Raw genomic sequence first — 57,018 nt, forward strand, 5'->3', positions numbered from 1 at the left:
CACACCGGGAACCCGTCCCGGCCGGAGTCGAGCCGGTACGGGGGCCAACGGCCCCCTGACTTCCCCGGCGCCCGGAGGCGAGGTCAACCGGTGCTGACCACCACCGTCTTGGCCCCCTTGTCGTGCAGACCCTGCTTGTAGGGGCGGTCGAAGAAGCTCCAGCCGCCGCTGATCGCCAGCCACAGGCAGGCGCAGCAGAACCAGAACGGGATCCAGAGCACCGCCGCGCGTGCCAGCGCGGTCGGGACGGACGGGGTGGAGCCGTCGTCGAGGTTGGCCACGCGCATGCCCAGCCACTTCTTGCCCAGGGTCTGCCCGTACCGGGAGATCATGAAGGTGTCGTAGGCCATGTAGAGCACGAGGCCGACCGCCGACTGCGCCACGGACTTGCCGACCTGTACGTTCCCGGAGTTGACCGCGTACTCGTTGACCCGCAGGGCCCAGGTGACCAGGGTGACGACGATGCCGACCAGGACCAGGTCGATGATCCGGGCGAGGGTGCGTTTGCCGCTGTCGGCGAGCGGGGGCATACCGGCGAGCGGGTCACCGCCGTAGGGGCCGCCGCCGTGACCGCCGCCCCGGGGGCCGCCTCCGTAGGGGCCGCCTCTGTAGGGGCCGCCGCCGTAGCCGCCGCCCTGCGGGCCGTAGGGGCCGCCGCCGCCCTGTGGTGCACCGCCGTACGGCCCACCGCCGGGAGGCGGCTGCTCGCCGGGGGGCGGGGGTTGCTCGCCGGGATTTCCCTCACCCTGACCGCCGCCCCACGCGCCGTCGCCGTGGGGTGGTCGCCGTCCTCCGGGGGAAGGGGGCCGCTGTCCGGAGCCGGGGGGCGGTTCGGTGCTCATGCGCCGAGTGGATCGCGGCCCCGGCGGCCTCGCATCCGGTGCGCGGCCGTACGGATGAGCAGGGACCGCACGGGACCGGCGCGCGAGGTCGGAGTCGCCCCCGCCGGGCCCGCCGGCTCTCAGCCCGCCACGAACGTGTGCGCCGCCTTGTCGTGCCAGCACTGGCGCCACGGGCGGTCGAACAGGCACCACGCCATGCCCACGAGACCGATGCCGAGCAGCCCCGGGACGCCCCAGACCAGCCAGCGGCGCAGGGCCGGGCCGAACGACGGGGGCTCGTGGCCCTCGATGTCCCGCACCTCCAGTCCGCACAGCTTCTTGCCCAGGGTGCGGCCCCACTTGGCGGTGGGCAGCACCTCGTAGACGACGCCGACGAGCAGCAGGACGGCGAGGACGACGGCGAGGTACGTCCCCGTGGTGCCGTCCAGGAGCCAGACCGTCACCGTGCGGCCGGACAGCTTGGCCTCGTCGATCTTGCCGTTGACGTGGTCGATCGCCTTGGTGCCCAGCGGTACGGCGGCCACGGCGGTGACGCCCCCGAGGACGACGGAGTCGACGAGCCGGGCGGCCAGCCTCTTGCCGAGCCCGGCGGGCCGGGCCGCCGCCTGCCGTCGCGCCGCGGCCTGGAACGGGTCCTCGACCGGCGGCTTCCAGGGCGCGCCGGGCTGCTGCTCGCCCGAGCCGGCGAGCCGGTGCACCTGCTGCGCCCAGGACGACTGCCCTCCACCGGAACCACTGGACATCGGCGACACACCGGGATCCGCCGCACCGGGCGGGCCCGACGCGGCCCCCGCTGACGCGACCGAGGCAGCAGCGGAGGTGCCCCCCGGCCCCTGCGCGGCGGCTCCACCCGGCCGGGACCCAACCTGCCCCGATCCCTGACCAGAGGCAGCACCCGGCCAGGAACCGGCCTCACCCGCCCCCTGCACGGCGGCACCACCCGGCCGGGACCCAACCTGCCTCGATCCCTGACCAGAGGCAGCACCCGGCGGGGACCCGACCTGACCCGGCCCCTGACCCGAGGCAGCACCCGGCCAGGAACCGGCCTCACCCACTCCCTGCGCGGCGGCACCACGCGGCGGGGGGCCAGCCTGGCCCGGCGCCTGGGCCGAGGCAGCACCCGGCTGCGATCCGGCCTGCTCCGGCACCTGACCAGCGGCGGCGCCCGGCCAGGGGCCGGCCTGGCCCGCCCCCTGCGCGGAAGCGGCACCCGGCCGCGAGCCGGCCTGGGCCGCCTCCTGTGCGGCGGCAGTACCCGGCGGGAGTTCGAACCGGCCCGGCGTCCGGGCCGAGGCAGTGCCCGGCCGGGGACCGGCCTGGCCCGGTGCCTGCGCGGCTGCCGCCCGCGCGGCGGCGGCCTTCCCGGCCCCGAAACCGGGGCCGCCGGCAGCGGGAGCACCTGCGGGCCCGGCGCCACCGGACGGGACCCCGGACGCGGGTGCGCCCTGACCGGGGACGCCCGGCGCGCCTGCCGCCGGGTTCCTGGGAGGCACCGTCCGGAAGGTCACCGTGCCCTCGTCGACGGGCGCGCCCGGCCCCGGAACACCGGGAGCGGCGTCACCCGGGGCCCCCGCGGCGTCTCCCGTCGCAGGCCGTCGGAAGACGAACGTGCCGTCGGGGTGGCCGGTGGCGGGGTGGGCCGTGGGGTCCGTCGTGTGGGCGAGCCTCGGGTCGGCCGGGGCCGGGGCGCCCCAGGAGACGCGGTGGTCCTGCTCGCCGAATCCGGACTGCCGGTTGCGGTCGGCGCCCCACGCCGACGCCGCTTCGGGCCCGCCTCCCCGCGGTGCCGCGACGGGGTCCTCGTCGAAGAAGTGCGGCCCCGTCTCCTCGACCGCCAAGGCCGCCGCGGAGCCCGCGCCGGGCGGCGGGCCGAGCGGCTCGCCGTCGGCCGGCGCCGGGCGGCTGGTGCCCGGCACCCAGGCGGCGCCGTTCCAGTACCGGACGTAGCCAGGGATGGACGGGTCCGGGTAGTAGCCTTCGCGGGGCCTGTCGTCACCGGGTGCCGGGGTTGGGGCGCTCATGTCCGTCGTCCCGTATCTGCTCGGGGGCCGTCTTGGGGGCCTCCACATCTATCAGACCGAGGCAGGCGACACGTCCGGTCCGGCCGGACCCACTCCTTTCCGGGCAACCTCGTACACCTGCTTCACGATCACGCGACATTCGGATCGAAAAAGTTCGGGCGACTCGCGTAATGCCCGGCGTCCGGCGCCCTCTCCCTTCACACGGGCCCGCCGAGAGGCCCGTGCGGAGAGAGGAGAGGGCCCATGCGGCACACCGTGGCCGAGCGCGAACTGGAACTGAGAATGATCCTGTCGCCCGAGTACGACGTCCCCGTCCCGGCGCGGCTCGCCTACCGCACCGACGACCCCTACGCCGTGCACGTCGCCTTCCACATCGACTCCGAGCACCCCGTGCACTGGACGTTCGCGCGTGACCTGCTCGTGGAGGGGGTGTTCCGGCCGTGCGGGGACGGCGACGTGCGGGTGTGGCCGTCGAAGGCGCTGGGCCGCAGCGTGGTCCTGCTGGCGCTGAGCGCGCCCGACGGCGAGGCCCTGCTGGAGGCGCCCGCCGCGCAGGTGGCGGCCTGGCTGGAGCGCACGCTGCGCCTGATGCCGCCGGGCAGCGAGGGCGAGCAGCTCGGCATCGACGACGAGCTGGCCGGCCTGCTCGCCCAGTGAACGCGCGGGCGTCAGAACAGCTTGCCGGGGTTGAGGATGCCCAGCGGGTCGAAGGCGTGTTTGATCGCCCGCTGCATCTCGACCCCGACCGGCCCGATCTCGCGCGCCAGCCACTCCTTCTTCAGCACGCCCACGCCGTGTTCACCGGTGATGGTGCCGCCGAGTTCGAGGCCGAGGGCCATGATCTCGTCGAAGGACTCGCGGGCGCGCCGCGACTCGTCGGGGTCCCGCGCGTCGAAGCAGACGGTCGGGTGTGTGTTGCCGTCGCCCGCGTGCGCGCAGACACCGATGGTGAGCTGGTACTTCTCGGCGATCCGTTCGATGCCTTCGAGCATCTCGCCGAGCCGGGAGCGGGGCACGCACACGTCGTCGATCATCGTCGTGCCCTTGACGGCCTCCAGCGCGGTGAGCGACAGCCGCCGCGCCTGCAGCAGCATCTCGGACTCGGTGGCGTCGTCGGCGGGGACGACCTGGGTGGCGCCGGCCACCTCGCACAGCTCGGCGACCGCGGCGAGATCGGCGGCCGGGTCCGGGGTGTCGAAGGCGGCGAGCAGCAGCGCCTCGGTGGTCTCCGGCAGGCCCATGTGGGCGAGGTCGTTGACGGCCTTCACCGTCGTACGGTCCATGAGCTCCAGCAGGGAGGGCACATGCCCTCCCGTCATGATCCGGCACACGGCGTCGCAGGCGGCGGCCGCGGAGGCGAACTCGGCGGCCAGCACGAGCTGCTGCGGCGGCTGCGGCTTGAGCGCCAGGACGGCCCGTACGACGATGCCGAGCGAGCCCTCGGAGCCGACGAACAAACGGGTCAGGTCGTATCCGGCGACGCCCTTGGCGGTGCGGCGGCCGGTGGACATCAGCCGCCCGTCGGCCAGCACGACGTCCAGGCCGAGCACGTACTCGGCGGTGACCCCGTACTTCACGCAGCACAGACCGCCGGAGGCGGTGCCGATGTTGCCGCCGATGGTGCACATCTCCCAGCTGGAGGGGTCCGGCGGGTAGTACAGGCCGTGCTCGTTCACCGCGCGGGAGAGCGCCGCGTTGACGACGCCCGGCTCGACGACCGCGATCCGGTCGACCGGACTGATCTCCAGCACGCGGTCCATTTTTGTCAGGGACAGCACGATGCAGCCCTCGGAGGCGTTGGCCGCGCCGGACAGGCCGGTGCGGGCGCCCTGCGGCACGACCGGGACCCGCAGTTCGGTGGCGGTGCGCATGATGTGCTGGACCTGCTCCACCGTGCGCGGCAGAACGACGACGGCCGGGACGCCGGACGGGCAGAAGCTCGCCATGTCGTTGGCGTAGGAGGCCGTGACATCGGGATCGATGAGGACAGCCTCGGCCGGAAGGCCCGCGAGGAGCCGATCGGCGAGGAGGTTGCCCTGTGCTTCGTCAGGTGCGGCTTCAATGCGGCTCACGATCACAGCCTCGCACCCGCGGCCATCGGTGTGAACCCCGTCGGCCCCGCCCCTCGGCCTGCCGGGTGAGGGCCGCCGTCCTGACGCACAGTGTGCGCCATGGAGAACCCTCTGCCGAGCCCGGACACGTCCGTGACCAGCGAGCCGCGGCGGTGCCTGTCCCGCCGGGTGCGCCGGGTGCTCCTCACCCTGCTCGTGGCGGCCGGCGCGCTCGGCACGGTGTGGCTGATGCTGCCGGCGCATCGGGACGGGACGAGGGCGCCCGGGCCGCCCCGGCCGACGGTGCCGGCCCCCGGGGTGGCGCCGGCCGCGGTGGGTGCCGGGGTGCCGGCCTCGCTGCCCGGTCCGACGGCGCTGATCACCGGGCGGGACCAGCACCCGCGGGCGCGCCCGTCGGGCGCCGGGGCGTGGGCCGTGCTCGGGGCCGCCCACGTCGAGCGGGGCCGGCACGCGGCGGGTGTCGCCCCGGCACGGTGAGCACCGCGAAGCGGCCCGCCCGCCGCGCGGGTGTCGCGGCGGGCGGGCGGACAGGGTGCCGGGAGCGCGGCGGGCGTGCTCGCGGCGGCGGGCTCAGAGGTTGCCGCGGCGCTCCTGCTCGCGCTCGATCGCCTCGAACAGGGCCTTGAAGTTGCCCTTGCCGAAGCCCATGGAGCCGTGCCGTTCGATGAGCTCGAAGAAGACGGTCGGGCGGTCCTGGACCGGCTTGGTGAAGATCTGCAGCAGGTAGCCGTCCTCGTCGCGGTCGGCGAGGATCTTCAGCTCGCGCAGGGTCTCCACGGGCACGCGGGTGTCGCCGACCCACTGGCCGAGGGTGTCGTAGTAGGAGTCGGGGGTGTCCAGGAACTCGACACCGGCGGCGCGCATCGCGCGTACGGTCTGCACGATGTCGTTGGTGTTGAGCGCGATGTGCTGGACGCCGGCGCCGCCGTAGAACTCCAGGTACTCGTCGATCTGGGACTTCTTCTTGGCGACGGCGGGCTCGTTGATCGGGAACTTGACCTTGAGCGTGCCGTCGGCCACGACCTTCGACATCAGCGCGCTGTACTCGGTCGCGATGTCGTCGCCCACGAACTCCTTCATGTTCGTGAAGCCCATGACCTTGTTGTAGAACTCGACCCACTCGTTCATCCGGCCGAGTTCGACGTTGCCGACGCAGTGGTCCACGGCCTGGAAGAAGCGCTGGGCGGGCGGCTCGACGATGGGGGCGGCGGCCGCGTAGCCGGGCAGGTACGGGCCCTCGTAGCCGGACCGCTCGACCAGGGTGTGGCGGGTCTGCCCGTAGGTGGCGATCGCGGCGAGGACGACGGTGCCGTGCTCGTCCTTCATCTCGTACGGCTCGGTCACCGAGCGGGCGCCGTGCTCGATGGCGTACGAGTACGCGGCCCGCGCGTCCGGGACCTCGATGGCGAGGTCGACGACGCCGTCGCCGTGCTCGGCCACGTGCCGGGCGAGGAAGGTGCCCCACTCGGTGGCGGGCTTGACCACCGAGGTGAACACGAACCGGGCGGAGCCGCTCTCAAGTACGTAGCTCGCGGTCTCGCGGCTGCCGTTCTCCGGTCCGGAGTAGGCGACCAGCTTCATGCCGAAGGCGGTGGAGTAGTAGTGCGCCGCCTGCTTGGCGTTGCCCACGGCGAAGACGACCGCGTCCATTCCCTTGACCGGGAAGGGGTCGGCCTGCCGGGCGGTCGTGTCGGGAGTGAGGTCTGTGGTCTGCGTCATAGCGGAAGGGTCACCCGGTCTCGCAAGGTGCGCAATAGTTCTCGCTTCCGCTGGGCAATGTGCTCAGCGGAGGCGGGCAAGCTTCGGGCTTTCTGTACAGGATGACCATCAGGGAGGCGGAACGTGGCGATCGATCATCTGGACGGCCGCATCATCGTGCTGCTGGCGCGTGAGCCGCGCATCGGCGTGCTGGAGATGTCGCGGCGGCTGGGGGTGGCACGGGGGACGGTCCAGGCGCGTCTCGACCGCCTCCAGGCGCGGGGGGTGATCCGCGGTTTCGGCCCGGAGGTGGACCCGGCGGCGCTCGGCTATCCGGTGACGGCGTTCGCGACGCTGGAGATCCGCCAGGGGCAGGGGGCGGACGTACGGGCGCATCTGGCGGCCGTGCCGGAGGTGCTGGAACTGCACACCACCACCGGCTCGGGGGACATGCTGTGCCGGCTGGTGGCCCGTTCGAACGCCGACCTCCAGCGGGTGATCGACCGGGTGGTGGACTTCGAGGGCATCGACCGGGCGTCGACGGCGATCGTGATGGAGAACCCGGTGCCGCTGCGGATCATCCCGCTGGTGGAGCAGGCCGCGTCGGAGGAGTGAGATCCGGTTACAAAGAACCCGTTGCAAAACTCTCTTTGCAACGCTACCTTTGCATGCATGGACGAGCCCCCGGACCATCAGATCCGTACTCTTGACGCCCGCTCACTGCGCGGTCTGGCGCACCCGCTGCGCATGCGGCTGCTGACCACGCTGCGACGCGGCGGGCCGGCCACCGCCTCCCAACTCGCCGCGAAGCTCGGCGAGTCCAGCGGAGCCACCAGCTACCACCTGCGCCAGCTCGCCGCGCACGGCTTCGTCGAGGACGCGCCCGAGCACGGCAAGGGCCGCGAGCGCTGGTGGCGGGCGGCCCACGGAGGGGTCAGCTTCGACGAGACGCTGCTGAAGGACCCCGACCCCGAAGTCCGCGGCGCCGCGGACCTGTTCCTGCACGAGCTCGCCAACACGCGCACACGAGAACTGTCGACCTGGCTCGGCACCAGGCACGACTGGTCCGAGGCCTGGACCCGCGCCTCGGACATGAGCGACTGGACCCTGCGCCTGACGCCCGAACTCGCCCTCGGCCTCATCGAGAAGATGCACGAACTCCTGGAGAGCTACCGGGCCCTGGCCCCCGAGGACGGCACCCCGGACACCGAGATGGTGCGCGTCCACACGCACGTCTTCCCCACCCGCACGGACTGAGAGGCCATCCCATGCATCCCGAGATCCACCTCGCACTGCACCGCACCCGTGCCGCCGAACTGCAGGCCGAGGCGCACCGCCCGGTCGCCCCGGCCGACGCACCCGGCGCCCTGCGCACCCGGCTGGGCTGGACCCTCGTGGAACTCGGCCTGCGCCTGGCCGCCGGGTCGAGGCCGGCCGCCGCCCTTTAGGGACGATGAAGGGGTCCTAGCAGCTCGGGACCTTGTCCAGGCCCTTCTCCATGACGACCAGGGCGTCGACCGCACTCCTGAGGGTGGTCACCGGGACCAGGCGCAGCCCCTTCGGCAGCTCCGCCCTGGCATCGGCGCACTCGGCCCTCGGGACCAGGAAGACGGTGGCGCCGTCCCGGTGGGCGGCCTGGGTCTTGAGGGCCACGCCGCCGACCGCGCCGACCGTGCCGTCGGCGTTGATGGTGCCCGTACCGGCGATGGTGCGGCCGCCGGTGAGGTCACCGCCGTTGCCGTCGCCGTGCAGCTTGTCGATGATGCCGAGGGAGAACAGCAGGCCCGCGCTGGGGCCGCCGACGTCGGCGAGCTTCAGCGTGACCCTGACCTTCTTGTCGCTGATGCCGAGGTACCTCAGGGCGGCCCGGGTGGCCGCGTCCTGGGACTGCCTCATCTGCTGCGCGTTGTGCTGCTCGATCTCCTTGACGCTGTTGCCGCTCGGGTAGACCGCGTCACGCGGCATGACCGCCCGGTCGGTGGCGAACCAGCCGTCGATCACGTCCCCCAGCGAGACGTGCGCGTCCGGGCCGGTGGCCTCGATGGTCGTCATCCGGAGCTGCCCGCTGGTCGTGCGGGTGGGAGCTCCGGAGATGGTGATGACCTGGGTGCCCTTGTTCTCCCCCAGCACGTTCGCCGTCATCCCGGGCTGCGCCACCGAGAACGGCAGCGGCGCGAGCACCGCCGTGGCGATCAGGGCCGCGACGGGCAGCGCACAGACGGCGAGGGCCTGGGAGCGTGTGAGACGAGAGAGCACGGGATCAATCTATCCCCCGCAGGAAATCCGGCCAGCGGGCGACGGCTCCCCCACGACCGCTCCCCCGCGCCCCCTTCGACGACCGCTCCGACGACCGCTCCGCCGCGACCGCGAGGAGCCGTGCCGCACAGGCCCGGGGGCGGCGGTCAGCGCAGGGCCTCCGCCACCTCGCGGGCCGCGTGGACGACCCGGGGTCCGACCCGTTCCGGTACGGCGTCCGCCAGCATGACGACCCCGACGCTGCCCTCCAGGCCGGTCACGCCCAGCAGGGGTGCCGCCGCCCCGCAGGCACCGGCCTCCAGCTCGCCGTGGGTCAGGATGTAGCCGGGTTCCGCGGCCGGCCGGCGGCGCGCCTCGAGGATCGCCTTGCCCGCGGCGCCCCGCTCCAGGGTGTGCCGGAAACCGGCCCGGTAGGCCACGTGGTACTCGGTCCACGTCGGTTCGACCACGGCGACGGCCAGCGCCTCCGAGCCGTCCACCAGCGTCAGATGAGCGGTCGCCCCGATGTCCTCGGCCAGCGACCGCAGCGCCGGCAGCGCCGCCTCCCGTACCAGCGGATGCACCTGGCGGCCCAGCCGCAGCACTCCCAGCCCGACCCGGGCCCGGCCGCCCAGATCGCGGCGGACGAGCATGTGCTGCTCCAGGGTGGCGAGCAGCCGGTACACCACGGTCCGGTTGACGCCCAGTCTGTTCGACAGCTCGGTGACGGTCAGCCCGTGGTCCGTCTCGGCCAGCAGTTTGAGGACCCTCAGTCCCCGGTCGAGCGTCTGGGAGGTCTCCGCGGTCACGACGCCCACTCCTTAGTGGTGAGGTCGGCGGCCCTCTCCGCGTCACGCGTGTCACCGGGTCCCGTCGGTGACGCGCAGCGGAGGCCCCCGATCGGCCGACGGTCCGGGCCGCCCGGACTGAAGTCGCTTCACGGCTGCGCTCCGTGGCGGCCCTGCCACGGTGCGTCGGCGTAGCCGGACATTAGCGAAGTCGTTCGCTGAGCGGAAGCCTTCGTCCAGAATCCGGTCACCGCCCTGTGGGAAGTGCGGAGTTCGTCCCAATACGTACTCCGGCGGTGCCGGGGGGCCACGCGTCAGGAAGGCCCGGCCGCACCCCGGGTCACTTCATCCGTGTCGCCCACTCCTGCACCTTGGCGATGCGCTGGCGCAGCTGCCCCGGCGTCGCCTCGGCGCTGGGCGGACCACCGCACACCCGGCGCAGCTCGGTGTGGACGACCCCGTGCGGCTTGCCGCTCTGGTGGACGTACGCGCCGACCATCGTGTTGAGCTGCCGGCGGAGCTCCATCAGCTCCTTGTGGGTCACCACCGGGCGCCGGTCGGCGGGCAGTTCGAGCAGGTCGGCCTCGGTGTCGGGCCGCTTGCGGCTGTGCGCGATCTGCCGGGCCTGCCGCTTCTGGAGCAGCATCTGCACCTGCTCGGGTTCGAGCAGGCCCGGGATGCCGAGGTAGTCCTGCTCCTCCTCGCTGCCCGGGTGGGCCTGCATGCCGAACTCGGCGCCGTCGTAGAGGACCCGGTCGAAGACGGCGTCGGACTCCAGCGCCTCGAAGGGCAGCATGTCCTGCTCGCCGGTGTCCTCGTCCTGCTCCCGGTTCGCCTCGTCCATCTCCTTCTCGGACTCGGCGTACGGGTCCTCCTCGCCGTCCTTCTTCGGCTTGTCGAGGGCGTGGTCGCGCTCGACCTCCATCTCGTTGGCGAAGGTCAGCAGGTCCGGGACGGTCGGCAGGAAGACGGAGGCGGTCTCGCCGCGTCTGCGGGACCGTACGAAGCGGCCGACGGCCTGGGCGAAGAAGAGCGGGGTGGAGATGGTGGTGGCGTACACGCCGACCGCGAGCCGGGGTACGTCGACGCCCTCGGAGACCATGCGGACGGCGACCATCCAGCGGTCCTCGCTGCCGCTGAAGTCGTCGATCCGCTGGGAGGCGCCGGCGTCGTCGGACAGGACGAGCGTCGCGCTGCTGCCCGTGATCTCGCGGATCAGCTTGGCGTAGGCGCGGGCGGATTCCTGGTCGGAGGCGATGACCAGGGCGCCGGCGTCCGGGATGGCCTTGCGGACCTCGGTCAGCCGCTGGTCGGCTGCGCGCAGCACGGCCGGCATCCACTCGCCGCGCGCGTCGAGCGCGGTGCGCCAGGCCTGGCTGACGGCGTCCTTGGTCATCGGCTCGCCCAGCCTGGCCTCGATCTCGTCGCCCGCCTTCGTGCGCCAGCGCATGTTGCCGCTGTAGGAGAGGAAGATGACGGGCCGGACGACGCCGTCGGAGAGGGCGGAGCCGTAGCCGTAGGTGTAGTCGGCGGAGGAACGCCGGATGCCGGCCGAGTCCTCCTCGTACGTGACGAACGGGATGGGGTTGGTGTCCGAGCGGAACGGCGTACCGGTGAGGGCGAGCCGGCGGGTCGCGGGTTCGAAGGCCTCCAGGCACGCCTCGCCCCACGACTTGGAGTCGCCGGCGTGGTGGATCTCGTCGAGGATGACGAGGGTCTTGCGCTGCTCGACGCGGTTGCGGTGCAGCATGGGGCGTACGCCGACGCCCGCGTACGTCACGGCGACGCCGTGGTACGACTTGCCGAGCGGGCCCGCGCTGTACTCCGGGTCGAGCTTGATGCCTATCCGCGCGGCGGCCTCGGCCCACTGCTTCTTCAGGTGCTCGGTCGGCGCGACCACGGTCACCTGCTGGACGACGTGGTGGTGCAGCAGCCAGGAGGCCAGCGTCAGCGCGAAGGTCGTCTTTCCCGCGCCGGGGGTGGCCACCGCCAGGAAGTCGCGGGGCTGGTTCTGGACGTACTTCTCGAGCGCCCCCTGCTGCCAGGCACGCAGCTTCCCCGCGGTACCCCAGGGGGCGCGCCCCGGGAAGGCGGGCGAGAGGTGGTGGGAAGAGGAGGCGGCGGCGGTGATGGTCACGGTCTCCGGTTCGCTGTGCTCGGGTACTCGGCTACGTATGACGACCGAGCCACCCTACCGGCGGCCCGGCGGTGCCAACGCGCCAACGGCACGGCGTCACCCGGAGATGGGACTGAGGTCACACATCCTGTTCCGCGAGCTCCCGCAGCGCCTCACCGATCACCTTGGCCTCTTCGAGAGCGCCCGTCGCCACGTCGATGACCAGACGCTCGGCGGCGTCGACGTCCGGGCGCAGCTGCACGTTGTTCAGGGCCAGGAAGACGACGCAGGACGTCCAGGCCGTGCGCTTGTTCCCATCCACGAAGGGGTGGTTGATGGCCAGCGACTGCAGGAGTGCCGCCGCCTTGTCGTACAGGTCGGTGTACGCCTCCTGCCCGAACATCGAAGCCGACGGCCGGTGCACCGCCGATTCCAGCAGACCCGCGTCACGCACGACGACTTTCTGATCGTCCACGGCAAGTTCGGCGATGGCCAGGACGTCCTCGGCCGACAGATAGACGCACGTCACTTCAGGCGCTCCAGGAGTTCTGCCCACTTGACGGTCTGCTCCTTGGCGGCCTTGCGGACCAGGGCCTCGTGCGCCGTCCTGGCCAGGTAGTCGTCCACAGCCCTCAGCAGTATCGCGTGCATACTGACGCCCTCCTCCTCGGCCCGCAGCTTCAGTGCTTCCGTCTGGTCGTCGCGGAGACGCAGGTTCATAGCCATACCAGAACGGTACCACCTCATGGGGTCAGAGTGGTACCACTTAGGGGTGAACTCGCAACCGCCGCGTCACCCACACCCCCGTCAGGGCCACCGCCGCCATCGGGAGGAAGACCACCGCGAACGCCGCCGGGTGGGAGGCGGAGGCCGTGGTGGCGGTGGTGTGGGCCACCGTGCCGCCGCCGAGCGCGGCGAAGGCGGCGCCGCCCGCGGCGAGCAGGACGACGTTGGAGAGGGCGTCGGAGATCTGCAGGGCCGCGGAGTTGGTGCCGGCCTCCTCCGGGGCGGACAGCTGAAGCAGCAGCACGCTGGTGGAGGCGAGGACCAGGCCCATGCCGAGGCAGCCGAAGGCCCAGGCGACGGCGACCGTCCAGACCGGGACGGCGGCGATCAGCACACTGGGCGCGGCGGCGATGGCCGCGGCCACCAGCACCATCCCGATGGTCATCAGCCGCTCCCGGTACGGCGCCATCCGCGGCTGCGACTGCACCCACGAGCCCAGTGCCCAGGTGACCCCGCCGGCCGCGAGGGAGAACCCGGCCAGCGTCGGGGACAGCCCCCGCTGAGTGACGAGCATCAGCGGCACGAAGGACTCGGCGGCGATGAAGGAGCCCGCCGCGACCCCGCGCAGCAGCACGACGGACGGCAGCCCGCGCGCCGCCCGGTACGTGCCGCGCGGCAGCAGCCCCCGCACGGCCGGCACCAGCAGCGCGGCCCCCGCCGCTCCGGGCAGCAGCGACAGCCAGCGCAGGTCCTGGGCCGCGTACTGGAGCAGCCCGGCGCCCAGGGAGATGCCGAGGGCGAGCCGGATGCGGCGCAGGTCGAAGGAGGACTGCCCGGCGCCTTCCCCGGCGCCCTCGCCCACCGGACCGCCCGCCCGTCGCCGTATCTGCGGCAGGGCGATGGCGAGCGGGAACACCACGAGCACCGGAATGCCGACGAAGACCCAGCGCCAGCCCAGTTGCTCGGTCACCGCGCCCGAGGCGAGCGGGCCGACGATCGACGGGACCACCCAGGCCGCCGCGAACGCCGCCATGATCGACGGGCGCAGCCGCTCGGGGTAGGCCCGCCCGACGACGACGTACAGGGCGACGATGACCAGGCCGCCGCCGAGCCCCTGCACGGCGCGCCCGGCGATGAACACCCACATCGTGCCCGCCGTCCCGGCCAGCAGCAGCCCGGCCACGAACGAACCGATCCCCGCGGTCAGCGGGGCCAGGGGGCCGCGCCGGTCCGACCATTGTCCGGAAAGCACCATCCCGAACAGGCTGGTGGTGAAGAACCCCGAGAACGCGAACGCGTACAGCGACACCCCGTCCAGCTCCCGCGCGGCCACGGGCATGGCCGTGCCGACGGCGGTCGCCTCGAAGGCGATCAGCAGGACGACGGAGACGATCCCGATGCTCAGCGCCCGGTGGTCGCGGCTCAGCACGGTGTCGGCCGGCACGTCGTGGGGACCGGATCTGTCGGAGATGTCGGCGACCTCTGCGTCGCGCGGTTCCAGGGCGCTCATGGTCGCCAGGGTAAGGTGCGCAGCCTGCTTTGGCCCCTGTCGGGAGTACCCTCACGGCCGGGACCTTGGTCGTACGACCACCGTCCGAGCCCCCGGTTCATGAACGCCGCATGGCAGTCACGTTACGGCCCCCGCCCTGCCCTTGAGCCCCGGTCGCCCCCGCCCTACGGTCGATTTCACCGATTCCGGGCCGGCGAAGCCCCTTTCGCCCCCGACACGGCCGTGTGCCCGAATGGTTGAGGGACTCGCCTGCAAAGCGAGTTACGCGGGTTCGATTCCCGCCACGGCCTCCACTGGACGATGACGGCAGCGATGAGAGGAGTCGCTGCGATTACCACTCCGTAGCAGCTCCAAAACAGGTCAGGCCGGCGCCCCCTCGTCGGGCGGTTCAAAGAGCCCGTCAGCATGCTGACGGGCTCCTGGGAAAGACTGAGGCTAACCTGCCATCAGGTCAGATCGTCGGTGTCTCATCGACGACCTCTTTGTGCGGTTCGACAATGAATTTCCAGCCATCGCTGGGCTCCATGAATCGCACTCGGGTCGGGTAGATGTCCAAGGCGCGGCGGTCGCGGATCTGGCTGCTCGCGTTCTTCCGCCCCCGGGTCGGCTCCTCGAACAAGTCGACCTTGACATCCGGCACCGCGACGACTTCCTCACTCCAGCGCTGAACGATCCCCGCGCCGAAGGCGTCCCGGGCGGCGGAGTAGAGCGACTCCAGAGATTCCTTGTTCCCGTTGGGCACGAAGAGGGCGAGATTCAGGAGGACGCCGGCATTCTGTAGAACCTCGATTTCTTCCCCTGCCTCGTCGGCAACCCAGATCCCGGACTCTTCGGCATTGTCCGGGAGAACGCGGATTTCCTGACCGAATATCGTCCTCGCGATGAAGGACCCTCCCTCGAAATTCTTACCCGGCTCCGTAAGGGAAGCCGGGGCATAGCAGTCGAGAGGAAGGCCATCCATCTCCGCCGAGACGAAGATTTCATCCTGGCGGCTCAACTCCGAAACCTCTTCGGCCGTAAGACGTCGAGCCGTGACCTTCTCGGTATTCACGCCATTCCCCTTTTTTCGCGGCGTCCGGTGAATTCATTGAAACTCTACCACGAAAACGATCACTCAACTCCCGTTCAATTCCTACTGGGAGAAGAGCAGAAGGTTCCTCCCGCGTCACCGGCGAAACGTGGCAAGCGTAGAAAAATGAGCGAAACTCAGACGGCCGCCTCTCCGGTCGGGCGCTTCGCGCCCTGCCCCGACAGTCGCCTGCCGCGGCGTCGCCATCCGGCGGGACTTTCGGCCAGGAGCGTGGCGTGGGCAGCAACGTGGTACGCCGGGCACGCGAGCAGCCCGACGGGAATACAGGCCAAAGGGTGCGGTGCGAGTCTCGCCAAGGCCTGTCGTCGTACTGCCGGCCGAACGCGTCCGGATCAGGCCCTGACCTGCGCCGACGAACCCGCGAAGCGAGTTACGCGCGTTCGGTTCCCGCCACGGCCTCTCAGTGGGCGTGGGCGATCCGCCGGCGGCGCAGGAGCCAGAGGGTGAAGGCGAGGGTGGAGACGTCCTTGGTGAGGGGGGCCGGCGCGGAATCGGGACCGGTCCAGGTGAGGACCTCGCCGGTGGTGCCGTCGACCAGCAGGCTGCCGCCGTCGGCGAAGCGGCCGAGGCGTATCAACCGGTTGGCGCGGGCGGGGAGTTCGTCGGGCCAGAAGTCGTCGGAGCACTCGTCGGCGCAGAACTCGGCGAGCGTCGGCAGGGGCACGTCGGTGTCGGACTGGAGGAGTACGCCGTCCTCGGGCAGGCCCGTGTCGCGCAGGAAGCGGCGGGTGGGCTCGTGGGTGAGCGTGGCGGGAAAGTCAACGTCCTCGTAGCGCGCGATCCGGCCTCGGCCGAACTCACGGTGCAGCAGGTGCGCGCGCAGGTCGAGGGTCAGCCCGGAGGCCGTGCCGGGCCTGACGGCCAAAGCCGCCGGGCGGACGCGGGCCGCCGGGCGGACGGGAGCCGCCATCGGGCCGAACGCGAACTCGCCGTAGGAGCGGCGTGGTTCGCGGGCCCTCTCGGGCCGGGTGATCACCCTGACAACGGTGTCGGTCATGCTCATCGTCCCCCGTGCGGTTCAGTTCAGGTGCCGGGGCGGACCGCGTCCCGGCTGGTCGGGTCCGGGCGCTCCGTCTCGGGCGGCGGCCCTCGTCCCCACTGCCCGAAGACTACGCCCACTCACTGACAACGTCCCAAAACGGAAGACGCCGGGCGGGCGCCCGGCGTTCCTTTCCAGCCTGTCTCATCCAGCCTGTCTCACCGCGGGCGGCCGCCCCTCACTGCGCGGTCACCACCGCGGCCTGCGGCCGGATCGGCAGCCGGTTGACCGGACGGCCCGTGGCGGCGCGTACCGCGGAGGCGACGGCCGCGGGCGAGGTCACCACCGGCACCGCGCTGACCGCCTTGGCGCCGAAGGGGGCGACGACGTCCCGCTCCTCGACCAGTTTCACGATCCGGATGTCCGGCGCGTCCAGGGCGGTCGGCAGGGCGTAGCCGGTGAGGTCGGGGTGGCGGACCAGCCCGCGCGGGGTGCGCAGGTTCTCGGTGAGGGCGATGCCCACGCCCTGGGTGACGCCCCCCTCGATCCGGGCGGCGAGCTGGGCCGGGTTGAGCACCCGGCCCACGTCCTGGGCGAGGGCCATCTCCACGACCCGTACCGAGCCCAGCTCGATGTCCACGTCCACCACCGCGCGCACGGCGCAGAAGGCCAGGCCCACGAAGGCGTCGCCCTGGCCCGCCCCGTCCAGCGGCTCGGTGGGGTGCGGGCGGCACTGGGCGGTGGCCCACAGCTCCTTGCCGTCCAGCGCCTCCGTGACCGTGGTGGACAGCACGCCGTCGTACGACGTGATCTTGCCGTCGGTGATCTGGAGCAGCTCGGTGGACATGCCGAACTTGTGGGCGAGGGGCTGGAGGAGCTGGGTGCGGACCATCTTGGCCGCGCGTTCCACCGCGCCGCCCGACACCCAGGTGTGGCGGCCCCGGCAGCCGGCGCCGGCCGGCGGCTGGTCGGTGTCCACCGCGGCCACGTGCACCTCGTCGATGCCGAGGGTCTCCTGGACGATCTGCCGGGCGAGCGTCGTGAACCCCTGGCCGGACTCCACCGCCGCGCACAGCACCGTCGCCACGCCGCCCTGCACCCGCACGGTCGCCGTGGAGACCTCGTCGGCGCCCTCGGCGCCGAGCATGTGCACCATGCCCAGGCCGTAGCCCACGCCCCGGCGCACCGCGCCCGGTTCGCCCGCTCCCTCCAGGCCGCCGGGCAGCAGCCACTCCTCCTCGGGGACGTCCTTGGGCAGCGGCGGCAGGGGGTGGTCCCGTACCGCCTGGAGCAGTTCGGCGACCGGGGCCGGGCACGTCACCGTCTGGCCGGTCGGCAGTACGTCGCCGGTCGCCATGACGTTGCGCAGGCGCACCTCGGCCGGGTCCAGGCCGAGCTTCTTGGCCAGCTTGTCCATCTGCGCCTCGTAGGCGGCGCACACCTGCATCGCGCCCTCGCCGCGGACGTGCCCGGACGGCGGGTTGTTGGTGCGTACGGCCCAGCCCTCGATGAAGGCGTTCGGGACGACGTAGGGGCCGCAGGCGAAGGAGACGGCGGCGGCGAGGGCCTCGGAGGAGGTGTCGGCGTAGGCGCCCGCGTCCAGCAGGATCTGCGCCTCGACCTTGACCAACGTGCCCTCGGCGTCGGCGTGGTGACGGTAGCGCAGGAGCGTGGGATGGCGGTGCGGGTGACCCAGGAAGGACTCCTCGCGGGTCGCGGTGAGCTTCACCGGGCAGCCGGTCTTCAGGGCCAGCAGGCCGAGCGGGAGCTGGAAGCCCTGGTCCTCGCGGTCGGCCGTGGCGCCGGGCACGCCGGTGACGACGATCTTGACTCGATCGGGTTCCAGACCGTAGCAGGCGGCGAGCGCGTCGCGGTCGGTGTGCGGGTCGGTGGAGGCCAGGTACAGCTCCACGCCGCCGTCGGGGCGGGGCACCGCGAGGCCGGCCTCGGCGCCGATGGGGGCCGGGTCCTGGCGGCCGATGCGGTACAGGCCCTCGACGACGACCTCGCCGGCCGCCTCCGGGTCGCCGTGGCGCAGCGGGATGTGCCGGATCAGATTGCCGTCGGGGTGCAGCGGCTCGGCCTCGAAGGCCTGTTCGGGGTCGGTCACCGGGTCGAGCACCTCGTACTCGACGATGACGGCGGCGGCGGCCATCCGGGCGGTGTCCGGGTGGTCGGCGGCCACGGCCGCGATGGGCTCGCCGTGGTGGCGCACGACCTCGGAGGCGAACACGGGGCGGTCGGGCGTGCCGCGGCCGTGGACCGGACGGCCCGGGACGTCCTCGTGGGTGACGACGGCCCGGACGCCGGGCATCTCGCGCGCGTGTGCCGTGTCGATGGACACGATGCGCGCGTGCGGGTGCGGCGAGCGCAGCACGGCCGCCCACAGCAGGCCCTCGGCCCACAGGTCGGCCGCGTACGGGAAGGTGCCCTCCGTCTTGGCGCGGGCGTCGGCGGCGGGCAGTGAGGAGCCGAGACCGTGCGGCAGCGGTTCGGGTGCCGGGGCGGTCTCCGCGGCGGCGGTGGCGGCTTCGTTGCTCACGCCTGGCCTCCGTCCTGGCCGTAGGGGTCGTGCGGTGCCGGGGTGTCGAACGCGGAGGGGTGGATCCCGCCGGCGCCCGGACCCGCCTGGTGCGGGATGCGCGGTTCGTCGGCCTCCTGCTCGGCCTCGCCCGCCGCGGAGTGCGCCTCGCGTTCGGTGACGACTTCCTTGACGGCCTGGAGGACGCCGCGGTAGCCCGTGCAGCGGCACAGGTTGCCGCACAGCGCCTGGCGGGTCTCCAGTTCCGTCGGGTCCGGGTTGCCCTCCAGCAGGTCGTGCACGGTCATCGCCATGCCGGGCACGCAGAAGCCGCACTGCACCGCGCCGCACCGGGCGAGCGCCTGCTGCACGTCCGAGGGCCGGCCGTCCACGGCCAGTCCCTCGACCGTGCGCACCTCGCTGCTCGCCGCGGTGACCGCGGGCACCAGGCAGGAGGCGACCAGGCGTCCGTCGACCTGCACGTTGCAGGCGCCGCACTCGCCCTGCGAGCAGCCGTCCTTGGCGCCCGCGAGCCCGAGCCGCTCGCGCAGCACGTACAGCAGCGACTCGCCGATCCAGGCGTCGGTGACGGGCCGGTCCACGCCGTTGACGCGCAGCACGTACGAGGCGAGCGGGTGCTCGTCCTGCGGGGCCGCGGAAGCCCGGTCGTCCTGGGCGGCGGCGTCCGGCTGTCCGGCGTCCGGGCCCGGGGTGGCGGCCGCGTCGTCGGGGGTCGCGGAGCCGGAGTCCGTGGCGGGCTCCTCGGCGGCTCCGGAGGACGGCTGGGCGTCCTCGGCCGGACAGGGCCGCGCGGGGCGCCCGGTGGGCACCTCCGCGGCCTTGACGGGCCCTCGGCCGTCCTCGCCCGCCCCGGCCGCGCCGGAAGCGGGCCGCGGGGAGTCCGCGCCGGACTCCGCCGGGGACTCGGGCCGGGAAGACGAGTCCTGGGCGCCTCCCTGCGCGCGGAGTTGGGCGTCCTGCGCCGCCGGGGCGCCGCTGCCGTGCCTCTGGGCGGCGTCCGCGCCGGTTCCGGTCACCGCCGGCGGCAAGGGCCCGGCCGAGGCGGCCCGCGGCCCGGATTCCCCGGCCGTGTGCCCGTGCTCCGCCGGACGGCCGTCCACGCGGCCCGCGCCCGACGCCGACGCGCCGTCCGCGGTGGCCCCGTACGCGCCTTCCGGCGCCCCAGCACCGTGCCCGCCCTCGCCGGGCCGCCCGGCCGGGAAGGCGCCACCGGTCACACTCTCCGGGCCGGAAACCCCCGGCGACCGCACATTCCCACGCGCATCCGGCGCTCCGGCCGGGAACGCGCCCGTGGTCGGGGCGCCCACGGCGGGAGCCCCGGGCATGCGCCCGTCTCCACGCGTGCCGTCCGCCGCGGCCCCGTAGGCCGCTTCAGCCGCCTCGGCGCCGGGCCCGCCCGGGCGCCGGGCGTCCGTGGGCGCACCGTCCGGCCCGGCGCCGTGCGCGCCGGCCGGGTAGGCGCCTCCGGTCGGGCCGCCCGCGGCGGGAGCCCCCGGCATCCGCCCGTCTCCGCGCGTGTCGTACGCCGCTTCGGCCGGGCCCGCACCGGGTCCGCCCGGGAATGAGGCGTCGGCCGGGCCGTTCTCGTGGGGGCCGGGGTTCCCGGAATCGGGGCGGGGGCGGCTCCATGCCTGGCCGACCTCCTCCGTGGCCCAGGGGGCGGCGGCGCCGCCGGGAAGGGTGGACGGAGGGGTGCCGCCCCACTGCTGGACCAGGGACGACGTGGTGAACTCGCCTGATTCGTCCGGGATGTCACCCCCGGCGACGGGGATCGACCACTGCCCGGTCACGTCCTGCCCGGAGCCGGGCGGGACCTGGCCCGTCCGGCCCTCGTCGAAGTGCCACTGCTGGGTGGCCTCCGGACGGTAGGTGAACCGGTCGTCCGCGCCCGCGTCCTGCGGCACCGCGTTGGGGTCGGGCCACTGGGCGCCCTGCGCGGGCGCGCCCGGCACGGCCCAACCGCCGGGCGCCGCCGGGTCGGTGCCGTCCGCCGGGGCGGGCGTGACCGCTATCTGCGGCGGCACGTAGCCCTGGCCGGGCGCCGCGAGCGGGCTGTGGGCGGCGAGAAGGGCGTCGATGCCGCCCTCGGGCAGCTTCACGAACGCGGTGGCGCCGTCGTCGTACTCGCCCTGCGGCAGCGGGTCCCATCGGCCGCCGCTGCCCGGCGCGCCCTCCGCGTGCTGGTCGTCGGTCACGACAGCGCCCTCCCCAGTGCTCGTCGGGCCAGCGCGGCGACGGTGCGCCGCAGGTGCAGTACGGCGGGCGGAAGCTGCTGCACGGAGCCGTCCTCGGCCGGGACCGGATCGGGGATGCAGGCAGCGGCCACGTACTCGCCGAAGGCGGTCTGCGCCTCCGGGACGATCACGCGGCCGGCGTCCCAGTCGATGAGCTGGGCCACCCAGTGCTCGGCGTCCAGCGGCCGCAGCGGCATCGGCGCTATGGCGCCCACCGCGCACCGCACCCCGCGCCGGGCCGGGTCGAGGACCAGCGCCACGGACGCGACCGCGCGGCCCGGTCCGGTACGGCCGGTCGCCTTGAGGAAGACCTGGGGCGCGTGCAGCAGCGGCACGCGCACGAAGCCGATGAGCTCGCCCGCGCGGAGCATCTCCACGCCGGCCAGCAGGTGCGACACCGGGATCTCCCGGCGGGCTCCGCCCGGGCCCGCGATGATCAGGGTCGCCTCCAGGGCGGCCAGCACCGGCAGCGCGTCCCCGGTGGGGGCGGCGGAGGCGATGTTGCCGCCCAGGGTGCCCGCGTTGCGGATGTGCGGCGGGCCCGCGGCGCGCGCGGCGGCGGCCAGCGCCGGGATCAGGGCGGCGAAGTCGGGGCGCCCCATGCGCGCGTGGGTGAGTCCGGCGCCGAGCAGCGCGTGGCCGTCCTGGTACTGCCAGCCGCGGATCTCGCTGATCCGGCCGAGCCCGACCAGCGCGGTGGGCCTGAGCTGCCCGGAGTTGACGGCGGTCATGAGGTCGGTACCGCCGGCCACGGGCACCGCCGCGGGCATGGCGGTGAGTGCCGCCACCGCCTCGTTCAGTGTCGTGGGCAGCGTGACGGCCTGCGCCGCCTGAGGTGCGTGCGTGGTCAAAACCGGCTGCCCCTTCCCGCTGCCCCCACTGGTCCCACCTGTGCTGCCGTACGGTACGTGCTGACAGGCCGGACGTGGCAACTCTGGCACATCTTCGCAGGGCCCGAAGACAGGGGTCCGCTAGGTGGCATTCGCCCACCTCATCGGGGACATGGGCCGATTTGGCACGCCATCACCGGTGCGAGCGAATTCCCACTCTTCGCTGACTCTTGCGGACTTTTTCCGCCACCTGTTCGAGACGGCGGAACCGGCGAGCGGGGCCGCGGACGGAACCGGTCACCCCCCGGCGCGCCACCCCGCCCGGCTACCTCGACGGCGGAGGGCCCTCCAGAGGCCGCCCGAGGACGCCGGGACGCCGCTGCCACGGGCGCGGCCCGGTGGGCGGCCGGTACCCGACTCCCAGGGCGTCCAGACGCCCGTAGTGGGCGGTCATCCGCCGCTCGAAATCCGCGAAGTCCCGTTCCGCCGGGGCGGGCAGGGCGCTCCAGGCGACCTCGGCGAACGCGGCCAGCCTGGGGAAGGCCTGGTAGTCCACGCGTGCCTGATCCTCCATCACCTCGGTCCACACGTTGGCCTGCGTGCCCAGCACATGGCGGGCCTGCGCCTCGTCGAGCTCCGGAGGGACCGGCTCGAACCGGTAGACGTCCTCCAGGGTGCGCACGTAGCCGATCGGCACCGGCTCGTCCTCGCCCGGGGCCTGGCGGTGGTCCAGGTACACCTGCTGCTCGGGGCACATGACGACATCGTGGCCGGCCCGCGCGGCCGCGATCCCGCCCGCGTACCCGCGCCAGGACGACACCGCGGCCCCCGCCGCCAGACCGCCCTCCAGGATCTCGTCCCAGCCGATCATCCTGCGCCCGCGCGCGGTGAGCCAGGCGTCGAAGTGACCGATGAACCAGGACTGGAGCGCGTCCTCGCCGGCCAGCCCGAGTTCCGCGATCCGCGCCTGCGCGGCCGGCGAGGCCCGCCACTGCTCCTTGGGGCACTCGTCCCCGCCGATGTGGATGAAACTTGAGAACGCCGCGGACGCCGCGGACGCCGCGGACGCCGCGGACGCCCCGAACGCCGCGGAACCCGCGGATCCGGTGGAGGCCACGGCGTCCGCGGGGAACAGTTCGAGCAGTTCCTCGAAGACGCCCTCGTAGAAGCGCAGGGTGGCGTCGGTGGGGGCGAGGACGTTCGGGTTGACGCCCCAGTCGTCCCAGACGGTGAGGGCGGCGGTGTCGACGACGTCGGTGTTGCCGAGTTCCGGGTAGGCGGCGATGGCGGCCTGCGAGTGCCCGGGCACATCGATCTCGGGGACGACGGCGATGTGCCGTTCGGCGGCGTAGGCGACGATCTCGCGGATGTCGTCCTGGGTGTAGTGGCCGCCGTGCGGTTTGTCCTCCCACAGCGGGGACGCCCGGTGGCCGAATCTCGTCCGCGCCCGCCAGGATCCGACCTCCGTCAGCCTCGGGTACCGCTTGATCTCGACACGCCAGCCCTGGTCGTCCGTCAGGTGGAAGTGCAGCACGTTGAGTTTGTGCGCGGCCATCAGGTCGAGGTAGCGCAGGACGCCGTCCTTGGGCATGAAGTGGCGGGCCACGTCGAGCATCAGGCCGCGCCAGCGGAAGCGGGGGGCGTCCTCGATCACCCCCGCCGGGACCGCGTGGGCGGTGTCCGGCCGTACGGGGGCGCGCCGGAAGGCGTCGGGGCCGAGCAGCTGGCGCAGGGTCTGCGCACCCCAGAAGACCCCGGCCGGGGAGCCGCCGCGGATCTCGACGCCCTGCCCGGGCACGGCGGCGAGCCGGTACGCCTCGGGCTCCAGGGAGTCGTCCAGGCGCAGCCGTACGGAGTCCGGGTCGTCCTCGGCGCCGGGCGCGAGGGGCAGGCCGAGGGCCGCGCCGAGCGTGCCGCGCAGCCAGCGTTCGGTGCCGCCGGTGCCCTCTGCGGCCCACAGGGTGGTGCTCCGGTCGAGAGGGACGGCGCGGTCCGGGGAGCCGGCCGCGGCGCGCGGGGCCGGAATCACGTCGGTCATGCCCCCCATGGGTAGCGCCGGCCGCGACGCGGCGCAACGGGCGTTGCACATGGTGCACGAGCCCGGCGACGGCACGGGCCCCCGGGGCGCGCCGGAGCGTGCCTCGGGGGCCCTGAGAGTCTCTGCCGAGCGGGGAGCCGGTTACTTCTTCTTGTCGTCGCCGCCTTCGCCGCCGCCGCTCATGGATTCGTAGATCTCCTTGCACAGCGGGCAGACGGGGTACTTCTTCGGGTCGCGGCCCGGCACCCACACCTTGCCGCACAGCGCCACGACGGGCGTGCCGTCGAGGGCGCTCGCCATGATCTTGTCCTTCTGGACGTAGTGGGCGAAGCGCTCGTGGTCGCCGTCGCCGTGGGACACCTGCGGCGTCGGCTCGACGAGGGTCCCCGTACCAGTGCCGCGCTCGGGCTCGAGAGTGCTCATACCGCAAGGGTACTGAAGGCCCCGGGCATCAGTTGAGCGAAGGGTCGTCGGGATATGTGGCGACCATCGCCAGTTCGCTGCGCTGGCGGCGCAGCACCTCGCGCCAGAGCCGCTCGGGGGCCGGGCAGGACACGTCGCCGGGTTCCGACTCGACGACGTACCAGGCTCCTTCCTCCAGCTCGTCCTCCAGCTGGCCGGGTCCCCAGCCGGCGTATCCGGCGAAGATCCGCAGCGAGCCGAGGGCGGAGGCCAGCAGCTCGGGAGGTGCCTCAAGGTCGACGAGACCGATCGCGCCGTGCACCCGGCGCCAGCCCAGCGGGGCGCCCTCGCCGGAGCCGCCGGGGATGACGGCGACGCCGAGTGCGGAGTCCAGGGACACCGGGCCGCCCTGGAAGACGACGCCGGGCTCCCCGGCGAGGTCCGCCCAGCCCTCCAGGATGTCGCCCACGTCCACGGGCGTGGGACGGTTGAGGACGACACCGAGGGAGCCCTCCTCGTCGTGGTCGAGAAGGAGCACCACCGCGCGGTCGAAGTTCGGGTCCGCCAGGGCGGGCGTGGCCACGAGCAGCCGCCCTGTGAGCGAGGACACCTCGGTCATGCCAGACATGATCCCGCATCTTCCCTTCGCATGGGGAGCCAATCCGGCTACGGGGGTGAGCGCAGCTCACGGGACACGGAAGCGCCACCGGCGCACGGCGGCGGCGGTGACCGCACGTACCCGGCGCTCAACGGCGCGTGTCGGTGCGGGATCATGAGCCAACCCCGGGTGCCACGGGCTTTCTGCAGGGGGGCGCACGGCGACTACCCTGTCTCTCCGGCCCCCTCCGCAGTGATCGGCCGGCCACCTGCCCACCTCATCGGAACGCGAGATACATGACCGTCAACGGCACTGACGACGTACTGCTTGTCCATGGCGGAACCCCGCTGGAGGGCGAGATCCGAGTCCGCGGTGCGAAGAACCTCGTACCGAAGGCCATGGTCGCCGCCCTGCTGGGCGGTGAGCCAAGTCGCCTGCGCAACGTTCCGGACATCCGTGACGTGCGTGTCGTGCGCGGTCTGCTGCAACTGCACGGCGTGACGGTCCGTCCGGGTGACGAACCGGGCGAGCTGGTGCTCGACCCGACCCGGGTGGAGAGCGCCAACGTCGCCGACATCGATGCCCACGCGGGCTCCTCGCGCATTCCGATCCTGTTCTGCGGGCCGCTGCTGCACCGGCTGGGGCACGCGTTCATCCCCGGCCTGGGCGGCTGCGACATCGGCGGCCGGCCCATCGACTTCCACTTCGACGTGCTGCGGCAGTTCGGCGCGGTCATCGAGAAGCGGGCCGACGGGCAGTACCTGGAGGCCCCGCAGCGGCTGCGCGGCACGAAGATCCGGCTGCCGTACCCGTCCGTCGGCGCGACCGAGCAGGTGCTGCTGACGGCCGTGCTGGCCGAGGGTGTCACCGAGCTGTCCAACGCGGCCGTGGAGCCGGAGATCGAGGACCTGATCTGCGTTCTGCAGAAGATGGGCGCGATCATCGCGATGGACACCGACCGGACGATCCGGATCACGGGCGTGGAGAAGCTCGGCGGCTACGACCACCGGGCGCTCTCGGACAGGCTGGAGGCCGCGTCCTGGGCGTCGGCGGCGCTGGCGACCGAGGGCGACATCTACGTCCGCGGCGCGCAGCAGCGGTCGATGATGACCTTCCTGAACACCTACCGGAAGGTGGGCGGCGCGTTCCGGATCGACGACGAGGGCATCCGCTTCTGGCACCCGGGCAGCCAGTTGAAGTCCATAGCGCTGGAGACGGACGTGCACCCCGGTTTCCAGACGGACTGGCAGCAGCCGCTGGTGGTGGCCCTGACCCAGGCCACGGGCCTGTCGATCATCCACGAGACGGTGTACGAGTCGCGTCTGGGCTTCACCTCCGCGCTCAACCAGATGGGCGCGCACATCCAGCTCTACCGCGAGTGCCTGGGCGGCTCCGACTGCCGCTTCGGCCAGCGCAACTTCCTGCACTCCGCGGTGGTGTCGGGGCCGACCCGGCTCCAGGGCGCCGACCTGGTCATCCCGGACCTGCGCGGCGGCTTCTCCTACCTGATCGCGGCCCTGGCCGCCCAGGGCACGTCCCGCGTCCACGGCATCGACCTGATCAACCGCGGCTACGAGAACTTCATGGAGAAGCTCGTGGAGCTGGGCGCCAAGGTGGAGCTCCCGGGCCAGGCCCTCGGCTGACCGGTGCTCCCGGCCGGGCCCCGGATGATCCGGTCGGCCCGGCGGGCGCCCCAGAGCGCGTACGACAGTGGGGCGGCCCCTGGTGAGGGGCCGCCCCATTGGCGTTCGATGGCCTGGAAGGACCGGCCTACAGCGCCTCGTGCGCCGTCCCGCGGCGCACGAGACGGCTGGGTCACTTGCCCTTGGCCGCTTCCTTGAGCTTGCTGCCCGCGGAGACCTTCACGCTGTAGCCGGCCGGGATCTGGATCGGCTCGCCGGTCTGCGGGTTGCGAGCGGTGCGAGCGGCACGGTGGGTGCGCTCGAAGGTCAGGAAACCAGGGATGGTGACCTTCTCGTCCCCCTTGGAGACGATGTCGCCGACGACGTCGGCGAACGCGGCCAGCACGGCGTCGGCGTCCTTGCGGGTCACCTCGGCACGGTCGGCCAGCGCGGCCACCAGCTCACTGCGGTTCATGTTCTTACTCCCGTGTTCTTCTTGCCGTTGCGGCGAGGCCGCATGTTGGGCACAGCGAAGCCGATGCTGCCAGGGTCCTCGGTGAGTCCCCGGACCCGGGTCCGTCGCCGAACCCTCGCGCCCAGGGAGGCATCCTGCCCCCACCTGCGGCGCGAATGCCAATCCGGCACCCATAGGAGTCGTGAGAACACCCTTGGGAGTCACACGAAGAGATGCCCGAGCATGGCCGTCACGATAAGGCTCCGCCGACGGCGGGGTGCCTCGCGACGCGCCGGTTTCCCGGCGCGGTGGCAATCATCACGCCGTCGCCGCCGACTTCGCGGCCGCCTCCCGGACCGCTCCGGCCACCGCACCGGCGACCTTGTCGTTGAAGACGCTCGGAATGATGTAGTTCGGGTTCAGCTCGTCCCCGGTGACCACGTCGGCCAGGGCCTGCGCGGCGGCCAGCATCATCTCCGTGTTGACGGTACGGGACTGCGCGTCCAGCAGGCCGCGGAAGACACCCGGGAAGACCAGCACGTTGTTGATCTGGTTGGGGAAGTCGGAGCGGCCGGTGGCCACAACTGCCGCTGTCTGACGGGCGATTGCCGGGTCCACCTCGGGGTCGGGGTTCGCGAGCGCGAACACGATCGCACCCTCCGCCATGGCGGCCACGTCGTCGCCGTCGAGCACGTTGGGCGCCGAGACGCCGATGAAGACGTCCGCGTCGTGCACGGCCTCCTTCAGGGTGCCGGTCAGGCCCTCCGGGTTGGTGTTGTCCGCGATCCAGCGCAGCGGGGAGTCCGGGGCGGCGCCGACGAGGTCCTCACGGCCGGCGTGCACCACGCCGTGGATGTCGGCGACGACGGCGTTCTTCACGCCCGCGGCGAGCAGCAGGCGCAGGATCGCCGTGCCGGCGGCGCCGGCGCCTGACATCACCACGCGCACGCTGTCGATCGACTTGCCGACCACGCGCAGCGCGTTGGTCAGCGAGGCGAGCACGACGATCGCGGTGCCGTGCTGGTCGTCGTGGAAGACGGGGATGTCGAGGGCCTCGCGCAGCCGGGCCTCGATCTCGAAGCAGCGGGGCGCGGAGATGTCCTCCAGGTTGATGCCCGCGAAGCCGGGGGCGATCGCCTTGACGATCTCGACGATCGCGTCGCTGTCCTGGGTGTCCAGGCAGATCGGCCAGGCGTCGATGCCGGCGAAGCGCTTGAAGAGGGCCGCCTTGCCCTCCATGACCGGGAGGGCGGCCTTGGGGCCGATGTTGCCCAGGCCGAGGACGGCCGAGCCGTCCGTCACGACCGCAACGGAGTTGCGCTTGATGGTCAGGCGCCGGGCGTCCTCGGGGTTCTCCGCGATCGCCATGCACACGCGGGCCACACCGGGGGTGTAGACCATGGACAGGTCGTCACGGTTGCGGATGGGGTGCTTGGACGCCATCTCGATCTTGCCGCCGAGGTGCATGAGGAACGTACGGTCCGAGACCTTGCCCAGCGTGACGCCCTCGATGCCGCGCAGCTTCTCGACGATCTCCTCGGCGTGGGCCGTCGAGGTGGCCGCGATGGTGACGTCGATACGGAGCCGCTCGTGGCCCGACGCGGTGACGTCGAGGCCGGTCACCGAGCCTCCGGAGGACTCCACGGCCGTGGTGAGCTGCGATACGGCGGTTCCGCCCGCCGGCACCTCCAGACGGATGGTCATCGAGTAGGAGACGCTGGGCGCCGTTGCCATGGCCGACTTCCTCTGCTTTCACCGTGTCGCGAAGTTCTGCCGTCCGATCGTCGCACCTACCCCTGGGTACGTGGTAGTCGCCCCGGGTTGCGGACGTAGTGTTCACCGGGAGGTGCCGATTTCGGAAACGGAATTTCACCATACGAGAAGTGTCGCGGTGGCGAAAGATGCGGGAGCGACAAAAGAGGCCCACGTCACATCGTGACGTGGGCCTCTGGGAGGTTGTATGACACCGACCCGCCATGCTCGCCTCGCGGCAAGTGGTCGCTCGTAGCGACAAAGGTTGGGCCCGGGGGCTTGGATCGGGCCGGTGCCGTATCCAGGCTAACAAACGGATCCCCGGTGGCCATTCCCGTCGCCGAGGTTCACCCGTTGTTCAGTCCCTCAGCAGATCCGGCACCCCGGCCCCGTCCGGCTCGTCCCGCTCCGCGGAGACCACCGTCAGCTGCTGGGTGGCCCTGGTCAGGGCCACGTACAGGACCCGCAGGCCGGCCGGGGACTCGTCCGCGATCTCCGCGGGCGAGACGACGATCGTCGCGTCGTACTCCAGGCCCTTGGCCTCCAGGCTGCCGAGCGCCACCACCCGGTCACCCAGCCCGGCCAGCCAGCGCCGGGCCTCCTCGCGCCGGTTCATGGCGACGACCACGCCGACCGTGCCGTCGACCAGGTCGAGGAGCCGTTCCGCCTCCGCCCGCACGCTCTTCTCCAGCGAGCCCCGGACGACGGCGAAGCGCGGCTCCACGCCGGTGGAGCGCACGGCCGTCGGCGCGGTGGAGCCCGGCATGGCCAGGGCGAGGACCTTCGAGGCCAGCTCGGCGATCTCGGCCGGGTTGCGGTAGTTCACGGTCAGCTCGAAGCGGCGGCGCGGCCGGGTGCCCAGGGCCTCGTCGCGGGCCTGGGCCGCCTCGTCCGGGTCGGACCAGGAGGACTGGGCGGGGTCGCCCACGACCGTCCAGGTGGCGTGCCGGCCGCGGCGGCCGACCATCCGCCACTGCATGGGCGTGAGGTCCTGCGCCTCGTCCACGATGACGTGCGCGTACTCGGTGCGCTCCTGCGCGAGGCGCTCCGCCCGCTCCCGCTGCGACTCCTCGCGCACCGGCATCAGCTCCTCCAGACCGCTGAGCTGGTCCAGCGGATCCAGTTCACGCTTCCGGCGCGGGCGGGCCGGGGTGCCGAGGATCGCCTGGAGCTCGTCGAGCAGGGCGATGTCGTGCACCGAGTGGCCGCCGCGCCGCAGCGAGCGGGCCACCCGGCGCACCTCCCCCGGGTTGAGGATCCGGCGCGCCCAGCGGCCCAGCCGCCGCTCGTCGGCCATGGCGGCGAGCACCGCCGGCGGGGCCAGCTCCGGCCACCAGGCGTCGAGGAAGGCGGCGAAGGAGTCCTCGCCGGTGACGTCCTCGTCGAAGGAGGAGCGCAGTTCGGCCGCGAGTTCCGGGTCCGTGTGCCGGCCGGCGGCGCCCGACTTCTCCCACAGGGCGTCAAGGAGCAGCTTGCGGGCGCGCGGGCGCAGCAGGTTCACCGGCGCGGTGCCGCCGAGGGCGGTGCGCCGGATGTGGTCGAGTTCTCCGGCCTCCAGCTCCAGCCGACGGCCGAAGGCGACGACCCGCAGCCGGTCCGGTGCGCCGTTGGACTCCAGTGCGCCCCGCGCGGCCTTGCGCAGCACCTTCAGCATCCGGTACGAGCCCTTGGCCCGGGCCACCGACGGGGAGTCGTACAGCGTCGCCTCGGCGCCGTCGACGAGCGAGCCGATCGCCCGGACGGCGACCTGGCCCTCCTCGCCGAGCGAGGGCAGCACGCCCTCGGTGTAGGCCACGAGCAGCGGCGTCGGGGAGACGATCAGGATGCCGCCCGCGTAGCGGCGGCGGTCCTGGTAGAGCAGGTAGGCCGCCCGGTGCAGCGCGACCGCCGTCTTCCCCGTTCCGGGGCCGCCCTCGACGTACGTCACCGAGGCGGCGGGGGCGCGGATGACCAGGTCCTGCTCGGCCTGGATGGAGGAGACGATGTCCCGCATGGTGTGGCCGCGGGACCGGCCGAGCGCGGCCATCAGCGCGCCGTCGCCGATCGCGGGCAGCTCGTGGCCGTCGAGGTACGCCCTCAGCTCGGGACGCATCAGATCGTCCTCGACGCCGAGCACGCGCCGCCCCTTGGAACGGATGACGCGCCGGCGCACGACCCGGCCGGGGTCGACCGGGGTGGAGCGGTAGAAGGGCGCGGCGGCCGGTGCCCGCCAGTCGATGACCAGCGGGGAGTAGTCCTCGTCGAGGACGCCGATACGGCCGATGTGCAGGGTCTCGGCGATGTCCGCCGTGCCGTCCTCGCGGACCGCGCCCTCGGCCGGCTCCACCGCCGTGTACGCGCCGTCCGGGCCCTTCCTGCCGTCCTTGCCGAGCAGCAGGTCGACCCGGCCGAAGAGGAAGTCCTCGAACTCGTTGTTCAGCCGGTTGAGGTGGACGCCCGCCCGGAAGACCTGCGCGTCGCGCTCGGCCAGCGCGCCGGGCGTGCCCACCTGGCCGCGCTGGGCCGCGTCACGCATGAGGAACTCGGCCTCGTGGATCTTCTCCTCGAGGCGGCGGTACACCCGGTCCAGGTGCTGCTGTTCCACACTGATCTCACGGTCCCGTACGGAGTCGTGCGCCGCTTCGTGCGCTGCGCCGTGGACCGATCCGACCGCGGAATCCTGTTGAGCCTGTGCGGCCACCGGGCCCCCTTCTGACGTGCTGGGCAGCCGTCAACCGTACGCGAAAGGGGGCCCTGGGCGGAAGCTAGGCGGCCGGTACCTCGACGAGTTGCTTCCCATCGAAGGTCATTACCTCGAAGTGATCGATCTGGTTCGGCTCCAGAGCCGCGCCGCCACGGACGTAGAGGGGGTTCTTGGCCTGCTCCGTCTTGGCGTTCGGGACGCCGTAGCCCCACTCCGGGACGGACCAGGACGTGACCGTCTCACGTTCGCCGTTCTTGCCGACGGCGATGAGCGAGCACTTCTGCGAGCCGGTGACGTTGCTCAGCTCGAGAACGGCGTTCGTGCCCCAGTCCTTCTTCTCCACGGCGACCGTCGCGGTGACCTTCGTCGCCGGGTCCGTCGCCGTGACCTTGTCGGGCATCGACGCGAACGCCGACTGCGCGGGACTCGCGCCCGCCGTGGTGTTGTCGCCGCCGCCCGAGCCGCTCACCGCGAACACGGCCAGCGGGCTGCCGATGATCAGCGCTGCCGCCGCGGCGACCATGTAGAAGCTGCGCCTGCGCTTCTGGGCACGGCGCTCGGCGACCTCGTCGACGAGCTTCTCCACCAGGCGCGGGCTGGGCTTGGCCGAAAGGGACTCCCCGACCGCGGGTGTGCCGGAGCCCGGCAGGTCCGCGAGCGCGGCGAACATCGGCTCCATGCCTGCCAGTTCGTCGAGCTGCTGGGCGCACCACTCGCAGCCGGCGAGGTGCGCCTCGAAAGCGGTTGCCTCGGTGTCGTCGAGGATCCCGAGGGCGTAGGCGCCGACGGTCTCGTGCTCGTTCGGAGCCGGGGTTCCCTGCATGGCCCCAGACATACCCGCACCACCCGTTCCGAATCCCCCGTACACGCTCATCACGCCGTCACCCCCCGCTCCTCCAGCGCCAGCTTCATCGACCGCAGGGCGTAGAACACCCGTGAGCGGACGGTGCCGCTGGGTATGCCCAGTGTCTCGGCGGCCTCATTGACGGTACGCCCTTTGAAGTACGTCTCGACGAGCACCTCCCGGTGGGCCGGGGTCAGGTCGTCGAGCGCGTCCGACAGCGTCATCAGCCACAGCGCCTTGTCGATCTCGTCCTCCGCGGGGATGACCTCCAGCGGCGACGGATCGACCTCCTGCGGCCGGGCCTGCCGGCTGCGGTGGCCGTCGATGACGATGCGTCGGGCGACCGTCACCAGCCAGGGGCGTACCGAACCGGTGGCTCGATTGAGCTGACCGGCGTTCTTCCAGGCACGGATGAGCGTCTCCTGCACCACGTCCTCGGCACGCTGCCGGTCGCCGGCCACCAGCCGGAGGACATATGCGAGGAGAGGTCCGGCGTGCTCGCGATAGAGGGCACGCATCAACTCCTCATCAGGTTCCGAGGACTGGGACATGCGATGTCGGGCCCTCGCTCCACGTTCATTGGCCACGGCCGCATCCTTGCGCACGCCCACCTCCGGTGTCCGGGGCTTCCCCCCAGTCGGTCGCTCGCCGACGGGTACGGATCCGGGGCACGCGGTGTTCAAAACAGGCCGACGGTTTTCTGTCGGGTGACGTGACGAGGGAGGACATGGGCGCACATTCCCCCCGCTCGGCCTTCACATTTCCGACACAGACGTGAGAGCGGACGCGCTGCCCGCACCCGAAGCGAGCCAAACAATGTGTTACGCAAATCACTTCGGCACGGATCACCCACAACCGGCAAATGGGATAGCGAGTTACTGCCCCTGACTTCTCTACGTCCTTGAGAGTGCCGCGCGTCGGCGGTGGCGGGCCACCCGTTCACGGTTCCCGCAGACCTCGCTGGAGCACCAGCGCCTCCGGCGTCCCCGGGACGTGTCCAGGTACACGATCGGGCAGTTGTCGCCCTCGCACTGGCGCAGGGCCGCCAGGGCCACGGGGTCGGTGAGCAGTTCCACGGCGTCCCGGGCGACGGCCGCGAGCAGGGCGGCGCAGTCGGGCGGCCCCGCCAACTCGCGCACGAGGGTGCCGTCTTCGCGGCGTGCGGCGCGGGGTGCGGGAGGTGCCGTACGGGCGATGTCGTTGACGCGGGCGAGCGCGAGGTCGTGGGCCCGCGTCTCCTGACCGAGATAACCGCGCACCAACTCGCCCATGTCCCGTCGCAGTTCCCGGAACCCCGTGAGCCAGGGCGCGTCGGCGTGCGCCAGCGGGCAGCCGGACGGCACCAGCCCCGAGCCGGTGATCCACGCGCGCAGTGGCGGGAGGGAGTCGAGCCGTTCCACGGGGTGGGTGGTGGAGAGGAGATCCAGGCAGATACGCCCGGCGTCGAACCTCAGCTCGTACGGGACCGTGGCCGCAGCCAGTGCCATGTGCGTGTCACCGCCTAGGCTCACCCCGGCCGGCAGCCTCGCCGGGGCATCGTCGGAGGCCGGAAATCCGTTCCCTCCCACAGTGCCCGCCCACCGCCCGGACCGGTAGCCCCCGGGCGGCGAGGGGGCGGCTGCCTACTGCGGGGGGCGAGGCCCGTTGCCGTAGGGTCCTTGGCCGTACGGGCCCTGGCTGTAAGGGCCTTGGCCGTAGGGACCCTGCCCGTACACCCCCTGCCCGTAGGGCCCCTGCCCGTACGGTCCGGCCTGCCATGCCGGACCCGGCCGGTACCGCACCCTCCCGCGCTCCTCCGTCACCGGCACGAACCCGGCGGCCTGGAGCAGTGCGACGGCCCTGGCGTGGCGTCGCCTCAGGGACAGGAACCCGCCGGCGGAGGCGACCAGGAAGCAGACCCACAGCACCCCGATGACAAGGAGGAAGAGCCCGTCCCCCGAGGCCTGCACCGCGCAGTAGGCGCACCCGAAGGTCGCGATGACGCCGACGAGCGCCATGGCTATCTGGTCGCCGGCGCCCGACATGTCGACGTTGATGCGCGCCGTCATCACCTCGAACGCGGCCGGCACGAGCGGCGGCAGCGACACCCCGTCCGCGGCGTTCGGATACCGCGCCCAGTTCTCCGCGGCCCGCGCCCGGGCCTGCGGGCTGGGGTCGGGCGCGAGGACCAGCAGCATCTTGTTGTCGCGTACGCGCTCGGCATGCACGTACTCGTACCCGAACTGCTCAGCGAGGCAGGCGAGTCCGGCGGCCTTCGCCACGGACGACTTGCTGAGGCGCAGCTCCACGCGCTGCCCCTGCCGCACCTGCTCGAGCACCTTCCGAACCCGCCACTTGTTCACCGTGGCGCCCCCCTTTTTCTGTTGTCCAGCTCCTGCTCAGCGGTTCACGGCCTGGATCTCCTGCACCGTGACGTCCTGGGTGGCACCGAAGGTTCCCTCGGGCAGCTCCCCGCCCGGGACGCCGGTACCCGTCCAGTGAATCTTCCAGGTGATGGTGGCTCTCAACCGGTACGAGCCGTCGCCGGACGACCGCAGGTACTTCACCCCGCAGGGCGGCGTCCGGTCGGCCTTCCCCTTGGCGTACGCCTCACCGATGCGGCCACCGACGATCGGGCAGACTCCCGACGCGGGGTAGGTCTCGGCGTCCGCCGTACCGGGGTCGATCCGCAACGAGACCGGCTCGGCGGTGGTCGTCGCGGAAATCCCCAGCACCGGCACGGAAGCCGTCACGGAGACCGGCCTGAACCGCGCCCCGTCCAGCCACGCCCAGGTAGGCAGATTCACCTTCGTCACCCCGGCCGGCGCAAGCGTCACCTCGGTACCGGGGACACGGATCTCGTTGTAGGCGAGTTCGGCGAGGATGCGCGGCGTCACCGCGTTCTCGATGTTCGCGGGCGGAGCAGCGCCCCGGTCGACCCAGAAGATCGGCTCTGTGCACTTGTCCCAACCCGGCGGGAAGTCCCTGTTGACGTACGAGTCCCACCAATAACCCTTGTCCGCCTTGTCCTTGTTGAAGTCCTTGTACGGGTGGCCGTCGACGTACCGGTCGCGCTGCTCGGCGTCCCACTCGTGCCCGGTGGACTCGGCCTCCCAGATCGGCTCCAAGTACTTCTGCAGTTGCTCCGGCGTGTACTTCGGGGCATACCAGCAGGCGGGCGGCGTCCAGGACGAAACCGGGGCGACCGGTCCCGCGGAACGGCCGGTGCCGTTCTTGGAACGGTCGAAGACAACGCCGCCGGCGGTCGCCGAGATCGTGTCACCGTCGGCGCCACCCGAAGCGCTGCCGTCGCTCCCGCCATTGGTACTGCCGCCATGGCCGAAGCCCGCCCATGCCTGTGCCGGGCAGAGCAACAGTGCGGCTGCGGCGGAGACGACGCATGCGCGTCGCAGATTGCTCACGGCTGACATACGGAGCTCCCCCGCTGCGACGCCAGCTTCTCAGTGACCCAGATGCCTTGCTTGTTGACCCGCAGGCGGCTGCTGTAGACGACGTAGTTGTCCTTCGACTGCGAGGTCACCTCCGTCTTTCCGGTCTTCAAGCTCTTGTTGTACGCCTTGTTCTGGTCTTCGCAGTAGACGAGGCTCGCCGTTCCGCCATCGTTGACCTGGACCTTGGCCGCGTAGAACCGCCTGACGCCGGTGATCCGGTCCTTGTAGTCCACGAATTCCTGGATGAACTTCTGGCTTCCCGCCGCCGCCTCGCCCTCCGAGTAGAAGCGATACCCCGCGTCGAGCGGCTTCTGCTCGGCGATCGCCATGTCCACAGCCTTGATGAATTGCTGACTGTCGTAGAGGACGGCGTCCTTGTCCTTGTCCCCTGTCTTGGGCCACTCGAAGGTGTAGGTGAGATCCGACGGCAACTCGATCTGCGGTCGCCCCGCCGCCGTCGCGGACGGAGTCGGGGAGGTCGGCGTTTTCGTGTTCGTGTCCGCGCCTGCGATCTTGTCGTTGGCTTTCGAGCCGCCGCCGTCTCCTCCGCCGCAACCGGTGAGGAGCAGGACGGCCGTCGTGCCGGCGACGGCTGTGGTGAGCAGGCGAGTTGGGCGGCGGATCACAGCAGGCTCCTGGTGAGGCAGGCGGGCAGGGCGAAACAGCCGACACGCTACCGAGCCCCCCACGACCGCACCAGCGCGACGCGGACGGCTCACCGGCCCCGTGGGCGGGGACGGTGAGCCGTGAGGGCGTCAGCCGAAGGTCGGCAGGGATCTGCGGGACGGGACCGCGCGCAGCAGAGTCGCTGCCAGTGGCTCGCCGGTGTGCGCGTCGACGTAGTTGACGCGGACCGCCGGGTCGCCAGGGGTGTCCCGGCCGGCCGTGGCGTCCAGGGCGAAGACCACCGACACCGGCCGCGCGCTCTCCCCCGCGCCGTACACACCCGAGTACAGCAGGATCCGCCAGCCGTCCTCCTCCCAGTGGTCCAGCAGACCCGACCGGACCACCGGGAAGGCGGTCTGCCAGGCGAGGGAGTTCTCCAGCAGTTCCACGCTGGCGGCGACCGGCACCCGGTCCCCCGGCTCGCTGCCGAAGAGCGGATGCCCGAAGACACGCAGCCTCAGCCGGCGCAGCGGCAGCAGCCACCACCGGTCGAGATCGACCGACAGCGCCACCAGGACGGCCGTGGCCAGGGTCACGAACACCACCGCGCCACCGGGCCGTTCGGTGAGCGTGGACCACCAGGAGCCGTGCGCCACCGCCGCCGTCGCACCGCCCACGAGCACCAGCGCGGCGCGCGCGAACGCGCGCCAGGTGATCGGGGTGTCCTCGTTCGCCGTACAGCCGCAGGAGGACTCCGGTGCCAGCGCCCGGCCGTAGCCGAGATAGCCGAGGAACCCCGCCCCGAGGACGGCCGTCGCCGCGCCCGGCACCGGGTTCGCCGGCACGGCCAGCAGCCCTGCCGCGAGCAGGAGTTCCACGGCGCCGGTGCCGCGCAGCACCAGCGCCGCCCGCTCGCTGCTGCGCAGCATCCGGGCCAGCGCCGTCTTCGGTGCCTGGCGCACGGTGTCCCGGTCGAAGAGCTTGACCGAGCCGGTCCACCCCAGCAGGCCCGCGAGGACCAGCGGTACGAGGCCCGTTGTCAGTGAGAGCATCCTTCCCTCCCCTTCTCCTCTTCTCCTCCTCGGATCCGGCCGTCAGTGCCCGACGGAGATGCGGACGACGTCCACCGAGTTGTCGGACGGCCGCCAGGCCCCGAGCACCTGGGCGCTCTGCCCGATGCGCAGCCGGGACAGGTCCGAGGTGAGCGCACGGCCCGCGTACGAGGCGTTCGTCGTGTCCTGGTGGACGTGGCCGACGATCTCGTGCTGCCCGTGGGAGAGGTGCACCCGGTTCTTCGCGATGCCGCGGATCGTGGTGTCGAGGTTCACGATGTTCACCCACACCGCGTCGGCCGCGACGGTGCCGTCCGGCATCGGAACGCCCCGCGCGTACAGGCCGTCCCCGATCTCGATGTCGGCGGCGGTGGTCGGCCGGACCTTCCAGACGCTGGTGACGTTGGTCATCTGGACCCGGGAGTGGTCTCCGTAGGATCCCGCGACCTCCAGGACACTGCCGGTGATGCCGGTGATCCGGCCCTCCACGAAGGCCGACTTGGGGATCGCCGGGTCGAGCGAAGGTTCGGCGGCGAAGGCCGCGTCGGCGTCGAAGCCGCCGAGGGCGGACGCGCCGACGATGGTGGCGCCGCTCAGCGCGGCCGCGGTGAGGAAGCGCCGGCGGCCCAGGCCGCCGCCGTCGCCGTTCTGACGGTATGTCATGACGAACTCCCCCTCACTCGTAGATGTAGACCGGCAGCTTGCCGGAGCTGAGGTTGCCGATCGCCGAGAAGGCGGCCGGGGTCAGGTCCAGGACGCGGTTGGTGCGGCAGGCGCCGTTGCAGCAGGTGGCCTCGCCGCACCAGTCCTTGGTGCGCGGTCCGCAGTCGGTGATCGTGATGCAGACGGTGGCGCCGGAGCACTGGTGCCTGATGTTCATCACCGCACCGCAGCCGCGTCTGGGGATGTTCTCGCCGCACAGGTCGGGCCGGGTGATGTCCCAGCATGCCTGTGACGCGTTGGGCCAGGCGCCGTGATTCGCGCTGGACCGGCAGTTGCCGCAGGCGCCGCCGCCCGCGCTGCCGCACGGACCCCAGGAGGATCCGCAACAGAACCAGCTCGTTTCACCGGCCCATAGGCTGGTCGATCCGCAAGCCATCGTGCCGTCTCCCTCTGTCGCTGAATGACGCGTATGGATGGGCGCGCATGCACCCGTCAATTTGACGCGTGCATGACAATTTCAGTGCCAGGGTCGTGCGTGCAGAACACCCCCATGATGCGCCCGTCTACGCGCGTTGGCCAGAAGGGCGGCGGATGTTGGGCCCTTCGATTTCGGCACCCCGGAGAGATGCCCGATCCTCACTTTTCAGCCATAGATCACGACAGTTCCGCCTCTACGGCCCCAAAGGATCTTCACGGCCTTGACGTGCCCATGCTATGAATTCCTGCTCCCTCGGCCCACGAGGGACCAAGGCAAAGGAGCAACATGCTTCGCAGACCCTCACGCGTGAGGTGGGGTTCCAGACCGGGCCGCATAGCGGTGCTGCTCGCGTTGGCCATGGCCGCAGAAGCGGGAACCGTGGCGCTGACCTCTGGCCAGGCCTTCGCCGTCCCGACGCGGTCGGCGGTGGCGAGCATCGCGCCACAGGTTCCAAGCAGCTGGGGGCTGAGCCCCAGCTCCGTCAACGCGTACAGCGGAGGCCGCTTCACCACCCGGGGCACACCCACGCTGTGGGCCAACGGGGTCGTCGGTGACGGGGGCACGTACAAGGCGCAGTTCGAGCTGACGGCCGATCCTGCCTTCGCCGACACGACTTACTCCTATACAGGCACGTCGGCGAGCACCGCCTCCGGTGTGAACGCACTGCTCTCCGTGCCCTCGGCCAACGCCCTGCCGGATGCGAAGCATCTGCGGCTCCGCGCGCGTTCCTACGACGGCACCACCTACAGCGGCTGGACCGCGTACACCGTCTTCGCTGTCGACACGACTGCGCCCGCCGCCCCCGGCATCAGCTGTGCCGGATACAAGGAGGGCGACTGGAACGCACCGCTGTCGAACGGGGCCACCTGCACGTTCACCACCACGGCTACGGACGGCCAGGGCTACGTCTGGGGCCTGGACGACCCCAACACCCCGCAACGGCTGGACGACCAGACCAACGGCACCGGCGGTGCCGCCAAGTCCGTCACCGTGACCGCCGACCTCGGCTGGCACACCCTTTACGCACGGACCGTCGACAAGGCCGGCAACCATTCGGCGAAGGCCACCGCCTACAGCTTCGGCATCGGCAGCGACGGCGTCGCCCTGACGTCACCCATGGACGGACAGCGCACCGCGCGCCGCGTCTCGCTCTCGGCGATCGGCAAGTCCGCATACACCAACGCCGTCTACGAGTACCGGCGCGGTGAGACCGACACGTGGAAGACGATCCCGGCGTCCGACGTCACCGTCTCCTCCAGCGGTGCCGCCGTCACCTGGCCCGTTCCGGTCACGAACGGCAAGCCGGCCACGCTGACCTGGAAGACCACCAGCACCCTGAGCGAGGACGGACCGATAGAGGTCCGTGCCAAGTTCAGCAACAGCACCGGGAGCGGCTACAGCCAGACCGTCCCCGTCACGGTGGACCGTGTCGCCGGCGACGCTCCCAAGGAGGATGTCGGCCCCGGCACTGTGAACCTGCTCACCGGTGACTACTTCCTTTCCGCCGGTGACCTCTCAGTGTTCGGCCTGAGCGTTTCCCGGACCTCGTCGTCCCGCCGCCCGGACGCGGGTGCCCAGCAGGAGGGGCAGGCCCCGATCTTCGGCCCCGAGTGGGTGTCCGGTGTCGTTGCCGAGAAGAGCGGCTCGACCTGGAAATACCTCCAGCGGACGTCGAGCACCTCCGTCGCGGTCGTGGACGCCGACGGCAACGCGACCGGGTTCGCCGCGACCTCGGGCGGTGGTTGGTCGCCGGAGACGGGATCGGGTTCACTCACCTTGACAGGCTCGCTGACCGGCTCGTTCACGCTGTCGGAGACCAGCGGCACCGTCACGACTTTCGCGAAGGCGGACGGTTCCTCCTCCGTCTGGAACGTCACCACGGCCTCCCTGCCGACCGACAACTCCACGACGACGACCGTCTCGGAGACGGTGACCAGCGGTGGCACGACCCTGGCCCGCCCCAAGTACCTGATCGCGCCGACCGGCGCGGTGTCCGCCGCCACCTGCAGGACAACGCCGTCCGCACAGGGCTGCCGAGTCCTGGAGTTCGTCTACGCGACGTCCACCACGGCCACGTCCTCGGCGCTCGGCGACTACGCCGGCCGCGTCTCGCAGATCAAGCTGTGGGCCACCGCTCCCGGTGAGACCGCGTCCAAGGCCACCACCGTCGAGAAGTACCTCTACGACAACTCGGGGCGGCTGCGCGAGGCATGGGACGCGCGGCTGAGCACCCCGCTGAAGACCGCGTACGGCTACGACAGCGCGGGGCGCGTCACCACGCTCACCCCGCCCGGAGAGCTGCCGTGGACCTTCGAGTACGGCAAGGCCGGCAACAGTGCCACGGCCGGCACCGGCATGCTCCTGTCCGTGTCCCGCCCGACCCTGGCGCCGGGCACCAAGTCGACGGTGAACGGAAACGCGAAGATCGACTTCGTGTACGACGTACCGCTCAGCGGCAGCGCCGCGCCCTATGCGATGGCGTCCGGCGACACCGAAACCTGGGGGCAGTCCCAGGGCCCGGCGGACGCCACGGCCATCTTCCCCGCCGACCAGGTGCCCTCGTCCCACGACGGTGGATCCCTGACCTCCGGCAACTACAAGCGCGCGACCATCGTCTACATGGACGAGTCCGGACGTGAGGTCGACACGACCGAGCCCGGCGGGCACATCAGCACCACCCAGTACGACCGCTTCGGCAACGTCGTTCGCAAGCTCACCCCGGCCAACCGTTCCCTCTCGCTCGGCCTGACCCCGGCCGACGAGAAGCAACTCTCCGAGCTGGGCATCAGCGGGCTGAGCAGCGCGCAGCGCGCCGAACTGCTCTCGTCCTACAACTACTACAGCAACAACGGTCTCCGTCTGCTGGAGGAGTTCGGTCCGCTGCACCGTGTGGAGCTGACGAAGGACTTCAAGAACGGCAACAAGGTCCTCCTCCCGGCAGGTACCACCGTGTCGGCCCGCTCCTGGAAGGTCAATGAGTACGACCAGGGACGCCCCACCGACGGTTCCGCCAAGGTCAGGGACCAGCTCACCATCGTCACCTCCGGCCTGCGCGTCGACGGCTACGACTCGATCCTGGCCGACAAGCGGGTCACCGTCACCCAGTACGACTGGGTCAAGGGCCTGCCCACCCTCGTGACCGAGGACGCCGGCGGGCTGGGGCTGAACACCAACAAGGGCTACGACTCCAGTGGCCGGGTCACCGGTGTCATCCTGCCGGGCGGCAACGGCGAGGACGCGTCCAGCAAGGTCTACTCGTACTGGAAGGCGACCGGCACGGGATTCTGCCAGGGCCACCCCGAGTGGGAGGGGCTGTTGTGCTGGATGGGTCCGGCCGGTGACATCACCGGGGGCGGGAGCAACCCGAAGACCTCGGTCGACTCCACCATCACGTACGACCTGTTCGGCCAGGTGCTGAAGATGGTCGACACCTCCGGCAACAGCTACCGGACCGCGACTCGCACCTACGACGCGGCGGGCCGCCTGGCCACCTCCCAGGTCACCGGCAACCTCGGCCAGTCCGTGCCCGCGATCACCAATACCTACGACCCCGACACGGGCCAACTGGTGAAGACCACGTCGTCCGACGGCGGGACCATCACCCACGACTACGACAAGCTCGGCCGTCTCATCTCCTACACCGACGCCGACGGTGGCACGACCACCACGCAGTACGACGACCTGAACCGACCGGTGAAGAGCACGGACACCGCGCCGTCCACCACCACCTTCACCTACGACACCTCCGTGGACCCGCGCGGCCTGGTGACGAAGCTGACCGACTCCGTGGCGGGCTCCTTCACGGCGGCCTACGACGCGGACGGCGCGCTCACCAGCGAGAAGCTGCCCGGTGGCTACACGCTCGACCAGGCCGGCGACCCGACCGGCGCGCTCACCAAGCGCACCTACACACGGGACAGCGACAGCACTTCCGTGTTCGCCGAGTCCGTCGTCCGCTCCGTCCATGACCAGGTCACCAGCCGGACCTCCAACACCGCGGGCACGCAGCACTACGCCTACGACGGTGCGGGCCGACTGAACACGGTCAACGACACCGGCAACAACGGGGTGTGCACCACGCGCACCTACACGATGGACAAGCGGGCCAACCGTGTCGCCCGGGCCACCGCCTCCGCTGCCGCGTACGCCGCCTGCCCGTCCACCGGGTCGGGCACCACGCACGCCTATGACAGCGGGGACCGGTTGGTCGACTCCGGTTACGTCTATGACGACTTCGGCCGCACCACCAGCCTGCCCGGATCCACGATCGACTACTACTCGACGGACCTGGTCCGCCAGCAGACGACCGGCAACAAGCGCCAGACCTGGACCCTGGACTCCGCCTACCGGTTCCGTTCCTGGACCGAGCAGTCGCAGTCCTCGGGCACCTGGTCGACCACCGCCACCAAGGTGAACCACTACGCAAGCGAGGGCGACTCGCCCAAGTGGACCGTCGAGGGCTCCAACGGCGATCTCACCCGCAACGTCCTGGGGATCGTCGTCGGACTGGCGGCGATCACCGGCAAGTCGGGTGACGTGAAGCTCCAGTTCACCACCATCCACGGTGACGTCGCCATGGTGCAACCGCTGACGGCCGGTGCCACGGCGACCGTCCTCAATACGGACGAGTACGGCAACGTCACCTCCGGTTCGGTGGGTCGATACGGCTGGCTGGGCGGCTACCAACGCTCGGCGGACACTCCCTCCGGGCTGCTCCTCATGGGCGTCCGCCTCTACAACACCCAGACCGGCCGCTTCCTGTCCACCGACCCGATCTTCCAAGGCAGCGCCAACCCCTACGAATACTGCTCGGGCGACCCGGTCAACTGCCTGGACCTGGACGGACGCAGCAAGCACAACTACAACGGCCACAAGTGGCACTGGTGGGGTCTTGAGATCGACATGACGCGCAAGCGGACCGTGAGCGTCATCGACCAGCTCTGGAGCAACGCGTCCAAGGCCACGCTCCTCGCCGTGCTGTTCGGAGTCATACCCGGCAGCAACATCGGCGCGGTCGTGTTCAGCGCCATCGCCGGCCTCTACAGCTGGATCGCCTCGAAGCTCCAGCACATGCTGAACATCCAGTCGCACGGCGTCATCCTGGACATATACCTCGGCTACCCGCGCGTGAGACACGAATGAGAGACGGCGTACCCCCGCTCCAGGGCGGGGGTACGTCCGCTCCTGCACCTACGGGAGATGGCAGAACAATGGGAACGTTCGATTCGGCTGTGGTCATCGTGGTCGGCCTGTTCGTGGCCGCGGCCGGGGTACTCGCCGCCGTGACGGGCCGGGCTCCCGGATGGCTCGAGGGCACAGTGACCCGCCCGCGCGTGTGGGGTGCCGGTATCGCGCTGCTGGGCCTGTTCGCCGTGTCCGTGAGCCGCCCGCTCCTGTCATGGGCACCGGCAGGCGCGGCCGTCGGCGAGGCGACCCGGGCCGGCTTGATCCTGACCGGTCTGGCGCTTCTGTGGCGGGGACGGAGCTGAGCACGGCTGGATGGCAGTGGGCGCCGCCAGCGAACCGCCACCGGGGCCGGTCTCTCACCGAGAGACCGGCCCCGGCTTGTCTATCCGCGGTGTGCGGCGGCCCGTCCCTTGACCGGCTTGCGGGACGAACCGTCCGGCCAGAGCTGCGGCTTGCGCTTGGCTGCCACGTCCTCCAGCCAGCCGAACCAGACGACGCAGCCGCCGATGAGCAGCCAGCTGACGCCGAGGAGGGGCCAAGAGCTGCGCAGGAGCCAGGCGAAGTGCTCCTCCAGCACGCCGATGTCCCACAGCCTGTCCCACATGGCGGAGGCGGCGAGGATGCAGACGTTGTGCCACAGGTAGATGGTCACCGCGCGGGAGTTGAGCAGTGTGATCAGCCGGTCGAAGGGGCGCAGCCGGCGGGGCCACTGCGACCAGGACGGGCTGATGTGCAGGAGCAGCAGCACCGCCGCGAAGGACCACAGGCACTGGGCGAACGCGATGTCGTCCATGTCGTGCCCCTCCCTGAAACCGTGCGACAACGCGTACCAGAGCCCCAGGCACGCGATCGCCGGAACCACGGACGGGACGATGTAGCGGGGGAGGCGCTGCAGCACGCCTTGCTGGTAGGCCATGCCCAGGATCCAGCAGGCGCCGAAGGTGCTGAAGTCGGTGAGTGCGGTCGTCAGGCGTTCGCCGGGCAGGTTGAGGTGGCCGAACTCGAACGCCGCCGCCATGGCGATGGGCGAGGCGATGGTCACCCACGGCAGCGCGCGCAGAGCCTTGAGGAGGAGCGGGGACAGCAGGACGAACCAGAGGTAGGCGCGGATGTACCACAGGGGGATGCCGATCGCCGAAGCCCAGTCGTCCCCGAGGAGCCCGTGCAGACCGTCGGCGTACGGCGGATCGCTCAGCGGAACGATCCAGTACGTGAGGTGGAACCACCACCAGCCGGGGTGCCCGTCGCTGTCCGGACCCCAGCCCTGCAGCACCATGCCGCCCACACCGATCGCGCCGAGCAGCCACAGCGGCGGCAGCAGACGGCGCATCCGGCCGCGTATGACCTGGACGGGCGGACGCTTGAGGGAGCGGGCCATGAGGTTGCCCGCCAGGGCGAACATCACTCCCATGGACGGGAAGACCACCGGCAGCCAGGCCCAGCCCATCAGGTGGTAGAGGACGACGCGGAAGAGTGCGACCGCGCGGAGGAAGTCGAAGTAGCGGTCGCGGGCGGGGCCGCCGGGGGCCTGCTCCGCCGGTGCCGGCCGGGCGGGGTCGTCCGTCGCGTGCGGCAGGGTGCGTGCGGTCACGTGCGGGGCTTCCCCGGTCGTCGGCGTCGGAACGGACGACGTCGGCCAGGGCGTCGGAGGGGGCGTCGGCCGCGGAGGCGTCGCCTGGTACTCGAACGGCGGATTCGCCATCAGGCCGTCCTCCCGCCCATGGCGGGCTCCTGCTGGGCGGCCCCGTTCGGCGGTGTGGACACTCCGCCGGTGCGCCGCAGCTTCTGCCAGCGCAGCCGGCCGCCGGTGAGCGCCGTCATCCAGGACCGGAGCAGGACGATGTACATCAGCTGCCGGTAGAGGATCTGCTGGAGCGGCAGTGAGACGAGGTGGGTCATCCGCTCGCGGTCCAGCCGGAAGGCGTACGCCGCGCAGACCACCTGCACCGCCAGTACGCCGAGCCAGGCACCGACGGTCTTCTCCGTGGGGCCGAACACCAGCCCGTACAGCAGGAACACGTCGATCAACGGGGCCAGCAGCGGCGCCACCACCATGAACAGGGAGACCAACGGCAGGCCGACACGGCCGAAGCGCCCCGAGGGACCCCGCTCGATGATGGCCCGGCGGTGCTTCCAGATCGCCTGCATGGTGCCGTACGACCAGCGGTAGCGCTGGGACCACAGCTGCTGCACGGACTCCGGGGCCTCGGTCCAGGCGCGGGCGTTCTCCGCGTACACCACCCGCCAGCCGTCTCGGTGCAGTGCCATGGTGACGTCGGTGTCCTCGGCGAGCGTGTCCTCGCTCATGCCGCCCACCCGCTCCAGCGCGCTGCGCCGGAAGGCGCCGACGGCTCCGGGGATCGTCGGCATGCAGCGGAGCATGTCGTACATCCGGCGGTCGAGGTTGAACCCCATCACGTACTCGATGTGCTGCCAGGCACCGATGAGCAGGTCCTTGTTGCCCACCTTGGCGTTGCCGGCGACCGCGCCGACCCTCGGGTCGGCGAAGGGCTGCACCAGCTCACGGACCGTGGACGGCTCGAAGACCGTGTCTCCGTCCATCATCACGACGATGTCGTGACGGGCGTTCGCCAGCCCGCGGTTGAGCGCGGCCGGCTTGCCCGCGTTGAGCTGCCGGATCACCCGCACGCCCGGCAGGTTCAAGTTCTCGACGATGCGGGCCGTACCGTCGCTGGAGCCGTCGTCGATGACGAGCACCTCGATCGGGTGATCACTGGCGACGAGCGAACGCACCGTGTTCTCGATGCACTTGGCCTCGTTGTACGCCGGGACGAGGACCGACACCGGCTGCGTGATCGGCGCGTCGGGGCCCCAGCGGAAGTTCTTGCGGCGCACCCGGCGGGCGTGCGCGCCGGAGAGCAGGAACATCAGGCCGAAGCGGGCGAGCACGAGAGAGCCGATGACGGCGAGGCCGACGATCAGCACGCTGGTGAGCTTGTCCGAGGCCTTGACCAGGAAGATCCAGGCCCGGCCCTTCCACAGCTCGACGCCGGTGACGGGGGTGTGCGCGCTCGGCGCCCCGAGGGCCTCGGTGAGGTTCTGGAACTTGTAGCCCTTGGCCTGGAGTTCGGGCAGGAACCGGTCGAGCGCTTCGAGGGTCTGTTCCCGGTGGGCACCACCCGAGTCGTGCATCAGGACGATCGCGCCGTCGCCGTTCTTCGGGGTGGCGTTGCGGATGATCTGGTCGACGCCCGGCCTCTTCCAGTCCTCGCTGTCGGTGTTGTTGAGGACCGTGAGGTAGCCGCGGGAGCCGATGTACTCGACGACCGGCCAGGACCTGTTGTCCAACGCGTCCGGGAAGGACGAGTACGGCGGCCGGAACAGCGACGTACGGACACCGGCGGCGCCCTCCAGGGCCAGCTGGTTCTGGGACAGCTGCCAGTCGATTCCGCGCTGCGACTTGTAGGTCAGGTCGGGGTGGTTGAAGGTGTGCAGTCCGATCTCGTGACCCTCGCGCACGATGCGCTTGATCAGGTCCGGGTGCTGCGAGGCCATGGTTCCGGTGATGAAGAACGCCGCGTGCGCGTCGTGCTTCTTGAGCACGTCGAGCACCTTGGGGGTCCAGACGGGGTCGGGCCCGTCGTCGAAGGTGAGGACGAGCCGGTGCTTGGGCAGGCTCAGGCTGGTGGCCTTGCCGCTTCGGGTGTCGATGATCGGGCCGCCCGTGGAGATCTCCTTGGGCACCTTGTCGAAGGCTCCCACGGATCTGATGCGGTAGTCGGCGAGGATCTCGCTGCGCACATAGCCGCGCAGCATCAGCATGGCGGTCATGGCGATCAGCAGCATGACGGGCAGCACCCAGCGCATGGGCAGCCGGTAGCGCCGCGCGTTGACACGGGCCGGGGCACGACGGGAGCGGCCGTCGGCCCTGCCTGAGCGGCGACGGTTGGAGCTGGAGGCCATCAGAGGACGTTCTCCGGGGACTTGTGGGATGGGGCGCCGGGCCGACCCGCGGCCCGGCCGTGGGAGGCGGCCGGAGTCGTGGTGGCGGATTTCGCGGCGTTGTTGTTGGTGGTGACGCCGGGGTCACCGGGCTTGCCGGGGCCGGCCGGCTCGGTGCTCTGCCCGGGGTCGCTGGGCTGTGGGGGCGACGGCGGGTCGGGGTCCGGGGACGAGACAGTGCCCCCCGGGGCGGCCGGCGCGGTGCTGCGGTCCGGGGCGGCCTTCTTCGTGGCGGACACGGACGGCTGGGGCTGAGCGGGGGCGGCAGGCGTGCTGCCGGGCTGGGCCGGCACGCCCGGTACGGCGGTGGCACCCACGGACGGAGTCACCGCCGCCGCGCCGGGGGCGCCGGGGACGGACGTGGCTCCGGTCGGGCTGTCGGCGGGCGCGGACGGGTCGGCGGACTCCGAAGGCTGCGGGGACTCCTTGACCTTGCTCGCCGGGTGGTCGTCGGCGCCCGGATCCGGGAGCGGCACCCAGGGCGCGGCGGCGTTGCCGGACAGCAGAGTGACGACGATGACGACCGCGTACACCGCGCAGGCGAGACCGACGGCCAGGCCGAGGCGGCGGAAGCGGCGGCTGCGCCGGCCGGACTCGTCGACGAAGACGGGCCGGTCGGCGTCCTTGCCGCCCTCGGTGCCGCCCGTGGCGGCGAATGTGCCGCCCGGCCGCAGGCTCACCGCGTCGAGCTGCACGGTGACCTCGTGCGGGTCGTGGGTCTCCCACGGGTCCTCGACCTTGACGCCAAGGGGGCCGGTGCCCGTGGGGCCGGTACCGGCGAAACCAGTGCCGGCGGTGCCGGACGGCTGCGCGCCCGCGCCGGCCCGGCCCCCGGATTCGGCGGCGTTCGGCGTTCCGGGCAGTACCTGGGTCTCCGCGGCCGCGTGTCCGGGGAGCATGCGCGTCTCGGCGGCGGCCGCGGGGTCGGCCGTCGTCCAGGAGTCCGCCTTCGGCCCAGGGCCGGGCAGTAGCTGTGTCTCCGCCGCGGCGGCCGGCTCGGCGGGGCGGCCCTTGTCGAACCAGGAGACCGCCCCCGCACCCGGGGCCTGGCCCTCACCGGCTCCTCGCGGGTCTCCTTGCACACCACCACCAGCACCGCCAGAACCGGCAGGACCGGCAGGACTGGCAGGACCGGCCGTCGGCCAGGCGGCATCCGGCCACATGCCCTGGTCACCGAGTTCCGGCGCCACTCCCGAGAGGTGGCCTGATTCCGATTCCGAGCCGAGGGTGTCGCCGGATATGAACGACTCACTCGGGTCCGCGGCCCCGCCCGTCTCCCGGCCGCCCCCGGACGAGAATCCGGAGCCGTTCGGTTGGGCGTGATCTGGCCATTTGTCGACGCGCACGTACTTCCCCCCCAGGGGCATGACTTCCAGAATCCGGGCCTACGCACTGTCGTCGGACCAGGGCCCCCACCCGGCCCGAGCGTCCCCTTTACCACGGTGCGCCCGGGTCCCCGAATGTATCGCATGTGGCCATGCGGTGGAGATGGGTCTCAGATGTGCGCACCCATCACGATCGCGTCCATGGCCGGAATCCATCCGTCCACCGGCCTGCGCAACCATCCCTCCTCGTACGCCAGTTCGGTAGCAGAACGCCTGAGCGCATCCAATCCGGGGTGAATCAGCCCTTTCCGCCAGACCAGTGACACAGGCGACAACGGAACGGGGTCGACAAGCGGCCGCAGAACCGTCTGCGGCATGGCCGGAAAGTCGACCACGGCGAGAATCGGATTGCGGTACTTGGCCATGACCCGCCGGAACTCGGCCACACCGATCGCCAGGGGGGCGGGCGGTGCGATGCCGATGCCGCGCCCCTCGAACAGCTCACGCGCGAGGTCGGTCCACTCCGGCGTACGGGTGTTGCCCGCCCCCGCGTACACGGTCTCCCCGGCCAGGGCGTCGAGCGGCACCCGCTCCAGGTCCGCGAGCCGGTGCCCCTCGGGCAGGATGACCGCCATGGGCTCGTACCGCACGGGCTGGTGCAGCAGTCCCCGCCGGACCGCGGGGTCGAGCCCGGCGAACCGTCCGAACGACGCGTCGAGCCGGCCGGCCAGGATCTCCGCGGCGGCACCGGTCAGGCCGCTCTCGAAGCGGGTCATCAGTTCCAGGTGCGGGACCCGGGACCGTGCCCGGTCCAGCACGCGCTCCCCGAACAGCCCCGGGCTGTTGACGTCGACGAGCAGCGGCCGCTCCGGCTCGCCCCGGCCGAAGGCGTCGAGCAGCGCGCGCTGCGCCTCGAGCACCCGGCGGGCGTACGGCAGCAGCCGGGTGCCCTCCGCGGTCAACGTGACCTGCCGCGTGGTCCGTACGAACAGCTCGGCGCCCAACTCCCGCTCCAGTCGCCGGATGTCCCGGCTGAGGGCCTGCTGGGCGACGTACAGCCGGGCGGCGGCGCGGGTGAAGTGCAGTTCCTCGGCGACGGCGACGAAGGCGCGCAGCAGTCGGGGGGCGATCTCCCCGGCGGGGAGGTACGGCGGTCCGGGTTCGGCGGGCATCGGCCGAACTTACAACGCAGGTGCGTCAATCGCATCCGATCAGGTGTTGGACCGCAGGTCGGTGCGGGGGCGACGGTGGCGGCATGCCGAAACCCCCCGCCCCGGCCGCCACCGTCGAAGGCCGTGCCTCCCTCTTCGCCCCCTACCGCCGTCTGTTCGCCCTCCCCGGCACCCGTGCCTTCACCGCCGGGAACCTGATGGCCCGGCTGCCGTCGGGCATGTTCGGCGTGAGCGCGGTCGTCATGATCGCCGGTACGCGCGGCTCGTACGCGCTGGCCGGCGCCGTCACCGCCACCGGCCTCGCGGCGACCGCGGTGACCGCCCCCTGGGTCGCCCGGCTGGTGGACCGGTACGGGCAGGCCCGGATCGCCGTGCCCGCCACCGTCTGCGCGGTCCTGGGCAGCCTGGCCCTTCTGCTCTGCGTGCGCTACGACGCTCCGGACTGGACCCTGTTCGCCGCGTACGCCGCCACCGCGACCACCCCCAACACGGGCGGCATGTCCCGCGCCCGCTGGGCGCATCTGCTGAAGTCCGCCCCCGAGGCCCTGCACACCGCCAACTCCTTCGAGCAGGCCGCGGACGAGCTGTGCTTCATGCTCGGCCCGGTCCTCGCGGCCTTCCTCACCGGCACGTTCTTCCCGGAGGCCGGCACGCTGGTCGGGGCGGTGCTGCTGCTGACCGGCATCCTCCTGTTCACCGCCCAGCGCTCGACCGAGCCGCCACCGAGTCCCCGCACTCCCGCGCGGGCGCCCCTGCGTGCCCCCGGTATGCCGGCCCAGCTCGCCGTGTGCCTCGCCATGGGCGCGGTGTTCGGCGCGATGGAGGTCGTCACCGTGGCGTTCGCGGACGAGCAGGGCCATCGGTCGGTGGCGGGTGTGGCCCTCGGCCTCCAGGCGGCCGGTTCCTGCGTGGCCGGGCTGGTCTACGGGGCCCTGCGTCCGGCGGGCCCCGCCGGACGGCGACTGCCCTGGTGCGTGGCGGCGATGACGGCCCTCATGACCCTGCCGCTGCTGGCCGCCACCCTGACCGGCTCCCTGCTCGCGCTGTCCGTGGCGCTGCTCGTCGCCGGTACGGCGACGGCACCCACCATGGTCACCAATATGACCCTGGTCCAGCAGCGCTCCCCCGAGGGCCGCCTCAACGAGGGCATGACCCTCGCGGTGACCGGCCTGCTCGGCGGCATCGCCTGCGGCAGCGCGACCGGCGGCTGGACGGTCGAACACGTCTCGGCGACGGCGGGCTACGTGGTCCCGGTGACGGCGGCGGCGGTCGCGCTGCTGATCTCAGTGAGCGGCGTACGCGAGGAAGTCTGACCAGGTGTCGGCGTCCACCGCGAAGCGCGGACTGTCGACGCCGAGCTTGGAGTCGCGGACGTGGATGGTGCGGGGGGTGGCGGCGACCTCGACGCAGGCGCTGCCTTCGGAGTCGCTATAACTCGACTTGAACCATGACAGTTCGTCGCTCACAGCTCCTCCGCCACCTTCCTGGTGAACTGGGCAGACTCCTCCACACTAAGCGCCTGCATGCGGATCATGCCATAGCGCTGAGTCAAAGTACTCAGCTTGTTTCCGTCAGAGTAGAGGGCGCCCGTCGACTGCCCGTCGACAAAGGCATAGCGCTCGTGCTCGGCAGTCTCCACCAGCACCATCGGCCCGCTGAGCGCCGCCGTGGGAGCGGTGCAGAACGGGAGTACCTGGATCGACAGGTGACGCCGCTTGCCGACTTCCAGCAAGTACTGGCACTGCTTGCGCATGACGTCCCGGCCGCCGACGACCGAGCGCAACGCGGCTTCGTGGACCACGAAGCTGAAGTGCGTGGGCGGTTTGCTGGTCAGCTTCTCCTGACGCTTCAGTCGCGCCGCGACCCGCTCGTCCACCGTCTCCTCGTCCAGAGGAGGGCAGTTGCTGCTGATCAGCGCTCGCGCGTACTCCGGAGTCTGGAGCAGCCCGGGAATCAACAGGGGCTCGTACCACTGGACGGTGATCGCCTCGGCCTCCACCAGCACGTACTGCTGCGTACGTTGGGGGAACGGCTCGGGTTTCAAGAACTCGTGCGCGGCCGACAACTTGCCTCGCGCTCCGCACAGTTGATCCGCGATCTGCAACAATCTCAACGTAGGGCGACGGCGTCCGCACTCCATCGACTTGACGTACTCGTAGTCGTAGCCGGCCTCTTCGGCCAGGGCCTGCCGAGTGACCTGAGCCTCCTCCCTCCACAACTTGATCTGCCCACCGCAGTAACGCCAGTTCTGCTGTGCCTGCTGGGACTCCCCCGTGGCCACTAGCCCTCACCCGCCTTCCGTCGCCGCACCGTGTACAGCCACGCTGCGTACCCGACCCGCTACTGCCGAGGCTAGGCACAGGCCACCACCCTTATCCCACCGAACGACGGAGAATCACACGCAAGGAACCAGCCCGTATGCCGACACCGCACCGCTCGCCCACCGCGCTCCCCCAGGACATCGAGTTCCGCTTCCCCCGCGACGCGCGGAGCGTGGGCCGGGCCAGGCTGCTCCTGCGCGAACAGGCAACGTCCTGGAAGCTCCCCGACGAGGTGACGGAGACGGCGGTGCTCCTGCTCAGCGAGCTGATGACGAACGCCTACCGCCACGCGAAGGCGCCCGGCCGGGAGATCCGGGCGCGCTGCGTACTGAACGACGACGGCAACCTGCGCATCTCGGTCACGGACGCGAACGACGTCCTGCCCACGCCCCGAGAGGCGTCATCGGAGGACGAGTCCGGCCGCGGCCTGGCGCTGGTGGAGGCACTGGCGGACGACTGGGGCGCCGAGCCCCGCCCCGGCGGCATCGGCAAGACGGTGTGGTTCGAGCTCGAACTCGATGCGGAAGCAATGGCAGAGAGGTGACGTCACTGCCGGTCGAGGTCGGCCTCGCGCTGCTCTTCGACGGCTGTCACCCTCTGCTCTTCCTCCGGTTCCTCATTCTGGTGCCGACATAAGCGCCGGATCCGATGGAAGCCAGCGTCATCACAGCCTGACTCGGAAGGCCACCACCGAGCAGCAGGGCCAGAGCGCCTCCTGCAGCCAGGACGCCTACGAAGATGAGCAGATCAGGAAGTTTCATCGTTCCTCTGTAGGGGTCGCGCTCACGTCGCGCTGTTGCCGCTCGCCTCGTCGTGAACCGCCTTGCCGACGTGCGGCTCGAAGGCCTTGAGGACGCACCAACTCGCGCCTTCGTCAAGGACTCTCCAGGTGGCCGTGGGGCGGGCGTCCATCGTCACCGTCGCGGTGTCCCGGTCCGTCGTGATGGAGATGTGGAACCTCACCGGGAGGCTGAGCGATTTCCTGCAGATGAGGGTGAGCTTGCCGTGGGTGAATTCCTTCACCTCGTCGATCTGGGGGGCCGGGAGCTGCTTGAGGGCATGCAGCACACTGTCGGTGAGCTGATAGGCGGTGGTGCCAGGACGTATCGGAACACGGATCTCCGCGGTGCACGGCAGGGGCACGGCCTCGGGGGACAACGTCAGGCCATGACGCGAAGCCATACGCGCGGCCTGCCACAGGTTCGATATGGAGCCGGCGATGACCGTGACAGCGACCACCGCGAGACCGAGAAGCGTCCCCTGAAGCAGCGCCACCGCCCAGGCGGACGAGTCGTCCCAGATCATTGCACCGGCCATGGCACCACCGCAGAAAACGGCGAGCGCGGAAAGCGCCACGGCAACACGGCGTATGATCGCGAGCCAATAGCTGAACATGACGCAATTCCCATTTTCTGTGTCATACAGCGACCTACAGCCAGCCCTGGCGTTCGGCGATGCGGACGGCGTCGACGAGGGTGCGGGCGTGGAGCTTACCGACGGCGGACGAGAGCCGGTTGCGTACCGTGCCCAGGCTCAGGAAGAGTTCGGCGGCGATCTCACGGGCGTGCGCACCCGAGGACGCCAGCCGCAACACCTCGGCCTCCCGCTCGGTCAGAGGGCTGACCGTGTCGGCCCCGCCGTCCCGCATCCGCGGGTCGATCACGCGCCCACCGGCGGCGACCCTGCGAATCGCGTCGGCGGTCTCGGCGGGGGTCGCGGACTTGAGGAGGTAGCCGGACGCTCCCGCGCCCAAGGCACGCCCCAGATGCCCGGGCCGGTCCAGCGCCGTGAGCATCAGAACGCGGCATTCCGGCAGCTCTTCGGCGAGCGCGGTGGCGACGGCGATGCCGTCCATGACGGGCAGGTCGATGTCGACGAGAGCCACATCGGGCCGAAGCCGCTCGGCCTCGGCCAGTGCGGCCTCGCCGTCGGCGGCCTGGCCGACGACCTGTATCCCCAGCTCGCCCGAGAGCAACGCCACCAGCCCGGACCGGACGACGGCGTGATCCTCGACCACCAGCACTCTGATCACCTGGTCCATTGTCCCCGACCAAGATCACTGCAGCAGCCGTGGGCGCGATCAGCCCTGACGGCGCCGCTTTCCGTTCGATCGGAAACTCTTGCCCCCAGGACGCCAGATCCCGGATATCCACAGGCCGTCCAGCACTCCTCCGACGGCGATGAGCAGGAAAGGAATTCCGTACCACCTCCAGTCGGAATTTCCGGAGAGCAGCCCAACCGCTACGGCGGCCAGCAATCCGGTCGGCAGGATCCACTTGTAGCGCCACGGTTGACCCGCGCGCGCAAACGCCGCAGCAAATGCTGCCAGTGCCAGAAAAATCAGGCCCCAGTCTTCCGTTTCCACCGGTGTACTCCTTCTGGGGGCTCACCGGGGTGGTGAAGGGGAATCACCACCCCGGCTCGAGCAGGAACAGCAGCTCAGCTCAGCGGAACTTACCAGCCGTTGTCATAGGCTCTGTATCCGTAGTAGGCCTGGACTCCGGTACGGAAGGAAGAGCGAGCCGGATGGCGACGCCACGCGGACCCGAGGCGCTGGTTGATCACCTTGGGACGCGAGGCCCGATGCCGACCATGCGCACGATGGCTCGGAAACCTGCGGACGGGACGGTACTTGTAAGCGCCCCGGATTCCCCGGAACCGGGTACCCACGGCATCGATTCCCGTGTTGAACGCGGCACGCTTCCAGCTGATGTCTCCTCGGTAGGCCTGGTAACCGTTCCATGCCGCGCTCGCCGCCAGGGCGGCTCCTGCCGCTACGCCGCACAGACCAGCCGTCGCCACCAAACAGGCCCCGACAGCGACGAAGCCTGTGATGGTCGACGCCCTTCGCAGGGTTTTGCGCCAGCTCCACTTGCCGTCCAGATCAAAGCGGTTCAGCGGGTCGGCGTGGGCGTAGTCGTACGCGTTGGCGTTGCCGCCGTAGACCGGGTCGGCGGAGAGGAAACGGCCGGTCTGGGGGTTGTAGAGGCGTACGCCCATCAGGAGCAGGCCGGTCAGGGTCTCCGACGAGCGTTGCTTGGCGCCGAGCCAGTTGTAGCGTGTGGGCTCCAGGCCCGGGCGCGGGTTGCCGTACTCGTCCGAGTCCAGGGCGACCGGGGCCTTGCCCGCGTCCAGCGGGAGCTGGAGAGCCACGTCGCCGTGGATGGTGGTGAGCTGCAGTACCGTGTCGCCGCTCTTGGCGGTGGTCGCCGCCAGGTCGCCGGAGGCTCCGTCGACGTTGCGGGTCAGGGCTCCTGTGGTGGTGTCCTCCACGATCCAGCGCGGGTTGTCGCCGTCGCCGTCGTAGTGGTTGAGCTTGGACGCGGTCTGCGTCCAGGTCGAGCCGCTGCCCGTCTCCACCTTCCACGAGCGGAACCGCAGGGCCGCGTCGAGCTGCCAGGTCTGACGCTTTCCACCGGAGACCTGCTGGTACGCGAGGTCGTTGGCGTAGTAGCCGATGGTGCTGCCCGGCAGGGCGGTCGTACGGCCGAACGCGTCATAGGTGTACCCGGAGTTCACCAGCCGGTCGGCGCTGTCGTACGTGGAGTTGGCGGCGGTGCCTCCACTGGTGGGGCAGTCGGTGCCGGGCGCGCCCGCCGCCGTGGTCAGGGACTTGCGGTTGGTGCGCGCGTCGAAGGCGTAGCTGCGGCGCGTGCAGACCGTCTCGGTGGTGTCCTCGACCGTGGTGAGGCGGCCCGTGGCGTCGTAGCCGTAGTTCTGGTCGGACCAGCCGGCATGGGTGGTGACCTGACCGTGGATGGACTCGGTCACCGTGTCCGAGTAGACGATGGTGCCGTCGCTGTCACGGGTGTACGTGCGGTCGGCGGCGGAACCGGTGGGGTCGTTCGTCTGCTTGACGGTGTAGCCGCCGGGCAGCTTCTCGGTCACCACGGCCCCGGCGGCGTCGTACGTCGCCTGGAAGGTACCTGCGATCGAGTCGGTGGTCTTGGTGGCCAGACCGCGCGGCTCGATTGCCGTGTCGTAGGTGTACGTGACCGTCGACGGCACCGTGTCCGTCGACTTGACCGGCCGGTCGAGCAGGTCGTACTCGGTCGTGGTCCTGCCGCCGTCGGCGTCGGTGTAGGCGATCTGGCGGCCGAGCTTGTCGTACGCCTTGGTGATCGTGCCGCCGGTGGGCGAGGTGGTCTTGGTCACCTTGCCGTTGTTCGGGTCGTACTCGGTGGTGGCCTCCGGGACGGCCTGGCCGAGCCCGCCGGTGATGGCGGTCTTGGTCGGCCGGCCCGCGGCGTCGTAGGTCGTGGTCGTCGTACGGGTGACGCCGTTGGCGGTCTCGGTGACCTTGGCCGTGTTGCCCCACCAGTCGTACTCGGTGGTGGTGGTCGGCAGCCCTGTCGGGTTGGAGCCGCCACCGGTGATCGCACCTGCGGGTCCGACCGAGCAGACCAGGTCGGCCCACTCCGGGCGGCCGGCGCAGGCGCCGGTGCCGGTCGCGGACCAGTAGGTGGTCACGCGGGTCGCCGCGTCCGTGCCCGTGGCGCCGGGCAGGAGCTGTTTGACGGTGCGCCCCTGGGCGTCGTACTCCGTGGTCTCGGTGATCGCCAGACCACCCGGATCCTTGATCGTCTTGGTCGGCAGGCCCTTGACCCAGTCGTAGACGGTCTGGGTGATGCGGGTCTCGCCCTGGACGGAGGGGTGTTCGCGCACCTGGGCGCCGGTGGTGACCTTGGTGATCTGGTCCTTGACCTTGGCCGTGCCGTCCGTGGGCCGGCCCGCGTCGTACTCG

The 57,018-nt window shown here is 71.4% G+C and carries 51 protein-coding genes, 1 tRNA gene and 1 pseudogene (2 of these 53 cut by a window edge); 12 read left to right on the plus strand and 41 right to left on the minus strand.

Annotated features, from left to right (window positions below):
- A protein-coding gene (locus ACIOWN_RS12490) for a hypothetical protein (RefSeq protein ID WP_362348153.1) crosses the window boundary here: on the plus strand, window positions 1-59 show its 3' portion. 256 nt of this gene lie to the left of the window's left edge; 59 of the gene's 315 nt are visible here — the last part of the coding sequence; its start codon lies beyond the left edge, outside the window; its stop codon occupies window positions 57-59.
- Between the two features lie 24 nt (window positions 60-83).
- Here ACIOWN_RS12490 and ACIOWN_RS12495 read toward each other — a convergent pair whose 3' ends face one another.
- From ACIOWN_RS12495 to ACIOWN_RS12505, 3 genes and pseudogenes are all read right to left on the minus strand, one after another.
- Entirely contained in the window at window positions 84-842 is a 759-nt protein-coding gene (locus ACIOWN_RS12495; protein WP_362348155.1) for an RDD family protein, read from the minus strand.
- A 119-nt stretch (window positions 843-961) separates the two neighbouring features.
- Window positions 962-1,585: an RDD family protein gene (locus ACIOWN_RS12500; protein ID WP_362348244.1), complete on the minus strand. Its 624-nt coding sequence runs from the start codon at window positions 1,583-1,585 to the stop codon at window positions 962-964.
- Between the two features lie 1,182 nt (window positions 1,586-2,767).
- A pseudogene (locus ACIOWN_RS12505) lies at window positions 2,768-2,911 on the minus strand (DUF2510 domain-containing protein); the annotation flags it as partial.
- A gap of 195 nt (window positions 2,912-3,106) precedes the next feature.
- Between ACIOWN_RS12505 and ACIOWN_RS12510 the strand changes: the two are divergent.
- Entirely contained in the window at window positions 3,107-3,520 is a 414-nt protein-coding gene (locus ACIOWN_RS12510; protein WP_362348157.1) for an SsgA family sporulation/cell division regulator, read from the plus strand.
- 11 nt (window positions 3,521-3,531) lie between these two features.
- Here ACIOWN_RS12510 and ACIOWN_RS12515 read toward each other — a convergent pair whose 3' ends face one another.
- Window positions 3,532-4,941, minus strand: coding sequence for an FAD-linked oxidase C-terminal domain-containing protein (locus ACIOWN_RS12515; protein ID WP_362348159.1), 1,410 nt, complete (start codon window positions 4,939-4,941; stop codon window positions 3,532-3,534).
- 93 nt (window positions 4,942-5,034) lie between these two features.
- Here ACIOWN_RS12515 and ACIOWN_RS12520 point away from each other — a divergent pair, with 93 nt between their 5' ends.
- On the plus strand, window positions 5,035-5,412 hold the full coding sequence (locus ACIOWN_RS12520; RefSeq protein ID WP_401982016.1) for a hypothetical protein: 378 nt from the start codon (window positions 5,035-5,037) through the stop codon (window positions 5,410-5,412).
- 93 nt (window positions 5,413-5,505) lie between these two features.
- Here ACIOWN_RS12520 and hppD read toward each other — a convergent pair whose 3' ends face one another.
- Entirely contained in the window at window positions 5,506-6,654 is a 1,149-nt protein-coding gene (gene hppD, locus ACIOWN_RS12525; RefSeq protein WP_362348162.1) for a 4-hydroxyphenylpyruvate dioxygenase, read from the minus strand.
- A gap of 123 nt (window positions 6,655-6,777) precedes the next feature.
- On the opposite strand from hppD, the gene ACIOWN_RS12530 reads away from it, so the two are divergent.
- From ACIOWN_RS12530 to ACIOWN_RS12540, 3 genes are read left to right on the plus strand one after another with little or no spacing between them, the layout of a single operon-like run.
- A complete protein-coding gene (locus tag ACIOWN_RS12530; protein WP_362348163.1) occupies window positions 6,778-7,248 on the plus strand; it encodes an Lrp/AsnC family transcriptional regulator in 471 nt (156 codons plus the stop codon).
- Window positions 7,249-7,305: 57 nt separating this feature from the next.
- Window positions 7,306-7,890: a helix-turn-helix domain-containing protein gene (locus ACIOWN_RS12535; RefSeq protein WP_362348165.1), complete on the plus strand. Its 585-nt coding sequence runs from the start codon at window positions 7,306-7,308 to the stop codon at window positions 7,888-7,890.
- A gap of 11 nt (window positions 7,891-7,901) precedes the next feature.
- Window positions 7,902-8,081 (plus strand): hypothetical protein, encoded by a 180-nt coding sequence (locus ACIOWN_RS12540; protein ID WP_362348167.1) that lies wholly within the window; start codon window positions 7,902-7,904, stop codon window positions 8,079-8,081.
- A 16-nt stretch (window positions 8,082-8,097) separates the two neighbouring features.
- Here ACIOWN_RS12540 and ACIOWN_RS12545 read toward each other — a convergent pair whose 3' ends face one another.
- From ACIOWN_RS12545 to ACIOWN_RS12570, 6 genes are all read right to left on the minus strand, one after another.
- The gene (locus tag ACIOWN_RS12545; RefSeq protein WP_362348169.1) at window positions 8,098-8,889 is read right to left on the minus strand and encodes a S16 family serine protease; all 792 of its coding nucleotides are present in this window, start codon (window positions 8,887-8,889) and stop codon (window positions 8,098-8,100) included.
- A 146-nt stretch (window positions 8,890-9,035) separates the two neighbouring features.
- Complete coding sequence (locus tag ACIOWN_RS12550; protein ID WP_362348171.1) at window positions 9,036-9,677, minus strand: helix-turn-helix domain-containing protein; 642 nt, start codon at window positions 9,675-9,677, stop codon at window positions 9,036-9,038.
- A 319-nt stretch (window positions 9,678-9,996) separates the two neighbouring features.
- A complete protein-coding gene (locus ACIOWN_RS12555; RefSeq protein ID WP_362348173.1) occupies window positions 9,997-11,793 on the minus strand; it encodes a DEAD/DEAH box helicase in 1,797 nt (598 codons plus the stop codon).
- A gap of 118 nt (window positions 11,794-11,911) precedes the next feature.
- Window positions 11,912-12,301, minus strand: a complete 390-nt coding sequence (locus ACIOWN_RS12560) for a type II toxin-antitoxin system death-on-curing family toxin (protein ID WP_362348175.1) — start codon at window positions 12,299-12,301, stop codon at window positions 11,912-11,914.
- Window positions 12,298-12,498 carry a ribbon-helix-helix protein, CopG family gene (locus ACIOWN_RS12565; protein ID WP_196462387.1) on the minus strand — a complete coding sequence of 67 codons (201 nt, stop codon included), beginning with the start codon at window positions 12,496-12,498 and terminating at the stop codon, window positions 12,298-12,300. The genes ACIOWN_RS12560 and ACIOWN_RS12565 overlap by 4 nt, the downstream gene beginning before the upstream one ends.
- A gap of 40 nt (window positions 12,499-12,538) precedes the next feature.
- Window positions 12,539-14,008, minus strand: a complete 1,470-nt coding sequence (locus tag ACIOWN_RS12570) for an MFS transporter (RefSeq protein ID WP_362348177.1) — start codon at window positions 14,006-14,008, stop codon at window positions 12,539-12,541.
- A gap of 218 nt (window positions 14,009-14,226) precedes the next feature.
- On the opposite strand from ACIOWN_RS12570, the gene ACIOWN_RS12575 reads away from it, so the two are divergent.
- Window positions 14,227-14,301, plus strand: a tRNA-Cys gene (locus ACIOWN_RS12575).
- Window positions 14,302-14,459: 158 nt separating this feature from the next.
- Here the strand turns inward: ACIOWN_RS12575 and ACIOWN_RS12580 are convergent.
- The 8 genes from ACIOWN_RS12580 to ACIOWN_RS12615 form a co-directional block, all read right to left on the minus strand.
- Window positions 14,460-15,059 (minus strand): hypothetical protein, encoded by a 600-nt coding sequence (locus ACIOWN_RS12580; protein ID WP_401982023.1) that lies wholly within the window; start codon window positions 15,057-15,059, stop codon window positions 14,460-14,462.
- A 439-nt stretch (window positions 15,060-15,498) separates the two neighbouring features.
- On the minus strand, window positions 15,499-16,095 hold the full coding sequence (locus tag ACIOWN_RS12585) for an SUKH-4 family immunity protein (RefSeq protein ID WP_401982026.1): 597 nt from the start codon (window positions 16,093-16,095) through the stop codon (window positions 15,499-15,501).
- 220 nt (window positions 16,096-16,315) lie between these two features.
- Window positions 16,316-18,619, minus strand: a complete 2,304-nt coding sequence (locus ACIOWN_RS12590; protein ID WP_362348182.1) for a molybdopterin cofactor-binding domain-containing protein — start codon at window positions 18,617-18,619, stop codon at window positions 16,316-16,318.
- Window positions 18,616-20,814: a 2Fe-2S iron-sulfur cluster-binding protein gene (locus tag ACIOWN_RS12595; protein ID WP_401982030.1), complete on the minus strand. Its 2,199-nt coding sequence runs from the start codon at window positions 20,812-20,814 to the stop codon at window positions 18,616-18,618. Before ACIOWN_RS12595 ends, ACIOWN_RS12590 begins: the two co-directional genes overlap by 4 nt.
- Complete coding sequence (locus ACIOWN_RS12600; protein ID WP_100569319.1) at window positions 20,811-21,704, minus strand: xanthine dehydrogenase family protein subunit M; 894 nt, start codon at window positions 21,702-21,704, stop codon at window positions 20,811-20,813. The genes ACIOWN_RS12595 and ACIOWN_RS12600 overlap by 4 nt, the downstream gene beginning before the upstream one ends.
- A 304-nt stretch (window positions 21,705-22,008) precedes the next feature.
- Entirely contained in the window at window positions 22,009-23,721 is a 1,713-nt protein-coding gene (locus ACIOWN_RS12605; RefSeq protein WP_401982033.1) for a beta-N-acetylhexosaminidase, read from the minus strand.
- Window positions 23,722-23,862: 141 nt separating this feature from the next.
- Window positions 23,863-24,144: a DUF3039 domain-containing protein gene (locus ACIOWN_RS12610; protein WP_141360526.1), complete on the minus strand. Its 282-nt coding sequence runs from the start codon at window positions 24,142-24,144 to the stop codon at window positions 23,863-23,865.
- Window positions 24,145-24,172: 28 nt separating this feature from the next.
- Window positions 24,173-24,742, minus strand: a complete 570-nt coding sequence (locus ACIOWN_RS12615) for a YqgE/AlgH family protein (protein WP_199836654.1) — start codon at window positions 24,740-24,742, stop codon at window positions 24,173-24,175.
- 275 nt (window positions 24,743-25,017) lie between these two features.
- On the opposite strand from ACIOWN_RS12615, the gene murA reads away from it, so the two are divergent.
- Window positions 25,018-26,364, plus strand: a complete 1,347-nt coding sequence (murA, locus tag ACIOWN_RS12620; RefSeq protein ID WP_326802665.1) for a UDP-N-acetylglucosamine 1-carboxyvinyltransferase — start codon at window positions 25,018-25,020, stop codon at window positions 26,362-26,364.
- 172 nt (window positions 26,365-26,536) lie between these two features.
- Here murA and ACIOWN_RS12625 read toward each other — a convergent pair whose 3' ends face one another.
- The 12 genes from ACIOWN_RS12625 to ACIOWN_RS12680 all read right to left on the minus strand — a co-directional run bounded on the left by ACIOWN_RS12625 (window position 26,537) and on the right by ACIOWN_RS12680 (window position 38,045).
- Window positions 26,537-26,818, minus strand: coding sequence for an HU family DNA-binding protein (locus ACIOWN_RS12625; protein WP_003990598.1), 282 nt, complete (start codon window positions 26,816-26,818; stop codon window positions 26,537-26,539).
- Window positions 26,819-27,115: 297 nt separating this feature from the next.
- A complete protein-coding gene (locus ACIOWN_RS12630; protein WP_362348186.1) occupies window positions 27,116-28,531 on the minus strand; it encodes an NAD-dependent malic enzyme in 1,416 nt (471 codons plus the stop codon).
- 376 nt (window positions 28,532-28,907) lie between these two features.
- Entirely contained in the window at window positions 28,908-31,229 is a 2,322-nt protein-coding gene (locus ACIOWN_RS12635) for a UvrD-helicase domain-containing protein (protein WP_362348188.1), read from the minus strand.
- A gap of 64 nt (window positions 31,230-31,293) precedes the next feature.
- Window positions 31,294-32,106, minus strand: a complete 813-nt coding sequence (locus tag ACIOWN_RS12640; protein WP_401982037.1) for a zf-HC2 domain-containing protein — start codon at window positions 32,104-32,106, stop codon at window positions 31,294-31,296.
- Window positions 32,106-32,627, minus strand: a complete 522-nt coding sequence (locus tag ACIOWN_RS12645; RefSeq protein WP_019056398.1) for a sigma-70 family RNA polymerase sigma factor — start codon at window positions 32,625-32,627, stop codon at window positions 32,106-32,108. Before ACIOWN_RS12645 ends, ACIOWN_RS12640 begins: the two co-directional genes overlap by 1 nt.
- A 342-nt stretch (window positions 32,628-32,969) precedes the next feature.
- A complete protein-coding gene (locus ACIOWN_RS12650) occupies window positions 32,970-33,563 on the minus strand; it encodes an ABATE domain-containing protein (protein ID WP_362348192.1) in 594 nt (197 codons plus the stop codon).
- 135 nt (window positions 33,564-33,698) lie between these two features.
- On the minus strand, window positions 33,699-34,418 hold the full coding sequence (locus tag ACIOWN_RS12655) for a hypothetical protein (RefSeq protein WP_401982040.1): 720 nt from the start codon (window positions 34,416-34,418) through the stop codon (window positions 33,699-33,701).
- Between the two features lie 36 nt (window positions 34,419-34,454).
- Complete coding sequence (locus tag ACIOWN_RS12660) at window positions 34,455-35,486, minus strand: hypothetical protein (RefSeq protein WP_401982043.1); 1,032 nt, start codon at window positions 35,484-35,486, stop codon at window positions 34,455-34,457.
- Window positions 35,474-36,133, minus strand: a complete 660-nt coding sequence (locus ACIOWN_RS12665; RefSeq protein WP_401982045.1) for a hypothetical protein — start codon at window positions 36,131-36,133, stop codon at window positions 35,474-35,476. Before ACIOWN_RS12665 ends, ACIOWN_RS12660 begins: the two co-directional genes overlap by 13 nt.
- A 129-nt stretch (window positions 36,134-36,262) precedes the next feature.
- Window positions 36,263-37,165: a MauE/DoxX family redox-associated membrane protein gene (locus tag ACIOWN_RS12670; protein WP_362348197.1), complete on the minus strand. Its 903-nt coding sequence runs from the start codon at window positions 37,163-37,165 to the stop codon at window positions 36,263-36,265.
- Between the two features lie 42 nt (window positions 37,166-37,207).
- Window positions 37,208-37,828 (minus strand): cell wall protein, encoded by a 621-nt coding sequence (locus tag ACIOWN_RS12675; protein ID WP_362348198.1) that lies wholly within the window; start codon window positions 37,826-37,828, stop codon window positions 37,208-37,210.
- Between the two features lie 13 nt (window positions 37,829-37,841).
- Window positions 37,842-38,045 (minus strand): RlpA-like double-psi beta-barrel domain-containing protein, encoded by a 204-nt coding sequence (locus ACIOWN_RS12680; protein WP_324838204.1) that lies wholly within the window; start codon window positions 38,043-38,045, stop codon window positions 37,842-37,844.
- 639 nt (window positions 38,046-38,684) lie between these two features.
- Here ACIOWN_RS12680 and ACIOWN_RS12685 point away from each other — a divergent pair.
- Together ACIOWN_RS12685 and ACIOWN_RS12690 are read left to right on the plus strand one after the other, a co-directional pair.
- Complete coding sequence (locus ACIOWN_RS12685; RefSeq protein ID WP_401982047.1) at window positions 38,685-43,448, plus strand: RHS repeat-associated core domain-containing protein; 4,764 nt, start codon at window positions 38,685-38,687, stop codon at window positions 43,446-43,448.
- A gap of 68 nt (window positions 43,449-43,516) precedes the next feature.
- Window positions 43,517-43,795: a hypothetical protein gene (locus ACIOWN_RS12690; protein WP_401982049.1), complete on the plus strand. Its 279-nt coding sequence runs from the start codon at window positions 43,517-43,519 to the stop codon at window positions 43,793-43,795.
- Window positions 43,796-43,875: 80 nt separating this feature from the next.
- On the opposite strand, the gene ACIOWN_RS12695 is transcribed toward ACIOWN_RS12690, so the two are convergent.
- The 4 genes from ACIOWN_RS12695 to ACIOWN_RS12710 form a co-directional block, all read right to left on the minus strand.
- Window positions 43,876-45,084 (minus strand): acyltransferase family protein, encoded by a 1,209-nt coding sequence (locus ACIOWN_RS12695; protein ID WP_401982051.1) that lies wholly within the window; start codon window positions 45,082-45,084, stop codon window positions 43,876-43,878.
- A 110-nt stretch (window positions 45,085-45,194) separates the two neighbouring features.
- Window positions 45,195-47,417 carry a bifunctional polysaccharide deacetylase/glycosyltransferase family 2 protein gene (locus ACIOWN_RS12700; RefSeq protein ID WP_362348206.1) on the minus strand — a complete coding sequence of 741 codons (2,223 nt, stop codon included), beginning with the start codon at window positions 47,415-47,417 and terminating at the stop codon, window positions 45,195-45,197.
- A complete protein-coding gene (locus ACIOWN_RS12705) occupies window positions 47,417-48,538 on the minus strand; it encodes a hypothetical protein (protein ID WP_401982053.1) in 1,122 nt (373 codons plus the stop codon). The genes ACIOWN_RS12700 and ACIOWN_RS12705 overlap by 1 nt, the downstream gene beginning before the upstream one ends.
- Window positions 48,539-48,951: 413 nt before the next feature.
- Complete coding sequence (locus ACIOWN_RS12710; protein ID WP_362348210.1) at window positions 48,952-49,953, minus strand: LysR family transcriptional regulator; 1,002 nt, start codon at window positions 49,951-49,953, stop codon at window positions 48,952-48,954.
- Window positions 49,954-50,036: 83 nt separating this feature from the next.
- On the opposite strand from ACIOWN_RS12710, the gene ACIOWN_RS12715 reads away from it, so the two are divergent.
- On the plus strand, window positions 50,037-51,266 hold the full coding sequence (locus ACIOWN_RS12715; RefSeq protein WP_362348212.1) for an MFS transporter: 1,230 nt from the start codon (window positions 50,037-50,039) through the stop codon (window positions 51,264-51,266).
- Here ACIOWN_RS12715 and ACIOWN_RS12720 read toward each other — a convergent pair.
- Together ACIOWN_RS12720 and ACIOWN_RS12725 are read right to left on the minus strand one after the other, a co-directional pair.
- On the minus strand, window positions 51,237-51,419 hold the full coding sequence (locus ACIOWN_RS12720; protein ID WP_401982057.1) for a DUF397 domain-containing protein: 183 nt from the start codon (window positions 51,417-51,419) through the stop codon (window positions 51,237-51,239). The genes ACIOWN_RS12715 and ACIOWN_RS12720 overlap by 30 nt on opposite strands.
- Window positions 51,416-52,234, minus strand: coding sequence for a helix-turn-helix domain-containing protein (locus ACIOWN_RS12725; protein WP_383726212.1), 819 nt, complete (start codon window positions 52,232-52,234; stop codon window positions 51,416-51,418). The genes ACIOWN_RS12720 and ACIOWN_RS12725 overlap by 4 nt, the downstream gene beginning before the upstream one ends.
- Before the next feature lie 137 nt (window positions 52,235-52,371).
- Here ACIOWN_RS12725 and ACIOWN_RS12730 point away from each other — a divergent pair, with 137 nt between their 5' ends.
- On the plus strand, window positions 52,372-52,818 hold the full coding sequence (locus ACIOWN_RS12730) for an ATP-binding protein (RefSeq protein ID WP_362348217.1): 447 nt from the start codon (window positions 52,372-52,374) through the stop codon (window positions 52,816-52,818).
- Window positions 52,819-53,057: 239 nt separating this feature from the next.
- On the opposite strand, the gene ACIOWN_RS12735 is transcribed toward ACIOWN_RS12730, so the two are convergent.
- The 4 genes from ACIOWN_RS12735 to ACIOWN_RS12750 form a co-directional block, all read right to left on the minus strand.
- Window positions 53,058-53,669: a hypothetical protein gene (locus ACIOWN_RS12735; protein WP_362348218.1), complete on the minus strand. Its 612-nt coding sequence runs from the start codon at window positions 53,667-53,669 to the stop codon at window positions 53,058-53,060.
- A 34-nt stretch (window positions 53,670-53,703) separates the two neighbouring features.
- Window positions 53,704-54,306 carry a response regulator transcription factor gene (locus tag ACIOWN_RS12740; protein ID WP_362348220.1) on the minus strand — a complete coding sequence of 201 codons (603 nt, stop codon included), beginning with the start codon at window positions 54,304-54,306 and terminating at the stop codon, window positions 53,704-53,706.
- 48 nt (window positions 54,307-54,354) lie between these two features.
- Entirely contained in the window at window positions 54,355-54,639 is a 285-nt protein-coding gene (locus tag ACIOWN_RS12745; RefSeq protein WP_362348222.1) for a hypothetical protein, read from the minus strand.
- A gap of 89 nt (window positions 54,640-54,728) precedes the next feature.
- Window positions 54,729-57,018 carry the final stretch of an RHS repeat-associated core domain-containing protein gene (locus tag ACIOWN_RS12750; RefSeq protein WP_362348248.1) on the minus strand. It continues 3,977 nt past the right edge of the window, so only the last 2,290 of its 6,267 coding nucleotides appear in the window; its start codon lies off the right edge, out of view — the gene reads right to left on this strand; it ends in the stop codon at window positions 54,729-54,731.

It is taken from the genome of Streptomyces sp. NPDC087787 (assembly GCF_044743035.1).
Taxonomy (GTDB): Bacteria; Actinomycetota; Actinomycetes; order Streptomycetales; family Streptomycetaceae; genus Streptomyces.

Bases quoted from the DNA above. Each gene is read 5' to 3' on its own strand.
- ACIOWN_RS12650 (WP_362348192.1), bottom strand. From the start codon at position 33,563: ATGGCACTGGCTGCGGCCACGGTCCCGTACGAGCTGAGGTTCGACGCC.
- ACIOWN_RS12670 (WP_362348197.1), bottom strand. From the start codon at position 37,165: ATGCTCTCACTGACAACGGGCCTCGTACCGCTGGTCCTCGCGGGCCTG.
- ACIOWN_RS12645 (WP_019056398.1), bottom strand. From the start codon at position 32,627: ATGTCCCAGTCCTCGGAACCTGATGAGGAGTTGATGCGTGCCCTCTAT.
- ACIOWN_RS12700 (WP_362348206.1), bottom strand. From the start codon at position 47,417: ATGGCCTCCAGCTCCAACCGTCGCCGCTCAGGCAGGGCCGACGGCCGC.
- ACIOWN_RS12715 (WP_362348212.1), top strand. From the start codon at position 50,037: ATGCCGAAACCCCCCGCCCCGGCCGCCACCGTCGAAGGCCGTGCCTCC.
- ACIOWN_RS12535 (WP_362348165.1), top strand. From the start codon at position 7,306: ATGGACGAGCCCCCGGACCATCAGATCCGTACTCTTGACGCCCGCTCA.
- ACIOWN_RS12630 (WP_362348186.1), bottom strand. From the start codon at position 28,531: ATGGCAACGGCGCCCAGCGTCTCCTACTCGATGACCATCCGTCTGGAG.
- ACIOWN_RS12660 (WP_401982043.1), bottom strand. From the start codon at position 35,486: ATGTCAGCCGTGAGCAATCTGCGACGCGCATGCGTCGTCTCCGCCGCA.
- ACIOWN_RS12540 (WP_362348167.1), top strand. From the start codon at position 7,902: ATGCATCCCGAGATCCACCTCGCACTGCACCGCACCCGTGCCGCCGAA.
- ACIOWN_RS12675 (WP_362348198.1), bottom strand. From the start codon at position 37,828: ATGACATACCGTCAGAACGGCGACGGCGGCGGCCTGGGCCGCCGGCGC.
- ACIOWN_RS12640 (WP_401982037.1), bottom strand. From the start codon at position 32,106: ATGAGCGTGTACGGGGGATTCGGAACGGGTGGTGCGGGTATGTCTGGG.
- ACIOWN_RS12500 (WP_362348244.1), bottom strand. From the start codon at position 1,585: ATGTCCAGTGGTTCCGGTGGAGGGCAGTCGTCCTGGGCGCAGCAGGTG.
- ACIOWN_RS12710 (WP_362348210.1), bottom strand. From the start codon at position 49,953: ATGCCCGCCGAACCCGGACCGCCGTACCTCCCCGCCGGGGAGATCGCC.
- ACIOWN_RS12730 (WP_362348217.1), top strand. From the start codon at position 52,372: ATGCCGACACCGCACCGCTCGCCCACCGCGCTCCCCCAGGACATCGAG.
- ACIOWN_RS12520 (WP_401982016.1), top strand. From the start codon at position 5,035: ATGGAGAACCCTCTGCCGAGCCCGGACACGTCCGTGACCAGCGAGCCG.
- murA (WP_326802665.1), top strand. From the start codon at position 25,018: ATGACCGTCAACGGCACTGACGACGTACTGCTTGTCCATGGCGGAACC.
- ACIOWN_RS12510 (WP_362348157.1), top strand. From the start codon at position 3,107: ATGCGGCACACCGTGGCCGAGCGCGAACTGGAACTGAGAATGATCCTG.
- ACIOWN_RS12615 (WP_199836654.1), bottom strand. From the start codon at position 24,742: ATGACCGAGGTGTCCTCGCTCACAGGGCGGCTGCTCGTGGCCACGCCC.
- ACIOWN_RS12690 (WP_401982049.1), top strand. From the start codon at position 43,517: ATGGGAACGTTCGATTCGGCTGTGGTCATCGTGGTCGGCCTGTTCGTG.
- ACIOWN_RS12565 (WP_196462387.1), bottom strand. From the start codon at position 12,498: ATGGCTATGAACCTGCGTCTCCGCGACGACCAGACGGAAGCACTGAAG.
- ACIOWN_RS12680 (WP_324838204.1), bottom strand. From the start codon at position 38,045: ATGAACATCAGGCACCAGTGCTCCGGCGCCACCGTCTGCATCACGATC.
- ACIOWN_RS12610 (WP_141360526.1), bottom strand. From the start codon at position 24,144: ATGAGCACTCTCGAGCCCGAGCGCGGCACTGGTACGGGGACCCTCGTC.
- ACIOWN_RS12570 (WP_362348177.1), bottom strand. From the start codon at position 14,008: ATGAGCGCCCTGGAACCGCGCGACGCAGAGGTCGCCGACATCTCCGAC.
- ACIOWN_RS12625 (WP_003990598.1), bottom strand. From the start codon at position 26,818: ATGAACCGCAGTGAGCTGGTGGCCGCGCTGGCCGACCGTGCCGAGGTG.
- ACIOWN_RS12735 (WP_362348218.1), bottom strand. From the start codon at position 53,669: ATGTTCAGCTATTGGCTCGCGATCATACGCCGTGTTGCCGTGGCGCTT.
- hppD (WP_362348162.1), bottom strand. From the start codon at position 6,654: ATGACGCAGACCACAGACCTCACTCCCGACACGACCGCCCGGCAGGCC.
- ACIOWN_RS12585 (WP_401982026.1), bottom strand. From the start codon at position 16,095: ATGACCGACACCGTTGTCAGGGTGATCACCCGGCCCGAGAGGGCCCGC.
- ACIOWN_RS12495 (WP_362348155.1), bottom strand. From the start codon at position 842: ATGAGCACCGAACCGCCCCCCGGCTCCGGACAGCGGCCCCCTTCCCCC.
- ACIOWN_RS12605 (WP_401982033.1), bottom strand. From the start codon at position 23,721: ATGACCGACGTGATTCCGGCCCCGCGCGCCGCGGCCGGCTCCCCGGAC.